Annotated in this window: 50 protein-coding genes and 2 pseudogenes (2 of these 52 running past the window's edge); 31 read left to right on the top strand and 21 right to left on the bottom strand. The window is 47.5% G+C overall.

All coding sequences use genetic code 11. The features are described from left to right. The 4 genes and pseudogenes from ACZ5DR_RS02550 to ACZ5DR_RS02535 form a co-directional block, all read right to left on the bottom strand. Positions 1 to 1,234 carry the 5' portion of a CoA-acylating methylmalonate-semialdehyde dehydrogenase gene (locus tag ACZ5DR_RS02550; protein WP_377364193.1) on the bottom strand. It extends 269 nt beyond the left edge of the window, so 1,234 of the gene's 1,503 nt are visible here — the first part of the coding sequence; it begins with the start codon at positions 1,232 to 1,234; its stop codon lies beyond the left edge, outside the window. A gap of 132 nt (positions 1,235 to 1,366) precedes the next feature. After that, positions 1,367 to 3,097: pseudogene (iolD, locus tag ACZ5DR_RS02545) on the bottom strand (3D-(3,5/4)-trihydroxycyclohexane-1,2-dione acylhydrolase (decyclizing)); the annotation flags it as partial. A gap of 70 nt (positions 3,098 to 3,167) precedes the next feature. Further along, positions 3,168 to 5,078 carry a bifunctional 5-dehydro-2-deoxygluconokinase/5-dehydro-2-deoxyphosphogluconate aldolase gene (locus ACZ5DR_RS02540; RefSeq protein ID WP_377364191.1) on the bottom strand — a complete coding sequence of 637 codons (1,911 nt, stop codon included), beginning with the start codon at positions 5,076 to 5,078 and terminating at the stop codon, positions 3,168 to 3,170. Between the two features lie 297 nt (positions 5,079 to 5,375). After that, positions 5,376 to 6,272: a sugar phosphate isomerase/epimerase family protein gene (locus ACZ5DR_RS02535; protein ID WP_377364189.1), complete on the bottom strand. Its 897-nt coding sequence runs from the start codon at positions 6,270 to 6,272 to the stop codon at positions 5,376 to 5,378. A gap of 398 nt (positions 6,273 to 6,670) precedes the next feature. Between ACZ5DR_RS02535 and ACZ5DR_RS02530 the strand changes: the two genes are divergently transcribed. After that, entirely contained in the window at positions 6,671 to 7,507 is an 837-nt protein-coding gene (locus tag ACZ5DR_RS02530) for a MurR/RpiR family transcriptional regulator (protein WP_377364187.1), read from the top strand. A gap of 84 nt (positions 7,508 to 7,591) precedes the next feature. Here the strand turns inward: ACZ5DR_RS02530 and iolB are convergent, their stop codons facing one another. After that, entirely contained in the window at positions 7,592 to 8,419 is an 828-nt protein-coding gene (gene iolB / locus ACZ5DR_RS02525; protein WP_377364185.1) for a 5-deoxy-glucuronate isomerase, read from the bottom strand. Positions 8,420 to 8,641: 222 nt separating this feature from the next. Here iolB and ACZ5DR_RS02520 point away from each other — a divergent pair, with 222 nt between their 5' ends. Beyond that, complete coding sequence (locus tag ACZ5DR_RS02520) at positions 8,642 to 9,505, top strand: DUF72 domain-containing protein (RefSeq protein ID WP_377364183.1); 864 nt, start codon at positions 8,642 to 8,644, stop codon at positions 9,503 to 9,505. A 3-nt stretch (positions 9,506 to 9,508) separates the two neighbouring features. After that, positions 9,509 to 9,817, top strand: coding sequence for a YqfO family protein (locus ACZ5DR_RS02515; RefSeq protein ID WP_377364181.1), 309 nt, complete (start codon positions 9,509 to 9,511; stop codon positions 9,815 to 9,817). Here ACZ5DR_RS02515 and ACZ5DR_RS02510 read toward each other — a convergent pair. The 3 genes from ACZ5DR_RS02510 to ACZ5DR_RS02500 all read right to left on the bottom strand — a co-directional run bounded on the left by ACZ5DR_RS02510 (position 9,814) and on the right by ACZ5DR_RS02500 (position 12,461). Further along, a complete protein-coding gene (locus tag ACZ5DR_RS02510) occupies positions 9,814 to 10,353 on the bottom strand; it encodes an NUDIX hydrolase (protein ID WP_377364180.1) in 540 nt (179 codons plus the stop codon). The genes ACZ5DR_RS02515 and ACZ5DR_RS02510 overlap by 4 nt on opposite strands. A gap of 12 nt (positions 10,354 to 10,365) precedes the next feature. After that, positions 10,366 to 11,622, bottom strand: a complete 1,257-nt coding sequence (locus ACZ5DR_RS02505) for an HlyC/CorC family transporter (protein WP_377364179.1) — start codon at positions 11,620 to 11,622, stop codon at positions 10,366 to 10,368. Positions 11,623 to 11,693: 71 nt separating this feature from the next. Further along, complete coding sequence (locus ACZ5DR_RS02500; RefSeq protein WP_377364177.1) at positions 11,694 to 12,461, bottom strand: cytochrome C assembly family protein; 768 nt, start codon at positions 12,459 to 12,461, stop codon at positions 11,694 to 11,696. Between the two features lie 128 nt (positions 12,462 to 12,589). Here ACZ5DR_RS02500 and ffh point away from each other — a divergent pair, with 128 nt between their 5' ends. The 11 genes from ffh (at position 12,590) to ACZ5DR_RS02445 (ending at position 23,010) form a co-directional block, all read left to right on the top strand. After that, positions 12,590 to 13,978 carry a signal recognition particle protein gene (ffh, locus tag ACZ5DR_RS02495; RefSeq protein ID WP_377364175.1) on the top strand — a complete coding sequence of 463 codons (1,389 nt, stop codon included), beginning with the start codon at positions 12,590 to 12,592 and terminating at the stop codon, positions 13,976 to 13,978. Between the two features lie 173 nt (positions 13,979 to 14,151). Then, positions 14,152 to 14,400, top strand: a complete 249-nt coding sequence (gene rpsP, locus ACZ5DR_RS02490; RefSeq protein WP_377364173.1) for a 30S ribosomal protein S16 — start codon at positions 14,152 to 14,154, stop codon at positions 14,398 to 14,400. Positions 14,401 to 14,415: 15 nt separating this feature from the next. Continuing rightward, positions 14,416 to 14,961 carry a ribosome maturation factor RimM gene (rimM, locus tag ACZ5DR_RS02485; RefSeq protein WP_377364171.1) on the top strand — a complete coding sequence of 182 codons (546 nt, stop codon included), beginning with the start codon at positions 14,416 to 14,418 and terminating at the stop codon, positions 14,959 to 14,961. 51 nt (positions 14,962 to 15,012) lie between these two features. After that, entirely contained in the window at positions 15,013 to 15,732 is a 720-nt protein-coding gene (gene trmD / locus ACZ5DR_RS02480) for a tRNA (guanosine(37)-N1)-methyltransferase TrmD (RefSeq protein ID WP_464543906.1), read from the top strand. A gap of 70 nt (positions 15,733 to 15,802) precedes the next feature. After that, positions 15,803 to 16,165 carry a 50S ribosomal protein L19 gene (rplS, locus tag ACZ5DR_RS02475; RefSeq protein WP_377364168.1) on the top strand — a complete coding sequence of 121 codons (363 nt, stop codon included), beginning with the start codon at positions 15,803 to 15,805 and terminating at the stop codon, positions 16,163 to 16,165. A 103-nt stretch (positions 16,166 to 16,268) separates the two neighbouring features. Continuing rightward, entirely contained in the window at positions 16,269 to 16,979 is a 711-nt protein-coding gene (dsbC, locus tag ACZ5DR_RS02470) for a bifunctional protein-disulfide isomerase/oxidoreductase DsbC (protein ID WP_377364166.1), read from the top strand. 150 nt (positions 16,980 to 17,129) lie between these two features. Further along, complete coding sequence (locus ACZ5DR_RS02465) at positions 17,130 to 18,431, top strand: homoserine dehydrogenase (RefSeq protein WP_377364164.1); 1,302 nt, start codon at positions 17,130 to 17,132, stop codon at positions 18,429 to 18,431. A 12-nt stretch (positions 18,432 to 18,443) separates the two neighbouring features. Beyond that, positions 18,444 to 19,829, top strand: coding sequence for a threonine synthase (thrC, locus tag ACZ5DR_RS02460; RefSeq protein ID WP_377364162.1), 1,386 nt, complete (start codon positions 18,444 to 18,446; stop codon positions 19,827 to 19,829). A 66-nt stretch (positions 19,830 to 19,895) separates the two neighbouring features. After that, on the top strand, positions 19,896 to 20,606 hold the full coding sequence (locus tag ACZ5DR_RS02455; RefSeq protein ID WP_377364160.1) for a 16S rRNA (uracil(1498)-N(3))-methyltransferase: 711 nt from the start codon (positions 19,896 to 19,898) through the stop codon (positions 20,604 to 20,606). Between the two features lie 74 nt (positions 20,607 to 20,680). Next, a complete protein-coding gene (locus ACZ5DR_RS02450; protein WP_377364158.1) occupies positions 20,681 to 21,781 on the top strand; it encodes a GGDEF domain-containing protein in 1,101 nt (366 codons plus the stop codon). Between the two features lie 131 nt (positions 21,782 to 21,912). After that, complete coding sequence (locus ACZ5DR_RS02445; RefSeq protein WP_377364156.1) at positions 21,913 to 23,010, top strand: GGDEF domain-containing protein; 1,098 nt, start codon at positions 21,913 to 21,915, stop codon at positions 23,008 to 23,010. Between the two features lie 58 nt (positions 23,011 to 23,068). Here ACZ5DR_RS02445 and ACZ5DR_RS02440 read toward each other — a convergent pair whose 3' ends face one another. Next, positions 23,069 to 24,304 (bottom strand): sugar MFS transporter, encoded by a 1,236-nt coding sequence (locus ACZ5DR_RS02440; RefSeq protein ID WP_377364154.1) that lies wholly within the window; start codon positions 24,302 to 24,304, stop codon positions 23,069 to 23,071. Between the two features lie 211 nt (positions 24,305 to 24,515). Next, positions 24,516 to 26,900, bottom strand: coding sequence for a methyl-accepting chemotaxis protein (locus tag ACZ5DR_RS02435; RefSeq protein ID WP_377364152.1), 2,385 nt, complete (start codon positions 26,898 to 26,900; stop codon positions 24,516 to 24,518). A gap of 124 nt (positions 26,901 to 27,024) precedes the next feature. On the opposite strand from ACZ5DR_RS02435, the gene recJ reads away from it, so the two are divergent. The 8 genes from recJ (at position 27,025) to ACZ5DR_RS02395 (ending at position 37,042) form a co-directional block, all read left to right on the top strand. Further along, complete coding sequence (gene recJ / locus ACZ5DR_RS02430) at positions 27,025 to 28,749, top strand: single-stranded-DNA-specific exonuclease RecJ (RefSeq protein ID WP_377364150.1); 1,725 nt, start codon at positions 27,025 to 27,027, stop codon at positions 28,747 to 28,749. A 112-nt stretch (positions 28,750 to 28,861) separates the two neighbouring features. After that, positions 28,862 to 29,704, top strand: a complete 843-nt coding sequence (gene folD, locus ACZ5DR_RS02425) for a bifunctional methylenetetrahydrofolate dehydrogenase/methenyltetrahydrofolate cyclohydrolase FolD (protein WP_377364149.1) — start codon at positions 28,862 to 28,864, stop codon at positions 29,702 to 29,704. 98 nt (positions 29,705 to 29,802) lie between these two features. After that, complete coding sequence (locus tag ACZ5DR_RS02420) at positions 29,803 to 30,393, top strand: UPF0149 family protein (RefSeq protein WP_377364147.1); 591 nt, start codon at positions 29,803 to 29,805, stop codon at positions 30,391 to 30,393. Positions 30,394 to 30,454: 61 nt separating this feature from the next. Continuing rightward, entirely contained in the window at positions 30,455 to 31,759 is a 1,305-nt protein-coding gene (locus tag ACZ5DR_RS02415) for an aminopeptidase P N-terminal domain-containing protein (RefSeq protein WP_377364145.1), read from the top strand. 28 nt (positions 31,760 to 31,787) lie between these two features. Further along, entirely contained in the window at positions 31,788 to 32,984 is a 1,197-nt protein-coding gene (locus ACZ5DR_RS02410) for a UbiH/UbiF/VisC/COQ6 family ubiquinone biosynthesis hydroxylase (protein ID WP_377364143.1), read from the top strand. Positions 32,985 to 33,293: 309 nt separating this feature from the next. Continuing rightward, positions 33,294 to 34,265, top strand: coding sequence for a Fe(3+) ABC transporter substrate-binding protein (locus ACZ5DR_RS02405; RefSeq protein ID WP_464543905.1), 972 nt, complete (start codon positions 33,294 to 33,296; stop codon positions 34,263 to 34,265). A 22-nt stretch (positions 34,266 to 34,287) separates the two neighbouring features. Beyond that, entirely contained in the window at positions 34,288 to 35,949 is a 1,662-nt protein-coding gene (locus ACZ5DR_RS02400; protein WP_377364139.1) for an ABC transporter permease, read from the top strand. Between the two features lie 16 nt (positions 35,950 to 35,965). Continuing rightward, positions 35,966 to 37,042: an ABC transporter ATP-binding protein gene (locus ACZ5DR_RS02395; RefSeq protein WP_377364137.1), complete on the top strand. Its 1,077-nt coding sequence runs from the start codon at positions 35,966 to 35,968 to the stop codon at positions 37,040 to 37,042. A 47-nt stretch (positions 37,043 to 37,089) separates the two neighbouring features. Here the strand turns inward: ACZ5DR_RS02395 and ACZ5DR_RS02390 are convergent, their stop codons facing one another. Then, a complete protein-coding gene (locus tag ACZ5DR_RS02390) occupies positions 37,090 to 37,956 on the bottom strand; it encodes an HDOD domain-containing protein (RefSeq protein WP_377364135.1) in 867 nt (288 codons plus the stop codon). 112 nt (positions 37,957 to 38,068) lie between these two features. Here ACZ5DR_RS02390 and ACZ5DR_RS02385 point away from each other — a divergent pair, with 112 nt between their 5' ends. Further along, entirely contained in the window at positions 38,069 to 39,265 is a 1,197-nt protein-coding gene (locus tag ACZ5DR_RS02385; RefSeq protein ID WP_452600435.1) for a class I SAM-dependent rRNA methyltransferase, read from the top strand. A gap of 58 nt (positions 39,266 to 39,323) precedes the next feature. Here ACZ5DR_RS02385 and ACZ5DR_RS02380 read toward each other — a convergent pair whose 3' ends face one another. The 4 genes from ACZ5DR_RS02380 to ACZ5DR_RS02365 form a co-directional block, all read right to left on the bottom strand. Beyond that, positions 39,324 to 40,208 carry a carbon-nitrogen hydrolase family protein gene (locus ACZ5DR_RS02380; protein ID WP_377364131.1) on the bottom strand — a complete coding sequence of 295 codons (885 nt, stop codon included), beginning with the start codon at positions 40,206 to 40,208 and terminating at the stop codon, positions 39,324 to 39,326. After that, positions 40,205 to 40,801, bottom strand: coding sequence for a GNAT family N-acetyltransferase (locus ACZ5DR_RS02375; RefSeq protein WP_377364129.1), 597 nt, complete (start codon positions 40,799 to 40,801; stop codon positions 40,205 to 40,207). Before ACZ5DR_RS02375 ends, ACZ5DR_RS02380 begins: the two co-directional genes overlap by 4 nt. After that, positions 40,801 to 41,208 (bottom strand): ketosteroid isomerase-related protein, encoded by a 408-nt coding sequence (locus ACZ5DR_RS02370; RefSeq protein ID WP_377364127.1) that lies wholly within the window; start codon positions 41,206 to 41,208, stop codon positions 40,801 to 40,803. Before ACZ5DR_RS02370 ends, ACZ5DR_RS02375 begins: the two co-directional genes overlap by 1 nt. A gap of 155 nt (positions 41,209 to 41,363) precedes the next feature. Beyond that, positions 41,364 to 42,029, bottom strand: coding sequence for a histidinol-phosphatase (locus ACZ5DR_RS02365; protein WP_377364126.1), 666 nt, complete (start codon positions 42,027 to 42,029; stop codon positions 41,364 to 41,366). Positions 42,030 to 42,163: 134 nt separating this feature from the next. On the opposite strand from ACZ5DR_RS02365, the gene ACZ5DR_RS02360 reads away from it, so the two are divergent. From ACZ5DR_RS02360 to lgt, 3 genes and pseudogenes are all read left to right on the top strand, one after another. After that, complete coding sequence (locus ACZ5DR_RS02360; protein WP_377364124.1) at positions 42,164 to 42,664, top strand: RNA pyrophosphohydrolase; 501 nt, start codon at positions 42,164 to 42,166, stop codon at positions 42,662 to 42,664. Positions 42,665 to 42,694: 30 nt separating this feature from the next. After that, positions 42,695 to 44,983 (top strand): annotated as a pseudogene (gene ptsP, locus ACZ5DR_RS02355) (phosphoenolpyruvate--protein phosphotransferase). 22 nt (positions 44,984 to 45,005) lie between these two features. Next, a complete protein-coding gene (lgt, locus tag ACZ5DR_RS02350) occupies positions 45,006 to 45,803 on the top strand; it encodes a prolipoprotein diacylglyceryl transferase (protein ID WP_377364119.1) in 798 nt (265 codons plus the stop codon). Between the two features lie 43 nt (positions 45,804 to 45,846). On the opposite strand, the gene ACZ5DR_RS02345 is transcribed toward lgt, so the two are convergent. After that, positions 45,847 to 46,698, bottom strand: a complete 852-nt coding sequence (locus ACZ5DR_RS02345; protein WP_377364118.1) for a thymidylate synthase — start codon at positions 46,696 to 46,698, stop codon at positions 45,847 to 45,849. Positions 46,699 to 46,772: 74 nt separating this feature from the next. On the opposite strand from ACZ5DR_RS02345, the gene folA reads away from it, so the two are divergent. Both folA and ACZ5DR_RS02335 read left to right on the top strand, forming a co-directional pair. After that, on the top strand, positions 46,773 to 47,273 hold the full coding sequence (folA, locus tag ACZ5DR_RS02340; RefSeq protein ID WP_377364116.1) for a type 3 dihydrofolate reductase: 501 nt from the start codon (positions 46,773 to 46,775) through the stop codon (positions 47,271 to 47,273). 3 nt (positions 47,274 to 47,276) lie between these two features. Beyond that, complete coding sequence (locus ACZ5DR_RS02335) at positions 47,277 to 47,696, top strand: secondary thiamine-phosphate synthase enzyme YjbQ (protein WP_377364115.1); 420 nt, start codon at positions 47,277 to 47,279, stop codon at positions 47,694 to 47,696. 72 nt (positions 47,697 to 47,768) lie between these two features. On the opposite strand, the gene ACZ5DR_RS02330 is transcribed toward ACZ5DR_RS02335, so the two are convergent. The 3 genes from ACZ5DR_RS02330 to ilvD all read right to left on the bottom strand — a co-directional run bounded on the left by ACZ5DR_RS02330 (position 47,769) and on the right by ilvD (position 51,791). Further along, the gene (locus ACZ5DR_RS02330) at positions 47,769 to 48,992 is read right to left on the bottom strand and encodes a sensor domain-containing diguanylate cyclase (RefSeq protein ID WP_377364113.1); all 1,224 of its coding nucleotides are present in this window, start codon (positions 48,990 to 48,992) and stop codon (positions 47,769 to 47,771) included. Between the two features lie 42 nt (positions 48,993 to 49,034). Continuing rightward, entirely contained in the window at positions 49,035 to 49,877 is an 843-nt protein-coding gene (locus tag ACZ5DR_RS02325) for a 23S rRNA (adenine(2030)-N(6))-methyltransferase RlmJ (RefSeq protein ID WP_377364111.1), read from the bottom strand. Between the two features lie 69 nt (positions 49,878 to 49,946). After that, positions 49,947 to 51,791: a dihydroxy-acid dehydratase gene (gene ilvD / locus ACZ5DR_RS02320; RefSeq protein ID WP_377364109.1), complete on the bottom strand. Its 1,845-nt coding sequence runs from the start codon at positions 51,789 to 51,791 to the stop codon at positions 49,947 to 49,949. 157 nt (positions 51,792 to 51,948) lie between these two features. Between ilvD and ACZ5DR_RS02315 the strand changes: the two genes are divergently transcribed. Continuing rightward, the gene (locus tag ACZ5DR_RS02315) at positions 51,949 to 53,151 is read left to right on the top strand and encodes an EAL and HDOD domain-containing protein (protein WP_377364107.1); all 1,203 of its coding nucleotides are present in this window, start codon (positions 51,949 to 51,951) and stop codon (positions 53,149 to 53,151) included. A 472-nt stretch (positions 53,152 to 53,623) separates the two neighbouring features. Here the strand turns inward: ACZ5DR_RS02315 and fdxA are convergent, their stop codons facing one another. Both fdxA and mutS read right to left on the bottom strand, forming a co-directional pair. Next, on the bottom strand, positions 53,624 to 53,947 hold the full coding sequence (gene fdxA, locus ACZ5DR_RS02310; protein ID WP_377364105.1) for a ferredoxin FdxA: 324 nt from the start codon (positions 53,945 to 53,947) through the stop codon (positions 53,624 to 53,626). Between the two features lie 115 nt (positions 53,948 to 54,062). Continuing rightward, positions 54,063 to 56,690 (bottom strand): DNA mismatch repair protein MutS, encoded by a 2,628-nt coding sequence (mutS, locus tag ACZ5DR_RS02305; RefSeq protein WP_377364103.1) that lies wholly within the window; start codon positions 56,688 to 56,690, stop codon positions 54,063 to 54,065. An 87-nt stretch (positions 56,691 to 56,777) separates the two neighbouring features. On the opposite strand from mutS, the gene ACZ5DR_RS02300 reads away from it, so the two are divergent. After that, complete coding sequence (locus ACZ5DR_RS02300) at positions 56,778 to 57,257, top strand: CinA family protein (RefSeq protein WP_464543850.1); 480 nt, start codon at positions 56,778 to 56,780, stop codon at positions 57,255 to 57,257. A 105-nt stretch (positions 57,258 to 57,362) separates the two neighbouring features. After that, a protein-coding gene (recA, locus tag ACZ5DR_RS02295) for a recombinase RecA (RefSeq protein WP_377364099.1) crosses the window boundary here: on the top strand, positions 57,363 to 57,671 show its 5' end (the start). Its footprint extends 753 nt past the window's final position; the window shows 309 of its 1,062 coding nt (coding positions 1–309); its start codon is at positions 57,363 to 57,365; its stop codon lies off the right edge, out of view.

The following is a 57,671-nucleotide window of genomic DNA, read 5'->3' as shown; positions in this document are numbered from 1 at the left end:
CGTATTCGTGAGCGTTGATCATCTCAACTGCTTCGGCGTAGCTTTCTGCGCGAACAACACACAATACAGGGCCGAAGATCTCTTCTTCGTAAATACGCATGCCTTTCTTAACATTGTCGAACAGTGTTGGGCCTACGAAGTAACCGTTTTCATGGCCAGGGTAAACGAATTCACGACCATCGCGTACTAAGGTAGCGCCTTCTTCTACACCCGTATCGATGTAGCCTTTGATTTTTGCACAGTGCTCTTTAGAGATAACTGGACCCATGTGCGCTTCTTCAGGAAGACCTAGACCCGGGCCAACACGCATGGTGTCGATCTCTTTGCTTAGGCTAGAGATTAGGTTGTCAGCCACTTCATCACCCACACAAACTGCAACAGAGATGGCCATACAGCGCTCACCAGCCGAACCGTAAGCGGCACCCATTAGAGAGCCGACCACTTGAGCAGGATCTGCGTCAGGCATAACGATCATGTGGTTTTTCGCGCCACCTAGTGCTTGTACACGTTTGCCGTGGGCAGACGCAGTAGAGTAGATGTATTCTGCGATTGGCGTTGAGCCTACAAAGCTAACTGCTTGTACACGCTCGTCAGTCAATAGAACGTCCACAGACTCTTTGTCACCGTTAACAACGTTGAATACGCCATCAGGTAGACCTGCTTCAGTTAAAAGTTCAGCTAAGCGTAGTGGAACAGAAGGATCTTTTTCAGACGGCTTCATAACGAAAGTGTTACCACAGGCGATGGCAACAGGGAACATCCACATTGGCACCATGGCAGGGAAGTTAAATGGTGCGATACCGGCACAAACACCTAGCGGTTGCATCAAAGACATACTGTCAACGCCACGACCAACGTTTAGGCTGTGCTCGCCTTTTTGAAGGTGAGGAATACCACAAGCAAACTCAACCACTTCTAGGCCACGAGTCAATTCGCCTTTCGCGTCAGAGAACACTTTACCGTGTTCTTTAGTAATCATTTCAGCGATTTCGTCAGCGTGTTCCTCAAGAAGTGCTTTGTACTTGAAAAGAACGCGGGCACGGTTTAGCGGAGTGACTTTACGCCAAGATTCAAATGCCGTTTGTGCAACGGCAATCGCGTCACGTGTTTCGTCCGCGCTAGATAGGGCAACGTTTAGGCTTTGCTCACCCGTTGCAGGGTTGTAAACAGGACCGATACGGCCACTTTGGCTGGCAACGTGCTGGCCGTTAATGAAGTTTCCTAAAGTTTCCATTTGAGTACCTTTTATTGTTTGAGCCGCCTCGCGAAAGGCGGCGTTCTCTAACTGAATGATTTATAGGTTTTTGAACTGACGTGCTTTGTGCTCTTCGTAGTTTTTACGAGCGTTGCGCACTTCTTCACGTTCAGATACTTCCGGTACGGCAACATCCCACCAGTGGCCACCGCTTTCAGTGACAATGGCTGGATCCGTATCGATTTCGATTAAGTAGCTGATTGGGGAGGCTTTGGCGCGCTCAAGGGCGGCTTCCAGTTCTTGGATGGTTGTCACCTTCTCACCGTTTGCGCCCAATGCTTTACCGTGTGCAACGAAGTCAGTTTTAGGTGCGCCACCTTCGACGGTTAAGCAGTCTTCCAGCATGTTGTTGAAGCCTGGGCCACCACAGAATTGTTGTAGACGGTGAATACAGCCGTAACCACGGTTATCCAACACGACGAACACAACTTTTAGGCCAAGCATCACAGAGGTAGCGATTTCAGAGTTCATCATTAGGTAGGAGCCATCCCCCACCATGACGTACACTTCAGAATCTGGCGCAGCCATCTTGGTGCCGACACCACCTGCGATTTCGTAACCCATACAAGAGTAGCCGTACTCCATGTGGTAACCGCGGCTGTAACGGGTACGCCATAGTTTTTGTAGCTCCCCAGGAAGACCCCCAGCAGCACAAACAACGATGTCTTTTTCGCCCGCAGCACGGTTAACGGCACCAACCACTTCACCGTCACTAGGAAGGTTAGTACCGCGGTCGCGTGTTGCTTCATCAATGTCCGCTTGCCAAGCTTGGCGCTCAGATTCAGCACGCTCTACCCAAGCTGCATCAGATTCAAAGCCTTCAAGTGATTTGGTTAGCATGGGTAGCGTCAGTTTGGCATCACCTACCAAAGACACGGCTTTGTGTTTCACGGCATCGAATGAGGCAACGTTTAGAGAAATCAATTTGGCATCAGGGTTGATCAAAGATCGAGAGCCTGACGCAAAGTCACCAAGACGTGTGCCGACCGCAATGATCAGATCTGTGTCTTGAACTAAACGGTTAGTGGAACCTGCACCGGTCACACCTATGGTGCCCATGTTCTGTTTGTGATCCCAAGGCAGTGCGCCTTTACCAGCTTGGGTTTCACCCACCGGTAATTTTAGAGCTGAGACAAATTCGTCAAACTCTTCTAATGCGCCAGAGTAGTGGACGCCACCACCAGCGATGACGACAGGGTTCTTCGCTTGTTTGATAGCTTCGATCGCTTGTGCAAGTTCAAACGCATCAGGGCCTTGGCGGCGCAGACGGTGAACTTTCTCATCGAAAAATGACTCAGGGAAATCAAACGCCATGGTTTGAACGTCTTGAGGCATGCCCAGTGTGACTGGGCCACACTCCACTGGATCTGTTAGCACGCGCATCGCTTGTGGCAAAGACGTCAGAAGCTGCTCTGGACGGGTAATGCGGTCGAAGAAACGGCTCACAGGGCGGAAACAGTCATTTGACGTTAACGTGTGATCGTGGAAGTTTTCCACTTGCTGCAATACCGGGTCAGGCATACGTGTTGCAAAAGTATCCCCAGGTAAGAACAACACAGGAATACGGTTAACATGGGCAACGGCGGCTGCCGTGACCATGTTTACAGCACCTGGACCAGCCGATGCGGTACAAGCCATCATTTGTTGACGGTTTTTTGTCTTTGCGAAGGCGATGGCCGCGTGTGCCATGCCTTGCTCGTTGTGCGCACGGTAAGTCGGTAGCTGTTCCTTCACGTGGTAAAGTGCTTCACCCAGACCTGCCACGTTGCCGTGACCGAAGATCGCCCAGACACCTGCGAACATAGGCTTGATGCCTTCATCAGTCTCGATCTTTTGCGCCATCATGTAGCGGATTACCGCTTGCGCCATGGTTAATTTAATAGTGCTCATGTTGATTCCTTAAATGCCTAGGTTAGTGGCGGTCTTTCCAGTAGGAAACCAATTCTAAATAGTTGGAGACACAGGCGTTGATAAGTTGTTCATCGTCGAAACGACCGCCTAGCCATTCACGGCTTGGTACGCCAAAGATAGAGCGACCCACCGCAAAGCCTTTCACAATGTCGAAGCCAGCGCTGTTTGCAAACCCTTGTTTCAGCTCATCCAGTGGCGCATCCAGTCCAAGCATTACCACACCGCGACAGTGCGGGTCATTGGTATTCACGATGTCTGTGATTTGCTGCCAGTTGCTTGGTGTTTGTGGCGGTAGTTTCCACCAGTCTGGACGAACACCTAGATCATAAAAGCGTTTTAGAGACTCGGTGTAAACCGTGTCGTCAGGTGCTTGATCTCGAGGTGAGATGATTTCCAGTAATAATTCATGGCCAGATACACACGCAGCTTTATAAAGCTCGATCACTTGGCGCTCTTGAGCAGCCAACATCTCTGGCGTGTCCTTGTGAGAATAGAACACCAAACATTTGATAATGTGCTCTTTTGGCCAAGTTTTTAGGCGTGAACCGATACTGCGACCACCTTCAAGCTCAATTGGACGTGAGCTTGGAAACTCAACAGGGCGTCCGATCCACATGTTGCGTCCGGTTACATCGTTTAATGCATCTTGACCATAAGTGTCGTCGATCAATACACCGTATTGGCTATCGCCGATTTCTTTGATGCCTTTATTTAGAGCTTGGACTAACAAACGCTTCAAGGTTTTGATGCGCTCTGGATCTGTGCCTTCTTCAGTGGCCATATCAAACAACTGTTTACGGTGGTCAAATGCAAAGATACATAGGTCTTGCCAATCGTATGGAAGACGTTCAGTGGTCACTCGGTGTAGGTGATTCAGTTCATCGTCTAGATCTGGGCGCGGGATTCCTTCAGCGTGCTCAAGGTAGTAATCCAACTCTTCCGCACTTGGAATGGCGGGTGCACAGCCGTGGCGTGATACAACCAAAGCACCACAAGCATTCGCGTAAGCACAGCATTGTTTAGGTGACTCGCCACGGATCCAGCCCCGTAAGAAACCACTCATAAAGGCATCACCCGCCCCCAACACGTTCATCACATCAACGCGAACGCCAGTGAATACATCAAAGTCGTCTTCGCTTGCAGGGATGTCGCCTTCTAGAACGGTACAACCTAGTGCACCCAATTTTAGAACGATGGTCGCGTTACTCAATTCGCGAATTTTCTTCAGTGCAGTAATAGTGTCAGTGCTGCCGCCTGCAATGTGAACTTCTTCTTCAGTACCCACGATTAGGTCAAAGTCACCCAAAATACCTTGCAGGTGAGTGGTAACTTGGTCATTGGAAATAAAGCGGGTTTCGCCATCGCCAGGGTTTGTTAAGCCCCAAAGTACGGGACGGTAATCGATGTCTAACACACATTTTGTGTCGTTAGCTTTCGCGTACTCGATGGCTTTTTTGCTGGCTGCGTACGTGCCATCGGTAGAGAAGTGTGTGCCAGTGATGACCAGTGCTTTCGCTGAGCCAATGAAGTCAGCGTCGAAATCTTCTGGGCTCACGGCCATGTCCGCACAATCATTGCGGTAGAAGATAAGAGGGAAGGTGTCGCTGTCTTTAATGCCTAGAAGTACTAGGCCTGTTAGGCGTTCTGAATCTGTCACCACGTGGCTGGTATCACAGCCAACACGCTCTAGCTCTTCTTTCACGAAGCGCCCCATGTGTTCGTTGCCAACACGGGTAAGCATGGCGCTTTTCAGACCTAGGCGAGCGGTTCCGTAGGCGATGTTCCCTGAGGAGCCACCTAGGTACTTCGCAAAACTGGTGACGTCTTCAAGTCGGCTGCCGATTTGCTCTGAGTAAATGTCGACTGCCGCGCGGCCGAGACAAATTAAATCTAAGGTTTTATCGCTGGGCATGTTTCTTTATCTCCCGTGTCAGCCTTGTCACCTGGAAACCACGAGTCAGTTCTAGGGTAAGACTGAGGCTGTATTTTTATAGTTTTGATTCACTGAGATCAGAATAGAATTTATTTTCCAAAAATTCAACAAAATAGAATAAATATTTTTCTCGTTCTATTTTTGAAATATTTCAGCGCTTTTGTGTGAGCGTTGAAGATTCTTTTTAGGGTTGAATTGCTACCCTGTGTTCATTAAAAAGCCACCTAAGGTTTTCTTAGGTGGCTTTTGTGTCATCTCACGATTACGTGGCTCACGCTATTTCCAGTATTTGTCCACGTAGCGCTGGATTTCGTCGCGCATAAAGCGAGACGATTGTTCAGCGCGTTCTTCCCATGCAAACACACAGCTTGATAGAACGCCGTCAAAACCGATCTCATGTAGGGTCTTGAAGAAAGTATCCCAATCCACTTCGCCTTCACCCATGTCCAGGTGTTGGTGAACTCGAGCATTGGAACCAGGTGGGTTCACGATGTAGCGTAACTGAGATGAGCCCTTGTGATTAAAGGTGTCCGCTACACGAGCGTGCTGCAGAATACCTTTGGTGTCACGAATGGTCTGCGCTAGGTCGTCCCCATAGTAAAACGAGTGAGGCGCGATATAAGAGCATTGAACTGCTGAAGAGTTGATCGTGCGAATGATGTCCGCCGCTGGCGCCATTTCTTCAACCCAGTCTTCTGGATGAGGTTCAACACATAAGGTTAGACCTTCTTTTTCAAGCAAGGGGACTAACACATCCATAGAGCGCCAGAAGGCGTTTTCACAGGCTTCAGGGGTATGAATCCCTTGGGTATCGGCATTTGAACGCTCTGGAGAACCACCTCGTCCAAATTCAGAAATCAGTAGAGGGTTGTCTAATTCAACGGCAATCTCAATGACGCGCTTCCAGTTGTCCATAGCCATTTTCCATTCGTCCTCATAAGGGCTAGACCAACGGTACATAGGCTGAAGGGTTGAAATGGATACATCGTGGTCCTTCATGGCTTTTTTGAAGCTTTGAAGGCGCTCTGGGTAAACACGTGGGCGTGTCCACCACTGTAGGAAGTCTGCCCGAGGAGACAGTTCGATGTGATCGTATCCCATTTCTTTGGTGGCGCGGCATAGCTCTTCCAAAGAAAGGTGGCGGTGCATATATGGATCGAGTGCAATTTTCATAGCAAAACCTTTTCGATTATTTTTATTGAATGGTCTTCCGTGCTGAAGTGCTGTCTATCAAAGAAGCGCTTTCCTATGGATACGGATTATCTATTGTCTGAATTGGAACGTATATTCCGTTTATCGTCAACAATAGAATGTAGCATTCAATCAAATATATTGCTAAATATTCATTCCAGGTCAGTCTATCTCGCCTGAGAAGTGTTTTTCCTTTTCATTAAGACTGGGGTTCGTGGCGGACTGAACACTAGATAATGTACAATAAAAATATAGAACTTTTGTTCCATTTATGTAATATGCATTTACAGGCATAGCAAAAAGACTGTGCGCCAATAACAATACTACGAACTTGCTTCCTCTGCTTTGTGCCTAAAGGGAGTGAATGATGCGAGCCTTTTATGACGACTAACTCACCCGCCTCTCTTTCCGATTTAAACGAAACTATCAAACAAAACCATTCTCAGCTCAGTAAGCGCCTGCGCCAAGTGGCGGAGTTTGTGTTGGATTACCCAAATGAAGTGGCGTTCGGAACCGTGGCTGTTTTGTCAAAAGATGCGGGCGTTCATCCTTCTACTTGGGTTCGATTTGCCAATGCGTTTGGTTTTAGCGGCTTCAGTGAAATGCAAAAGCTGTTTCAACAAAGTTTGATGGCGGATTCCCCAAGCTATCAAGACCGCATTCGTATGGCGCGTCAAGCATCAGGGCAACCTGATAGCAGTCAGTCTTCTTATCAGCTGCTGACTCGTTTTACGGAAGCTAATACCCTAGCGTTGGAGCACCTAGGGGATAATATTCGCGCAGAAGACTTGGATAAGGCCATTGATATTTTAAGTCAGGCTCAAGCTGCCCATATTGTTGGCGTGCGTCGAGCGTTTGTTGTGTCGAGTTATTTTGCTTATGCCTTGCGCCATATTGATCGCAAAGCGTATTTGGTTGATGGCGTGGGGGGGATGTACAAAGAGCAGGCCAGCACCTTCGATGACAAAGATGTATTGATTGCGGTGAGCTTTCACCCCTATGCGGAAGAAACTCAACAAGTGGCGAAAGTGGCAGTGGAAAGGGGGATCCCAGTGATAGTGATTACGGATAATCACCTAAGTCCTTTGGCGTCTGTGGCGTCCGTATGCTTTGTGGTGAAAGAGGCGGAGATCGATTCGTTTCGTTCCCTTTCTTCGTCGTTATGTTTGGCTCAGGCGCTTTCTATTGGTTTGGCCTATAAGCTTCAAGAAGCCTAAGTGATTGGCCTGTTTTAGAGCGCATTAAAAAAGCGGAAGTGCATGCACTTCCGCTTTTTTGTTGGTGTTGCGTCGGACTCGCCTCTATTGGTCAGCAGCGATCTTCTTGTCTCGCTCAATAATCCATTCATGGTCTTTGTCGTTGTGGAAAATCCAGTTACGGGATGGACCAGCCATGACATTCAGGTAGTAAGACTGGTAACCGTGTGGAACGCCCACAGGATGGTAGCCTTCTGGCACCATGACCACATCACCATCTTCCACTGCCATCGTTTCGTCTAGGCTGCGGTCATCGGTGTAAACCCGCTGGAATACAAAGCCTTGAGGTGGATCGATCCGGTGGTAGTAGGTTTCTTCAAGTTGTGTTTCCGCTGGCGCAGCGTCTTGGTCGTGCTTGTGTGGTGGATAGCTGGACCAATTGCCGCTTGGAGTGATGACCTCACACACCAGTAGGCTGTCGGCTTCTAAGTTGCTAAACAATACGTTGCAAACGTGACGACGGTTGCTGCCCACGCCGCGGCTTTCAAATTGGCAATCTTCTGGACGAATTAATCGCGCAGGGTAGTTGCCTTTCGCTGGTGCTTGGCAAACCGCTAGCTCAATGTCTGTTAAAGCCGTCATTGAAATGCAGTCGTTCGATGAAGCGTAGACGGCAAAAGGGGCTTTTTGGTCAAATACGGATTCGCGGTCGCCAATATTGTCCCACTGTTGTTCGTTGGTCTTGGCGTCAGCTTTACCGTTTAACAGTACGACACAGACTTCGTTGCTACCTGTTTCCACCGCAAAGGTTTCGCCTTTCCTTAATGTATGGGCTTCGAAGCCAACGTAGTTCCAATTAGCGCTTTCGGGCGTAATTTTCTGCGTTTGTGTGCTGCCTTCTAGCGTTTGTTTTTTTGATAATAGATGCGACATGCTCAACTCCCACAATAGAAAAATCTATGTTCATATTTATCACGAATAGCCACACGATATAGTATTAAAAATTCCATATCAAATTATTTTGGAATATTTATTTTATTTTGCCGTTAGGTAATCGGTGTTTTTAGTTTAGGTAGGATCGCCAGCGAATGGTAAAATAAGGCTTCAATGTTCTTATCTAGGCGGTATGGCCGCTGATAAATTGGAGTTTTGTAGATGGTCATCCGCTATGGCATGGCACAATGGCAGCATCCCGCTTGGGTGGATTGGTTGTATCCCCGTTCAGAAGCTACCGGGGCACGGCTAGGTCACTATGCCAAGTTTTTTAAAGCCGTGGAAGTAGGGAGTACCTTCTATACGGATGTGGCCCCTGAGCAAATTGAGCGTTGGGCCGCCATGGTGGGGGAGGATTTCAGATTTTCCTTTAAAGTGCCGCGCCATATCTCTCATCAGTTTGAAGAGCTGGATGAGACGAGCTGCATGTCGGCTTGGCAAGCTTTTCAAGATTTACTGCGGCCTATTGAACCTCTGTTGGGAGCAACGATGCTCCAGTTCCCTGCAACGGTGACAGCTCAGCATTTACCCGTTATTCAAGCGTTGTGTGATGCTTGGACGCTGAAGGCCCCCTTGAGTGTTGAAGTCCGTAGTCTTGATTTGTTTGATAAGGGGAATAACGAAAAGGCGTTTTTAAGCCTCTTGGCCAACAGTGGTGCGGATAAAGTGGTGATGGATTCTCGTCCGGTATTTTCTACCCCCGCTTATTGTGACAGCTTAGTGGATGCTCAACGCAAAAAGCCTCGGGTGCCTTGTCACCCTGTGGCAACGGGGGCCCATCCAGTGGTGCGTTTTATTGGTCATCCAGATTTAGATCGTAATCATGTTTGGCTCGATCAATGGGTCAGCAAGCTTGCCCAATGGCTTGAATCTGGCCTGACGCCTACGGTATTTATTCATTCCTCGGATAATATTGCTGCACCCACCTTGGCTTCCTGGCTGGATCAGAAACTGTTGGCGCGTCTTCCGAATTATCAGCCTCAAATTGCCTTGCCCACTCATCATGAACAAATGGGGTTAATTTAATCTATGTACAGTTTGGTTTTTTATGTGCCAGAAACCCATCTCGAATCCGTTAAAACGGCGGTGTTTGCCGCTGGGGCGGGGGCGATCGGTGATTATGCTGATTGTTGTTGGCAGGTAAAGGGTGAAGGGCAGTTTTGTCCTGCTTCCCAAGCGAATCCTTTTATCGGTCAGGCGGGACAGCTAGAGAAAGTGGCGGAGTATCGAGTTGAAATGGTTTTACAGGATGAGCTTAAGTCTGGCGTGGTTGCGGCGTTAAAAGCCAGCCACCCCTATGAAGAAGTGGCTTACCATCTGATTCGGGTTGAGACTTAAAGGCTGTTGCGCAGGATGGTGTCTTCGTGAAAGCCATACTGGCCCGTTTTATGATCCGCTATAAAGAATGTCAGTGCTTTGGTGACACTGCTAAAGGCCAGTTCGTCCCAAGGGATCTGATCTAGATCGAATAGCTCCACTTCAGAGCTTTCGGAAGTTGGGTGGAAATCAGGTTTTGGCAATTCGGCAATGTAAAATAGATGTACCTGATTAAACTGCGGAATGCTGATCAAGGCGAAGGGTTGTTTGGGAATGACTTCCGAGCCACTTTCTTCAAGGGTTTCTCGAAGAGCGCCTTCTAAGGTTGTTTCGCCATTTTCCATAAAGCCTGCTGGCAGTGTCCAGTAGCCCAAGCGGGGTTCGATATTACGGCGGCAAAGCAGCAGTTTACCTTGGTATAAAGGAATGGTGCCTGTGATTAACCGTGGGTTGTCGTAATCGATAAAGTCACAACTAGGACAGACTGCCCGAACTCTATTATCACCGGCGGGGATTTCCATATTCACTTGGTGACCACATTTCGGGCAGAATCTCATACTCAATACCTTTTATCTTCTGTGCTCTAAACGGGCAAACTTGACGACCTTGTCCTCGATCTCCTGAATTTCGATCATGTAATTATCGACCCAAAGGCTGATTGGGTGCTCAGGGATGAACTCCAGTGTTTCTATGATGAGGCCGTTTAGAGTTTTAGGTCCGTCAGTGGGCAAATGCCAGCTTAGGGCCTTGTTAATGTCGCGAATGTGTGTGGACCCTTCGATACGGAAAGAGCCGTCATCCAGTAGGGCGATTTCTTCTTCTTCGTCTTGGGTGGGAGGGGTGAATTCACCTACGATCTCTTCCAAGATGTCTTCTAGTGCTGCAATACCTTGTACATCACCGTATTCGTCTACCACGATACCCATTTGCTGGTGATCTTTTTGGAAGTTCAGCAGTACTGTGTTGATAGAGGTACTTTCTGGGATGAAGTAAGGTTCTAGGGTAGCTTTCAGCAGCGCGGCTTTAGAAGGGTTCGGTTCGCGTAAGAATTGCGCCGCATGGCGGGCATGCAGAATACCGATGACCTTGTTGATCTCGCCATTGTAAACCGGCATACGGGTGTGACGGGATTCACAAATTTGTTCAATGATCTCTTCGATAGAGTCTTCAATGTCGATGCCGATGACTTCGTTTCTTGGCACCATGATGTCTTCAACAGAGACATTCTCTAAATCCAAAATGGACAGCAACATCTCTTGGTGAGCGGGTGGAATTAGGCCACTGGCTTCATTTACCACGGTGCGCAGCTCTTCAGAGCCTAGTTTGTCATTGCTGCCGTGGCTGCTGTGAACGCCAAAGAGGCGTAATAAGCCGTTAGACATGGTGTTCACAATCACCACCAAGGGGTATAAGGCTTTTAACAGAACGGTCAATCCCCAAGAAGCTGGGAATGCGATTTTTTCTGGGTGAATCGTTGCCATGGTTTTTGGTGTCACTTCGGCAAAGATCAAGATGATCAGAGTCAGAGCACCTGTTGCAATGGCCACACCAGCGTCTCCCCAAAGGCGAACCGCAATAATGGTCGCGATGGCGGAAGCCAGGATGTTGACGAAGTTGTTACCGATTAGGATTACGCCAATAAGACGATCTGGTCGCTCAAGAAGTTTGCTAGCCTTCTTGGCAGAACGGTGTCCATTCTTAACCAAATGCTTCAAACGATACTTATTGATCGAAAGCATGCTGGTTTCGGAACTAGAGAAAAACGCAGAGAGAATGATTAAGAAAACCAGTATTCCAGCCAGAATACTTAAGGGAACGTCGTTCAAAAAAATAATGCCTCAAATTTGGAGTAAGAACGGATTATTAGTTCTCGTTTGTTCGGTGTCAAATGCAACGATCAATTATTGAATATTTCCACTGCGATTTGTGTTCCAAAATAGCCGATCATAAGCAAAATAAAACCACTTAGCGTCAATTTAACGGCAAGCTGACCGCGCCACCCTAGGAAGTGTCTGCCTGTTAATAAGCCTGCAAACACAAACCATGATGCAATGGTAAACACCGTCTTGTGGACTAAGTGTTGCGCAAACATGTCTTCAATAAAATAGAAGCCAGTCGCCATGGTAATGCTAAGTAAGACAAATGCCGCCCAAATAAATTCAAACATAACGCGTTCTAGAACCTGTAACGGCGGTACACGCAGCAACTGGCGCAGATGGTGATGCTTTAATTGATATTCTTGGATTGCTAACAAAATGCCCACACCGCAAGCTGCCGTAAATAGGCTGTAGGCGACCGAGGCAATCAGTATGTGCATGGATGTGCCAAGGGATGTGCTGTGCAATTGTTTTAGATCCCAAGGGGCAATGGCGTTTAAGGCGATCATGATGGCTGCCAGCGGAAATGCCACGCTTAATAAGAGCGATAAGTCCTTATCTCGGTTACTAAACCAAAGCAATAGGTTGCCAATTAAGGAAATCAGTAGGCCAATGGTTAAAAAATCAAAGCCATCTTTGCTTCCCAGCAACTGAATTAAAGCCATGGTATGGATGACGATTGCTAGCGCCCCAAAGGTCTGTGTAGTGCGGGTGCTGGGACGTAAGAAGTACGTACCACCGGCAACAAGCGCGAGAATGCAAGCGAGCCAAAGCGAAAACTGAGTCATGTATAAGCCGATCCACTGGTTAAAACTATAGGGTGACGATCAAATCTTCGTTATAATAAAGTCAATTTCACCTTGGATAAACTGAATAACACGGTTTTTTCCATCTAGAGCAATTTTTTGAGGGCAACATGTTCGACAATTTATCGAATCGCTTAACGTCATCCTTAGATCGCATTCGCGGTCGAGCCAAACTCACCGAAGACAACATTAAAGATGTGTTGCGTGAAGTACGCATGGCACTTTTGGAAGCCGACGTGGCGTTGCCAGTGGTGAAAGACTTTATCGCTGCCGTGAAAGAGCGTGCGGTGGGAACAGAAGTCACCCGTAGTCTTAGTCCTGGCCAAGTCTTCCTTAAAATTGTTAAGCAAGAACTTGAAGCCGTTATGGGGCAGCAGAATGATGAGCTGAATCTACGTGCTACACCTCCCGCGGTGATCTTGTTAGCAGGTCTTCAAGGTGCAGGTAAAACCACCTCTGCAGGTAAATTGGCGAAATACCTTAAAGAGCGCCAAAAGAAATCGGTTTCGGTGGTCAGTGCCGACGTCTATCGTCCGGCAGCGATCAAACAGTTGGAAACCCTTGCCAATGATATTGGTGTGGACTTTATTCCAAGTGATATTTCTCAAAAGCCAATTGATATCGCGAACAATGCCATAGATGTGGCGAAGAAAGCTCACAAAGATGTGTTGATTGTCGATACGGCCGGTCGTTTGGCTGTCGACGAAGATATGATGGCGGAAATCAAAGCTCTGCACGGTGCCATTAATCCTGTTGAAACTCTGTTTGTCGTGGATGCCATGACCGGTCAGGATGCTGCCAACACGGCTAAAGCCTTTGGTGATGTGTTGCCGTTAACCGGTGTCATCCTAACGAAGACCGATGGTGATGCCCGTGGCGGTGCTGCACTGTCTGTACGTCATGTGACGGGCAAACCCATTAAATTTTTGGGTGTGGGTGAGAAGACCGATGCCCTTGAGCCGTTTTACCCTGATCGTCTAGCGTCCCGAATCTTAGGGATGGGGGACATGCTCTCTTTAATAGAAGAAGCAGAGCAGAAGATCGACAAAGACAAAGCGGAGAAGCTGGCAGGCAAACTGAAAAAAGGTAAGGGCTTCGATCTAGAAGACTTTAAAGAGCAGTTGCAGCAAATGAAAAACATGGGCGGTATGTCGTCTATGTTAGACAAGCTTCCAGGTATGGGTGGGCAGCTGGGTAATATCCAAGATCAGGTAAACGATAAGATGTTCGTTCAGATGGAAGCCTTGATCAACTCTATGACTCCAGCAGAACGCCGTAACCCAGATGTAATCAATGGTTCACGCAAAAAACGTATCTCTGCCGGTGCGGGTCTTCAGATCCAAGATCTAAATCGTCTTCTTAAACAGCACAAGCAAATGCAAAAGATGATGAAGAAGTTCAGCTCAAAAGGCGGAATGAAGAAAATGATGCGCGGAATGAGTGGTATGATGCCGGGCGGTGGTGGCTTTCCTGGGGGCGGCAACTTCCCGAAATTCTAATTCTTTTGCACCTAAGTTCTAGGCAACAAAGTAGAATTAAAAAATTGTTGAAAGGGCGATCAATTCGCCCTTTTGTTTTTCTGTGGAATCGACTAGAATATGCCGCCTTCTTGTACTAGGCCGATAACCAGCCTAACAAGAGGTGTTTCGTTAAGCAATAAGGAACCAATAATATGGTAACTATTCGTCTTTCTCGTGGTGGCTCTAAGAAGCGCCCTTTCTATCACTTGAGCGTGGCTGATAGCCGTCGTGCACGTGATGGTCGTTTTATCGAGCGTGTAGGGTTCTTTAACCCAATTGCACGTGGTCAAGAAGAACGTCTACGTATTGATCTAGACCGTGTTAATCACTGGGTAGGTCAAGGCGCACAACTTTCTGACCGTGTTGCTCAGCTTGTTAAAGAAGCTGGCAAAAACGCTTAATACTGAGGTAATGCAATGTCTTCATTAAAGCAAGCAAAAGCTCCTGAGCAGGCGCTTGTCGTAGGACGCATTACATCAGTGTACGGTGTTAAAGGGTGGGTGAAGTTATATTCACACACCGACCCAATGACTGGAATCTTTGATTACAAGCATTGGTGGCTGAAAACTCCTAGTGGGTGGAAAGTCATAGAGTTAAGCCAAGGTCGCGTTCAAGGACGTGGTTTGGTAGCAGCGATTAAAGGCTATTCAGATCGTGATCAGGTAAAAGAGATCTGCGGTATGGATGTCTATATTGATGCAAAAGATCTACCAGAACTGGACGAAGGTGATTTTTACTGGAGTCAGTTGGAAGGTCTAAAGGTAATCACCAAAGAAGGTGTTCTTCTAGGTAAGGTTTCTCAACTTATGGAAACTGGCGCAAATGATGTGTTGGTGGTTCGTGGTTGTGAAGGCAGCTTTGATCGCGAAGAACGTTTGATTCCCTATGTGCCAGATCAGTTTGTGCTAAACATTGATTTAGAGAAACAAGAGATGGTCGTGGATTGGGATCCAGACTTTTAAAATCGAGCGAGGCCTAGCGTGCGCATCGGTGTGGTAACACTGTTTCCGGAAATGTTCCAAGCCATTACCCAACATGGTGTAACGGGCAGGGCAATCAAATCTGGATTGATCGAGATTGATTTTTTCAACCCTCGAACGTTTACCCATGATAGGCACAATACGGTCGATGATCGACCTTATGGTGGTGGCCCTGGGATGCTGATGAAAGTTCAGCCCCTAAAAGATGCTATTGAGAGCGCCAAACAATGGGTGCCCAATGCAAAAGTTATTTATCTATCCCCTCAGGGGCGCACGCTAACGCAGGAAGGCGTGCAACAGCTTGCTAAACAAGCAGAATTTATTCTGGTAGCAGGCCGTTATGAAGGCGTTGATGAGCGTTTGATTCAATCTCAGGTTGATGAAGAGTGGTCCATTGGCGACTTTGTCCTAAGTGGTGGTGAGTTACCGGCAATGGTGTTGATGGACTCTGTCTTTCGCATGGTTCCCGGTGTGTTAGGTAAGCAGGCTTCCGCAGACGAAGATTCGTTTGCAGATGGATTGCTTGATTGCCCACATTATACTCGCCCCGAAGTACTAGACGGTGAACCTGTACCACCGGTACTACTTAGTGGCAACCATGAGGCGATACGGCGCTGGCGATTAAAGCAAAAGCTCGGAAGAACTTGGCAACGTCGGCCTGACCTTCTGCAGAACCTTGAGTTGGACAAGGAACAGCAGAAGTTGTTAAAAGAGTTTATTCGTGAAACTGAAGTTTCAACCTCGGCAGAGTAGGAATCACGAGCTAGTCGGAACGTTATAACCTTCGCGCCGATTAGAAACCATATCATTAGGAGTCAAATCCATGAGCAACAAAACTAAGCTGATTCAACAGCTAGAAGCAGAACAAATGAACAAAGAGATCCCAGCCTTCGGTCCTGGTGATACTGTTGTTGTTCAAGTTAAAGTTAAAGAAGGTTCTCGTGAGCGTCTACAGGCCTATGAAGGTGTTGTGATTGCAAAACGCAACCGTGGTCTTAACTCTGCGTTCACTGTACGTAAGATTTCTAGCGGTGTTGGTGTGGAGCGTGCGTTCCAAACTTACAGCCCACTAGTAGACAGCATTGAAGTGAAACGTCGTGGTGACGTTCGTCAAGCTAAAATCTACTTCCTACGTGATCGTTCAGGTAAATCTGCACGTATCAAAGAGAAATTGGCTAAGCGCTAATTCCTGTTTGGATTCAAAAAAAGGCGACTTCGGTCGCCTTTTTTTATGGAACTTCACCCAGTAAAAATGGCCTAATAGAGCTTCCTAGGACGTAGAGGTTATTATGAAACACGTAGCAAAAAGCTTATTTGTGGCCACGGCTTTATTTTTTGGAGTAAGCACAGCGGCTCAAGCAGATGAGCAAACCGTTCGCGACGCCATTGCTCAGGCATTACCTCAATACCAATTAGAATCCCTTGAACGTCATGAGGGGACTGGGCTATATGTTGCCACCTTGCAGAATGGCCCTGTGCTGCACGTAACCGCTGATGGCAGCTACTTATTGGCAGGGGACATGTACCGTGTAGAGGGCGGGAACCTAGTCAATGAAACAGAGCAGGCGAAGCTGGCGAAGATAGAGCAAATCCCAGAGTCTGAAATGGTGGTTTACAAAGCTGCCAATGAAAAAGCGCATATTTCAGTGTTTACCGATATCACCTGTGGTTACTGTCGCATGCTTCACAAAGAAGTAGAAACCTTGAATGATATGGGAGTGACCGTGCGTTACCTTGCTTATCCTCGAGCAGGTATAGGCTCAGAAGCTTACAATGATATGGTCAGCATCTGGTGTTCCGATGATCCTAAGAAATGGCTAACCGATGCCAAATTGGGTAAATCAGTGCCACAAAACACCTGTACCAATCCCGTTGCTAGCCAATACCGTTTAGGAAATGCGGTGGGTGTGCGTGGTACGCCGAGTATCATTTTGGATAATGGAAAATTCATTCCTGGATACTTGCCAGCAGAAGAATTGGCGAAAGAACTAAACTTATAGATTTATAGCGAAAAATTCTCTTAAACATGAGCCCAACTCAGGTTTTTCTACGTTGGGTTTATGGCCGTCTGGCGGTATAATCCTTGGTCACCTAATCGCTTGTCATCAGCGAATCAATATTATTAAAACCGTCAATTGTGGGGTATCGTTTTGAAACCGGTAAAAGTCGGACTTTGTGGGTTAGGAACTGTTGGTTCCGGTACATTTAACATTTTGCGTGACAACGCAGAAGAAATTACACGTCGTGTTGGCCGTAGCATTATTATTGAGCAAATTGGCGCACGTCGAGATAACCCTACCTGCGATACCACAGACGTAAACATTACCCGTGATATTTTTGATGTTGCCAGCAATCCTGAAATCGACATCGTCGTGGAATTAATTGGCGGTACATCTGTTGCTCGTGACCTTGTGTTGCTCGCCATCGAAAATGGCAAACATGTTGTTACGGCAAACAAAGCGCTGATTGCTGAGTGCGGCAACGAGATTTTTGCTAAAGCTCAGGAAAAGGGCGTTATGGTTGCTTTTGAAGCGGCTGTTGCGGGTGGCATTCCAATCATCAAGACCTTACGCGAAGGCTTGTCTTCCAACCATATCGAGTGGCTGGCTGGTATCATTAATGGTACTGGCAATTTCATCATGACTGAGATGAGTGAAAAGGGCCGTGCTTTTGATGATGTGTTGAAAGAAGCCCAAGAGCTAGGCTACGCTGAAGCGGATCCAACCTTTGATGTTGAAGGGATCGATGCAGCCCACAAGCTGACTATCCTGGCTTCCATTGCCTACGGCATTCCACTGCAATTTGAAAAAACCTACACCGAAGGCATCAGCCGCATTACAGCGGAAGATGTGGCCTTTGCTAGTGAACTAGGATATTCCATCAAGCATTTGGGTATCGCCCGTCGTACTAAACTGGGTGTTGAGTTACGTGTTCACCCTACGCTGATTTCTCATAAAACATTGCTTGCAAGCGTTAATGGCGTCATGAACGCCGTAATGGTTAAAGGCGATGCTGTAGGGCCAACATTGACTTACGGTGCTGGTGCTGGAGCGATGCCAACAGGGTCTTCTGTCGTCGCTGACATTATCGATGTGGCACGTACCCTGACTGCCGATCCGACTAATCGTGTACCTCATTTGGCCTTCCAAGCAGACCGTTTGTCTGATCTGGAAGTTTTGCCTATGGAAGAAATTGAGTGCGGCTTCTTCTTGAATATGACCATTCAAGATCGTGCTGGCGTGTTGGCAAACATCACTCAAATCCTTTCTACCAACGGCATCAGCATTGAATCTGTGATTCAGCGTGAGCGCGAAGGCAGTGAGCTTGTGCCATTGGTTGTGATGACCCACGACGTAAAAGAACGCAATATGAATGCTGCCATCGCAGCCATTGAAGCTTTGCCAGATGTAGCGGGTGCGGTTCAGCGTATTCGCGTTGAGAATTTGGCATAAGAGGATAAGACAATGAAATACATTTCTACTCGCGGCCAAGCTCCAGCATTAAGCTTTGGTGATGTGTTATTGGCTGGTTTGGCCAGTGATGGTGGCTTGTATGTGCCAGAAAAACTACCAACATACTCCAAAGATGAAATCGCATCTTGGGCGTCTTTAAGCTATCAAGAGCTTGCTTTTAAGGTGATGTGGCCATTCGTTGAAGGGGAAGTGCCTGCTGATGAATTCAAGCGCATGATCGACGAAGCCTACGCTGGCTTTAATCACTCTGCTGTCGCACCTATGGTGCAAACGGATAACAACGAGTGGGTGTTGGAATTATTCCGTGGTCCAACCTTGGCATTCAAAGACTTTGCGTTGCAATTGCTGGGTCGTTTGATGGACTACGTGCTAGGCCAACGTGGCGAGAAGCTAGTGATTCTAGGGGCGACTTCTGGTGACACAGGTTCTGCTGCGATTGAGGGTTGCCGCCATTCTGAGCATTTGGACATTTTCATCCTGCATCCTTACCAGCGCGTGTCTGAAGTACAGCGCCGTCAAATGACCACAGTGATTGATGATAACGTGTTCAACATTGCTGTGAAGGGTAACTTCGACGATTGTCAGGGCATGGTCAAAGCCAGCTTCGCAGATCAAGGTTTCCTAAAAGGTGCTAAACTGGGTGCGGTGAACTCGATTAACTGGGCGCGTATTATGGCTCAGATCGTTTACTACTTCTCTTCTGCTCTAGCGGTAGGCGGTCCACATCGTAAAGTGTCTTTCTCTGTGCCAACGGGTAACTTCGGTGACATCTTTGCCGGTTACTTAGCGAAGCAAATGGGCTTACCTATTGACCAGCTTGTGGTAGCGACGAACCAAAACGATATTCTGCACCGCACGATCGCGACCAACGACATGAGTCGTCAAGCTTTGAATGTGACGCTTTCTCCTAGTATGGATATTATGGTGTCGAGTAACTTCGAACGTCTATTGTTTGATGCCCATGGCCGTGACAGTGCAGCAATAGCTGATCTTATGGCGCGCTTTAATGCAGGGGATGTGACCTTGAATGACCAAGCATGGTCGTTTGTAAAAGAGAACTTCGATAGCTACAAAGTGGATGATACTCGTACTTGTGAAGTGATCTCAGAGGTGTTTAACGCCACTCAGTATCTGCTTGACCCTCATACGGCTATTGGTCTTGAAGCAGCGCGTCAGTGCTGGAAAGACAAGTCTGTGCCTATGATTACATTGGCAACGGCGCACCCTGTGAAATTCCCTGAAGCGGTAGAGAAAGCGGGCTGTGAATCTCCTAGCTTACCAGAGCATATGAAAGACTTGTTCGAGCGCACAGAGGCTTACGAAGTGCTTGAGAACAGCTTGGCAGACGTACAATCCTACGTTGCTAAGAATATCTAATTGCTAACGCAATAGGGTAAACGAGTCTTCTCGTTTACCCTGCTTCCTCTCCTGAGTACCTTTTCTATGAACCTAATCCTACTGTCGCCTGAGCAACAGCTATCGGAACAGCGCTATGCCTTGTCTGAACGCCAGTCTAAGCACTTAGCCGAAGTGTTGAAGAAGTCCCAAGGAGACAGTGTTCGAGTGGGTTTAATGAATGGCTTAATCGGCGAGGCTGAGCTGGATACAGCATTGCAACAGGTTGAGCTAAAGAGCTTGTCTACCGCCCCTCCTGAAGCCTTACCGATTGAACTTGTATTGGCTTTACCAAGACCAAACATGCTGAAACGTACCTTGTTAAACGTGACAGCCATGGGGGTAAAGCGCATCCATTTATTAAACTCAGCGAAAGTCGAAAAGAGCTACTGGCAGAGTCCAGTATTAGAGCCGGAATCACTGCATCAGTTTCTCTTAGAAGGTTTGGAGCAGGCTAGGGATACGGTATTACCTACGATTACTTTCCATAAACGTTTTCGTCCATTTGTTGAAGATGTTTTACCCGAGTTGCTAAAAACGCAGCGAGGCTTGTTAGCGCATCCCTATCAAGCATCCCCTTGCCCTGTGGCGTTGGATGAGCCCTGTGTTTTAGGGATTGGCCCAGAAGGCGGTTGGAATGAGTTTGAAGTTGAGAAATGGTTAGAAGCCGGTATGGAAATGGTTCATATCGGTGATCGTATTCTTAAAGTGGAAACGGCTGTTCCGGTACTTTTATCGCGTTTATACCCACCTAATTGATAAAACTAAATTAGCGGTACGGCTAACTTTTAGGCTATTGTGGTTAATTGAAAACATTGGAAATTGGATTTTTAATGCAAAAAGAGCCGCGGAGTACTTCATTTCAGACGCTTAGTAGGTGGTTGTCCGCTATATTGCGCCCTAGTGCCTCCTCTCAAGCTGTTTCAGATGCTTCGCGCAAAATATTTATTATTAACTTGTTTTGTCTGGTAATGGTTTTGTTTACGGCATCATTTGCCGTTTACGGACTAATACAGAGTAAATGGGAGGTGATTTATGATTTGCTTCCTTTTACTGCTCTGTATGTTTTTATTTATTTCTGGCTTCGTCGTACTCAAAATCATGTCCTTTGCGGCAACTTAGTTCTTTATCCCCTTTATGTTGTGATGCTGTATTTGGTCTACAGTGGTGGTGTCCATGGTACGGGCCTTGTTTGGATTTATTGTATTCCGCCAATGACGTTGTTTTTGCATGGGGTTAAGCGTGGAGGCATCGAGGTAGCGCTGTTTACCATTGGCTTAGTGGTGATTTTATTTGTTATGAAAACACCGTTTGACGAGCTAGGTTACCATCCAGATCTTAAATCTCGAATTGTGTATTCCTTTCTTTTAATCGCCTGCCTTTCGCTTATTTATGAATATGTCTCGTCTCGTTTTAATCACTCTTTACGCCATCAGTTATCGGTAAAGTTAGAGGAGGTTGCTATGACGGATCACCTAACGGGGTTATTAAGTCGTCATGGTTTGGAGCAACGTTTACAGGCAGAAGAATGGTGGATGCCTAATGTATGGCTTGTCAATGTGGATTGTTTAAAAGGCATTAATGAGGAATTTGGTCATACTCTAGGGGATGAATACCTCAAAGCTTTGGTGGATAGCATGCATGCCTTTTTTGAAGGTAGATCTGTTCTGATATCCAGATGGGGCGGAGAAGAATTCTTAATTGTTTTAAATGACACCGGTGATCAAAGTGAGCTCGCAAATGAGCTGCGTGAAATGATGGCAAAGGCTTCAGTTCAGGTGTCAAGCAGGCAGCGCAGGACCATATCTACCTCAGTAAGTATAGGGATCACTATAATGCGTGCAGGCGAACCCATTTCAACAACGCTTGGACGTGCTTATAAAGCTTTGTATCAAGCTAAAGAGGCTGGGCGGAACCGAGTTGATTCCCTTTAAATCGCGTTATTAGTGTTTTTTCTATTCCTCAGTCACGCAAATATCCACCAAATTAATAAAACTTTACTGGTTGTGTGGTCAACTTTTAAGCTATTGTGCACTGATTGAGTAAATGCAAAGCTGGGCTGTTAATGGGAAAAGTGTCAAATAGTGTCCTACATCAGAAATTTAGAAGATGGTTATTAGCCACTTTACGTGCAGGGACCTCTTCTAAATCCATTTCGGATGATTCGCGCCGCACATTTATTATTAATTTGTTTTGCCTGGTGGGGGTGTTGTTTACTGCGCCATTAGGCATTTTGGCTCTTATTCATGGCAGTCTATTGGTCGGGTTTGGCCTGATATCTGTCGCTGTCTTGTACTTTTTTAACCACCTTTTTATTCGCCGCACTCAAAATCACGTGCTCTCTGGCAATGTCATTCTCTATCCTCTTTATGCTTTGATGCTGTATTTGGTGTACAGCGGTGGAGTGAATGGAACTGGGCACGTTTGGATTTATTGTATCCCTCCGGTTTCGTTATTTTTGCATGGGTTAAAGCGCGGCTTAACTGAAGTTGTGTTGTTTACCGTTGGCTTAGTGGTGATTTTATTTTTGCTTGATACGCCCTTTGATGATCTCGGTTATCACCCAGATCTGAAGTCTCGAATTGTCTATTCCTTTGTTTTAATAAGCTTTTTGTCGACCATTTATGAATACATATCCTCTCGATTCAATAAATCCTTACAGCAACTATCGATAAAATTAGAGCAAGCCGCTACGACAGACCCTTTGACAGGGCTGCTTAATCGTCGAGGGTTAGAGCAGCACTTTTTGGCAGAAGAGTGGTTGATGCCTAATGTATGGCTTATGGACGTGGACTTTTTTAAACGTATTAACGATGAATTCGGTCACGACCTTGGAGATGAATATCTCAAAGCATTAGCAGATACTATGTCGACTTTTTTTCAGGGTAAGCCTGTTTTGATTTCTAGATGGGGTGGTGAAGAGTTCTTGATTGTGCTGAATAATATGGAAGATCAAAGTGAATTGGCAAACAAGTTACGTGAAGTGCTGGGTTTGGCATCGGTTCAGGTGTCTGATGGGCAACGTAAGAGTATCTCTTCTTCAGTGAGTATTGGGGTCACTATGATGCGTGCAGGAGAGTCGATTACAACGGCGCTTGGGCGTGCAGACAAGGCATTGTACCAAGCGAAAGAAATGGGGCGAAACCGCATTGAGAAGGTTTGAGCCTCGTTCTAGAAAGAATTAGGTATAAAAAAAGCGCTCCTTGGAGCGCTTTTTTTAATTAATGGTTACGGACTTTTGAGCCGATCAAACCATAGTATGCAATAAAGACATAACAAAGGGCTGGCAGGATGAAGGATACCTGTAGGCCAATTGTGTCTGCAAAGCCGCCTTGAACTACCGGTACGATGGCACCACCTACAATCGCCAGACAAAGCAAACCTGAGCCACGGCTGGTGTTTACCCCAAGACCTTTTAGCGCCAAGCTGAAGATCGTCGGGAACATGATGGAGTTACATAGACCCACAAGCAAGATCGACCACATGGCAACGCTGCCAGAGCTAAAGATCGCAATCAGGATTAAGGCAACCGCAGCCACACTGTTAAAGGCTAGTAGCTTGCCTGCAGCGATTTTCTGCATCAGCACGGCACCAGCAAAGCGGCCTATCATTGCTCCGCCCCAGTAGTAGGCAATGTAATGGGCAGCTTGTGCTTCAGGTAGGCCTGCCACTTCTTCTAGACCGAAGAAGTTCACCAAGAAGCTACCAATCGATACTTCCGCGCCCACATACATGAACAGAGCAACGGCTCCAAGGATCAGGTGGCGGTATTCTGTGAGACGAGTATTTTCATCTCCAGTGGCGGTTTCGTCTTCTTCAAGGTTGGGGGTTGGCAAAGAGATTTTTGTGAAGATCAGCGCCAATAGCACCAACATCACGGCTAAACCGAAGTAAGGCACGATGACGCTTTCAGCTTCGGCTGTGTCCGTTGCAAACTCTGTGACGGCGGAGAAAATCAATACACTGCCGATGATAGGTGCCACTGTTGTACCCAAGGAGTTGAATGCTTGAGTCATGGTCAAGCGGCTAGAGGCGGTCTCTGAAGGTCCCATTACGGTCACTAAAGGGTTCGCTGCCACTTGCAGGATAGTGATGCCGGATGCCAACACAAATAAGGCCGTTAGGAAAATCCAGTAGGTTTGTGCTTTTGCTGCGGCGATGAATAGTAGGCAGCCTGCTGCTGCGATTAATAGGCCGATCCCTAGGCCTCGTTGGAATCCTACCTTTTTAATCAGGTTCCCTGCTGGCACAGACACCAAGAAGTAAGCGCCGAAGAAACACATTTGAATCAACATGGCTTGGGTGTAGTTCAGTGAGAAAACTGATTTAAGGTGAGGGATAAGAACGTCATTTAGAGAGGTGATGAAACCCCACATAAAAAACAACGAAGTTAGAGCAACAAGCGCGAAGCGTTGACTGGACGCGCCCTGGCTCGAAACAGAGGTTTGAGAGCTCATAGTATCGACCTATTACAATCGTTTAAATGGGATGGTTATAGGGCGCTGGATCATACCCGAGCTCGGTTGTATGTTGATCAAATATTGTGAAAGATACGGTATAAATCCACGTATCATGCATATTCAAAAGAGAAGTGTAACGGATTCTTGCATTATGAAAGATACTCTTCCGCATATTTTGCGGAAGAGTAGGTTAGCTTGTGAAAGGTATTTATTCTGGATCTCGAATGGTGGCTCGGGGGGCAGTAGAGTGGTTGTTATCGGTGACGGTAAATCGCTGGATCTGCTGGGTGATTTTATGGCCCAGTTTCATCACATCGCTACCGACCTTAGCTGACTCGGCGCTGTGCATTTGCACTTCTTCAAAGCTGTCATTCATACGCTCATAGCTATGAGTTACTTCGACAAAGTTACTTTGCTGCTGGGAAATAGACAGGCCAATACTTTTGACCTTGTTAGCAATCATTTCCATGGCATCGTTCACAGTATTGAGAGTCACCTTGCTGTCCTCAACTTGTTGCACGGATAAGGAGGCGCTGGCACCGCTTTCCTCCATCAATTTGGCAACCTCTGATGTACTGTTTTGGATGGCGGAAACCATATTGCTGACTTCGTTAGTGGACTCTCGAGTTCGGGACGCGAGGGTTCGCACTTCGTCTGCGACCACCGCAAACCCGCGTCCCGCTTCTCCTGCACGGGCTGCTTCAATGGCTGCATTCAATGCCAGTAAGTTGGTCTGCTCTGCAATGTCATTAATGACACTGATGATGCCTGTGATCTGGGTCGTGTCTTGTTTCAAAACCCCTAAAGCGTCTAGCGCACGGGAAAGATCTTCAGACATGGTTTGCATGGTGGCTGAAACGGTTGAAATGCTCTGCATACTGTCAGCAACCGTAGCAAGACCTTGGTTACTTGAATCATCGATGTCTGTTAGTTCTTGTGCGACGTCAGCCGATGATTGGTGGGTTTGGTCGAGGAAGTCTCTTACGTTATCTGCCTGCGCTTTTTGACTGTCGTTGGCTGCATTGAGGCGATTGATTACGGCAGAGGTGTCTTGAGAGATAGGTTCCAAGCGCACTACGGATTTTAAGACAGTAGACAGGGTGTTATCGATTTGAGCGATAAAATCGTTGATGCCATTGGCTAGCATTCCCACTTCGTCTTTGGATTGCACTGGTAAACGTTGCGTCAGGTTGCCCTCACCTTGGGCCAGATCTTCTACTAAATGCACCATTTGTTTAATGGGGCGAGTAATGTAGAGCGCTAATACATAGCTCAAAAGGGGACCTACGATCAAAGCAATAACTGAGAGTAGCAGGGTATTGCGTTCTATTGTTTGTTGCAGCGCTGCAATGGGGGCTAAGGCTTCGTCCACGCTCTGCTCGGTTATCAAGCCCCACTTTAGACCATGAATCGTAAGAGGTTGGTAGCTGACTAATACATCTTGCCCCAGATAGTTTGTTATTTGATCATTGCCAGATTTCCCTGCTAAAGCGGCGTCTATTGTGGTGCCTTGAATCGGAAAACTACTGATCGTTGTGTTTAAACTATCGATTTCACTGAGTATGTTCTGGTCGATTCCTGTGTCTGCAAGGTCAGCCAGATAGCTTTGTTTATCTTCATAAAAAGGTCGCACATTACTGCGCAGAGTGTGATCGCTACCAACTAAGTAGCTTTGTCCAGTGTTACCAAGTCCCACTTGTTTCCAGTTTTGACCCGAGTTGACGGTGTTATTTATCTCATCCACAGGCATTTGGAAAATGAGAACGGCAATCAGATTATTGCCGTCGAAGATTGGAGTTGAGATAAACGATGCGGGGGCATTGTAGGAAGGGCCATAGGCGGCGAAGTCCGTTAGGGTGATATCGCCAGGTTTTGATGCGGTTAATGCGCCAGCAAAAGCTTTACCTATCCCTGTGTCTTTATAAGGGCCTGTTTTAAGGGAGGTGGCGAAGTCCAGCTCCTTAAATACGCTATAGACTATATTGCCGGAGTTCGCATCAGCAATGAACACATCGTAGTAGCCAAAATTCTGTTGAAAAGTGCGCATCATAGAATGGTAGTGGCTGTGTACAGCATCGTATTCGCTGCCATTTTTAGCACTGATCAGCGTGTCTTTTTCACCTAGCGGCGCAGGGTTATTGGCAATGTAGTTCGCTTGGAGTAGGGTCGCAACGGGGCTTATTTGATCCAGCAAGGCGGTTGGATTAGAGGAGCGGTCTAGATTGAGTGAAGCAAATTGCTGGTCGAATTCGTTTACGTAATAGTCTCTCAAAGCGGCTTTGCTTTGTGCGAGATCCTGCCTGTGTTGTTGCTCATATACAAAGAAAGCTTTGGTGAATTCCTTGGCCGCATCAATGATGGCCTTGTCAGTGGCAAAAGTTCGTACTTGTTTGTCGATAAAACCAAAATAGGTACTAATCGATTCAGCAGTTAGAGAAGACACTCCAGTGAGTTTTTCTTGGGCGTTTTGTGTGAGGGATCTAGAACCTTCTTCCAGAGCGTTTTGGCTCAGAGTGAAGCCAATAATCAGGGCAGGGACAAAGGCTAAACAGGTCCCTAATAAAATGATTCTTGATTTGATAGTCAAACCCATGCACGAATTCCTTGTTTGCTAGTAGGTAAAGGGGGTGTGTTTATTAAGCAAGTTTCAGTCCTGTCTACCCCTTTGAAATGTAGGGTTTGTGTTAATATTAGTAAAAATTTAAATGAGTACCACAATGCGAGTTTTGACACGAGAAGTTGTACCCGAGAGCCCGTCTACGTTTCCCGCGAGTTTCCCTCCGACCTTGGCGCGTATTTATCAATCCCGAGGCGTTAACAATTTTCAAGAATTGGAATACAAACTAGCCAGTTTAGAGCATCCCAAGCACTTTTTTGATATTAGCAACGCGGCCAATATTCTGGCAGATGCGATCGAAACAGGGCAGCGCATACTCATTGTTGGCGATTTTGATGCAGACGGTGCCACTTCCACGACCTTAGGTATCTTGGCAATGCGTGCCATGGGAGCTATCGATCCCCAGTACCTGGTTCCGAATCGTTTTGAATACGGCTACGGGTTGACCCCCGAAATCGTTGAATTGGCTCAAGAGCTAGAGCCGGATGTGTTGGTCACGGTGGATAATGGCATTGCCAGTCTTGACGGTGTAGCGGCGGCAAAGGCGGCAGGCATGAAAGTGGTCGTCACAGATCATCACCTTCCAGGGGATGAGTTGCCCAATGCGGATGCGATTGTGAACCCGAACCATCCTGAGTGTGGGTTTTCTAGCAAAGCCTTGGCGGGCGTTGGGGTGATTTTTTATGTGATGTCCGCGCTCAGGGCAGAACTGTCTTCTCGGAATTGGTTTGAACGTGAGCACATTCCTCGTCCAAATATGGGGGATTATTTGGATCTTGTGTCTCTCGGCACTGTGGCGGATGTGGTGGCACTGGATGCAAATAACCGTATCTTGGTGCAGCAAGGACTGCAGCGTATTCAGGAAGGCAAGGCCCGCCCTGGGATCCTAGCTCTGCTGGAGCTAGGTGGGCGTGATCATGCTCGTATCAAGGCCACAGACTTGGGCTTTGTGGTGGGACCAAGACTGAATGCCGCAGGTCGATTGGATGACATGTCTATTGGTATTGAATGCCTATTAGCAGAGCAGCCTATGTTGGCGCGCTCCTATGCGGAGCAACTGGATCAGTTAAACCGAGAGCGCAAGTCCATTGAGTCGGACATGAAGCAACAGGCGGAGCAGTATCTGGCTGGATTGGATGACGATCAGGATTTACCTAATGGCATGTGTTTTTACCAGCCAGATTGGCACCAAGGGGTGATAGGGATTCTCGCATCGCGCATGAAAGAAAAGTGCCACCGACCTGTGATAGCGTTCGCAAAAGTCGATGACGTTAACCTGAAAGGCTCAGCTCGCTCCATTCCAGGGGTGCATATTCGAGATGCTTTGGATCTCTTAGCCAAGCGCCATCCGCATCTATTGAGTAAGTTTGGGGGGCATGCCATGGCCGCAGGAATGTCCATCCGTGAAGCGGATTATGCTGAATTTGCAAAAGCATTTGATGAGATCATTACGGACTGGGTGACGCCTGAACAGCTTGAAGCCACTCTGTACACAGATGGCCCGTTGTTGCCTCAAGACTTTAGTTTGGAATTTGCAGAACAGCTGCATCGCGCTGGCCCTTGGGGACAGGCATTTCCTGAGCCCTGTTTTGACGGGGAGTTTGAGCTTTTGCAACAGCGTATTGTGGGGCAAAAGCATCTAAAACTGACCTTAAGAGAGCCTAGCTCCGGGTTGCTGGTGGATGGAATTCACTTTTTTGTGGATTTGTCCTTATGGCCAAATACCGCGTCCCGAGCACGATTGGTGTACAAGCTGGACGTCAATGAGTTTCGAGGGCAACGTAACTTGCAATTGATGGTGGACTACATAGAGCCGATTGCATAAATAGGGCGTTAAAACACGAGTATTTGCATTATCAGGGGCGGCAACTTGCTGAGAATAGGATATAATCTGCGGCCCCCATTTAACCACATATACTATTTCCAGGAGTTCATTCATGGCTGCACTGGTTCTTGACGGCAAGCAATGCGCGAAAGAAACCGAAGAGCGTTTAGCAAAACAAGTTGCTGAACTGAAAGCGCGTACCGGCGGTACCCCAATTTTAGCAACCATTTTGGTTGGTGCTGATCCAGCATCCGCAACCTACGTAAAGATGAAAGGAAACGCTTGTCGCCGTGTAGGCATGGATTCGCTTGCTATTGAATTGCCAGAAACAACCACAACTGAAGAGCTGTTGGCAAAAATCGATGAGTTGAATAACAACTCAGATGTACATGGCATCCTATTGCAACACCCTGTACCACATCAAATTGACGAACGTGCATGTTTTGACGCGATTGCTGCCCACAAAGATGTAGACGGCGTTACCTGTCTAGGCTTTGGTCGCATGGCGATGCAAGAACCTGCATACGGAGCAGCAACGCCTGCTGGCATCATGCGTATACTTGAAGCCTACAATATCCCGTTAGAAGGCAAACACGTTGTGGTAGTAGGTCGTAGTCCTATTCTTGGTAAGCCAATGGCAATGATGATGTTGAATGCCAATGCTACCGTGACTATCTGTCACTCACGCACCCAAAACCTTCCTGAGTTTGTGAAGCAAGCAGACGTGATCGTTGGGGCTGTAGGCAAGCCTGAGCTGATCAAAGCGGAATGGATTAAAGATGGCGCAGTGGTTGTCGATGCTGGCTACCATCCTGGCGGTGTTGGTGACATCGAGTTGGCACCTTTGGTGGATCGTGTAGCCGCTTACACACCGGTACCAGGCGGTGTGGGTCCGATGACCATCAATACTTTGATTCTGCAAACACTAGAATCTGGCCTAAAACAAATAGGCTAAACTTGAATCTAGATATGTGACCCTAATATAGGTCAACATAGAGAGCCGTGCCTTCGGGTACGGCTTTGTTTTTTATCGAATACAAAAAGGCTAAATCCATGTCTACAGAAATGCTGCTCGACGCCCTCGACTTTGATCTGATTGCCGATGTCTTTGTGACCGAATCGATTTCTGCGTCTCCTGCAGAACTTCACGGTCAGTTGTGTGGTTATCTTGCTTCCGGTGTGAACCTACCATTGGAAGATTGGTTGACCATGGTGGCTGAATTCTGCGACATCGAAGGCTGGAAAGAAGATGCTAGTCGTGAAGCCATCGTTGAGCTGTACCAATCAACACAAGCGCTATTTAAAAATGGCGAGTATGCTCTGGTGCCTTGCATCAGTGATGACGATGCGCCAATCAGTGAGCGTGGCACTACTTTATCCCAGTGGGCTCATGGATTCTTAGCAGGTTATGGCTTGTCTGGCCGTAAAGAAAAATTGTCAGATGACACGAAACAAGTGCTGCAAGATTTTGCCAACATTTCCGCCATGCAGGGAGATATGAAGGATCTTGAAGAGAACAATGACAATGAAACGGACCTAATGGAATTAATTGAGTACGTTCGTTTGTCCGCTATGATGCTCTACTCAGAGCACCATGGGGTGTCAGAGTCGCCTGATGCGGAGCAGTCGCCACGTTTCCACTAATACTATGCGGCTCTAAAGTGTCAGAAAGTTAATTCAGTTGTGAGTGTTAAACGAGGTGTACATGACGTTATCTAAAGAAATCTATCAAGCCCGCCGTCGTCAATTGATGGCTGCTTTGCCAGACAACACGGTAGCTGTGATTCGCGCAGGCGAGTTGTGCACCCGTAACAACGACTGTGATTATGAGTTCCGTCCGAATTCGAGCTTCTATTACTTGACGGGTTTCAGTGAGCCCAGCGCGGTTTTGTTCATTCTTGGTGATGGTACAAGCCATCTGGCGGTCCTACCGAAAGACCCTGAACGAGAGCAATGGGATGGCTTTCGCCATGGCATTACGGGGGCCATGCAAGATTTTGGAATGGACCAAGCGGTTGAATTAGATGAGCTGGATGATCTGGCACTAGAGCTGCTTGATGGCGCGAGCGACATCGCACTTTTGATGGCGGATGAATACTTACGTGATCAAGCCCTCGCCTGGCGCGATGCTTTAGCGGCTAAAGCTCGCATGGGGGCTGTGGCACCTGTGTCTTTGCTGGATCTGTCTGATCCATTGTTTGAAATGCGCTTAATCAAAGATGCTGCGGAAATAGAGATCATGGAAAAGGCCGCGCAAATCAGCGTGGAAGCGCACAAACAAGCGATGAAATCCGTGCAGCCAGGCATGATGGAATATCAACTCGAAGCCGAGCTGAACTACGTCTTTATGAAAAACGGAGCCCGTGTTCCCGCTTACAACAACATAGTGGCCTCTGGTAGTAATGCTTGTGTACTGCATTACATTAAAAACGACGAATTGATCGAAGATGGTGATCTCATCTTGATTGATGCAGGGGGAGAGCTTAGTTGCTATGCCTCAGACATCACTCGTACCTTCCCTGCCAATGGCAAATTTTCTGAACCACAAGCTAAGTTGTATCAAGTGGTGCTGGATGCCTACCACGCAGGCTTGGCGAAAATGACCGTTGGTGCTGCCTATGAAGACTTTCACAATGCCGCGGTGGAAGTGCTGACCCAAGGTTTAGTCACTCACGGATTGCTGCAAGGGGATGTGGCGGACTTGATTGAGCGCAAAGCCTATCGCGACTTTTACATGCACAATACCGGACACTGGCTGGGATTAGATGTTCATGATTGTGGCCGATATAAAGTCGATGGGGTGTCTCGCCCTCTTGAAGCTGGCATGGTGGTGACCCTTGAACCTGGACTGTATGTGAACCCAGACAATGAATCCGTTGACGAGCAGTGGCGTGGTATCGGCATTCGCATCGAAGACGATATTTTGATACGAGAAGAAGGTCCTTACGTACTGACTCATGGGTTAGCAAAAGAAATTGATGATATTGAAGCGTTAATGGCGTCCCGATAAAGGGAGCCTAGTAAAGGCAGGAAGTAGCATGGCCAGAGAATATGACGTAATTATCTTAGGTGCCGGTATGGTCGGCGCATTGACTGCAGTGCTGACAGCACAAAAGGGGCTGACGGTTGCTCTAATAGATAAGCACTCGGGGCAGTTTGATTTATCCGTTCCACCCGCTTATGACGCTCGAGTCAGTGCTATTTCCTTGTCTTCTCAGCAGCTGTTAGAAGCGGCGGGAGCCTGGCAAAGAATCGATAAAAGCCGCCTAGCACCCTATCACAAAATGGTCGTCTGGGATGGTTTAGGTGATGGCTATGTGGATTTTGATGCACACCAATTTCAACGTGGGGATCTTGGGCAACTCGTTGAAAACGCCGTGTTATGCGATGCGTTAATGCAGTGCGTACAAGACACCCGTGGTATTGATCTTTATCTCGGTCAAAGTGTTGAAGAGCAAGGTTATACTGCCCAGGGTGTCGCTGTGACATTGACGTCCGACCGTCAATTAGAGGCCTCCGTATTGATTGCCGCGGATGGCGCAAATTCTCAGGTCCGTTTGAATAACGGCTTTGATACTGTGGAATGGGACTATGGTCACCATGCCATAGTGACGACTGTTGAAATCGACCAGCCCCACCAAAACACCGCTTGGCAAGCCTTTGGTGAAGAGGGGATCTTGGCATTTTTACCTTTGCCCAGTGTGGCGGATCGCCATTTCGTCTCCATTGTCTGGTCCGTAACGCCAGAAGATGCGCAAGCGCTAATGGCGCTGGACGAAGCTAAATTCTGTCAGCGATTACATTATGCGACGAACCGCCGCTTTAACGCCTTGTCTTTGACCGTGCCGCGCCAAGCCATTCCTTTACGCCAGCGCCATGCAAAACACTATGTGCAAGAGAACATTGCCCTAGTGGGGGATGCGGCTCATACGATCCACCCTTTAGCCGGTCAAGGGGCGAACTTAGGCTTTTCAGATGTGAGTGCCTTGGTTCCTATTTTGGTGAAAGCCCATCAGCGTGGTGAAGCCCTAGGCAGCTTAAAAATCTTGCGCCGTTATCAGCGTGCTCGCATGTTGGATAACATTGCCATGTCTGCCTCCATGGAAGCGTTTAAGCGTACCTTCTCTACCCAGCAACCTATGGTGGTTCAGTTGCGCAATATAGGGATGAGTCTGTGCCATAGGTCTGTTTCCGTAAAGCGGCAGCTCGTCGCCCATGCTGCGGGTATAAAATAACCTATTCAATCATTCTGATTAAAAGAGAACCTTGGTTCTCTTTTTTTGTCTATGTCATTTCATATATTAGATTTAAAGCAAGTTTGTGCTTGCTAAGCTTGAAAAATATGTAAACAAAAACGGTTTTCATTTATAGTTTCATTGGTGCGGGCACGTTAGCCCATGGGTTGCATTCAATGAAACCGTCGCAAACAAGAAAAAGGTTGTGTAATGATGTCATCGCTTAAAACTCTAGCTCTGAAAAACTCTTCTCATATGGCTAAAGGTGTTTCCCTTGCTGTGATCTTAGGATCTTCTTTTGGTTCTGTAATGACCTATGCGGCAGGTGAGGTGAATGTCTACTCAGCACGCAAAGAAGCTTTGATTGAACCTGCTCTTGATGCCTTTTCAAAAGCTCATAATGTGACCGTAAACCTTGTCACAGGCAGTGCCGATGCTTTGTTGCGTCGTCTTCAAGTTGAGGGAGATGCGAGCCCTGCGGATGTCTTTATTACCGTGGATGCGGGACGTTTATATCGTGCGAAAGATGCGGGTGTACTGCAAGCATTTGAGACCGATGTGCTAAATGATGTGGTGCCCGACAACCTACATGACCGTGATGGTTACTGGTACGGCCTGTCCCAGCGTGCCCGAGTGATTTTCTATAACCCTGAGAAAGTCCAAGCGTCTGAATTATCTACCTACGAAGCCCTAGCTGATGCGAAATGGAAAGGTCGTATTTGCATGCGCTCGTCATCAAATATCTATAACCAGTCCCTTGTTGCATCTATGATTGAGTCGGACGGTGAAGCTGCGACCCAGGAGTGGCTCAATGGCATAGTGAAAAACTTTGCTCGCCCACCTGTTGGAGGGGATACTGACCAATTGAAAGCGGTCGCAGCGGGTGTGTGTGACATTACTTTAGCAAATACTTATTATTATGGTCGTTTAGGTCAAAGTGACGATGCAAATGATCGTGCAGTATATGACGACGTGGCACTGTTCTGGCCTAACCAAGAGGAAGGGGACCGTGGTGCCCATGTGAACGTAAGTGGCATTGGCCTGACTGCGGCGGCATCAAACATTGAAAACGCAAAATTGTTGGTGGAGTTCCTAACGAACCATGAAAGCCAAGTTTGGTATGCGGATGTCAATAATGAATACCCAGTGGTGGAAGGCATTGCCCCGCCAAAGAGCTTGCAACCATTTGGGGATTTCCGTGCTGATACCATGTCTTTGAGTGTTCTAGGTGATAACAACCGTAAGGCGGTTGAGATGATGGATATTGCCGGCTGGAAATAAATATATTTGAGAATTTGACTTTATGTCATCGATAACAAGTCGTTTGCCCGCAGCGCAGGAGCGTCGCGGGCTTCCTTGGTTAAAAATCAGTGCCATCAGTGTTGCTCTGTTGTTAGCGCTTCCTGTTGCCATTATTTCGATCAATGTGTTTTTAGGGGGCGGTGAAGTATGGACCCATCTCTATAACACTTTGTTGTGGGATTATATTTCCAACTCTCTATTGCTGATGATTGGGGTGACTCTTGGTACCTTGGTTATTGGTGTGCCCGCCGCATGGCTTACCAGTGTCTGTGATTTTCCTGGACGAAGAGTTTTCTCTTGGGCGCTGCTGTTACCTTTGGCCATGCCAGCTTACATTATTGCTTATACCTACACTGGGTTGTTGGATTTTGCTGGCCCAGTGCAAACCTTTATTCGTGACGTCACTGGATTAGGGTATGGCGACTATTGGTTCTTTGAGATGCGCTCCTTAGGCGGTGCCCTGGTGATGCTGTCCTTGGTGTTGTATCCCTATGTGTACCTCATGAGTCGAGCAGCCTTTTTAGAGCAATCTGCTAACACCCTAGAAGTCTCCAGAACATTGGGTTACTCCGCTCCCGCGGCGTTTTTACGTTTGGCTTTGCCCATGGCGCGTCCTGCAATTGTGGCAGGGGTTACTCTTGCCATGATGGAGACACTAGCGGACTACGGTACGGTGCAGTATTTTGGCGTGACCACCTTCACCACTGGCATCATGCGTACCTTTTATGGTTTTGGTGATTTGGCGGCTGCTTCTCAGTTGGCAGGTATTCTGCTGTTGTTTGTGGCCGTGCTGATTTTTACCGAACGCTATTCACGTCGCCGTATTTCTTACCATGCTTCTGGGCTACGTAAAGCCAGCGATAGAACTCTAAAACTAACTGGTATAAAAGGATGTTTGGCCTTTGCCATGTGCTTTTTGCCTATTTTAGGTGGATTTATACTGCCGGCTGGGGTGTTGTCTTATTGGGCTATATTTAAGGCTGAAAGCGTTGGCTGGGACTTTGTGATTCTGTCTTGGAATTCGTTTTATTTGGCGGCCTTGGCTGCGCTTATAGCTGTGTCTTTGGCCCTCGTACTGGCCTATGCTGCACGCTTGCATAATACGCGTTCGGTTAATACCGCAGTGACGAGTGCAGGGTTAGGGTATGCCTTGCCAGGTACGATTATCGCCATAGGTGTGATAGTCCCCCTTGCTTGGTTGGATCATCGCCTGATTGATTTTGCCAAGGCTGTGTTCGGGGTCAAAATCGGGTTATTCTTTTCTGGCACCATTGCCGCCTTGTTGTTTGCTTATACTGTTCGTTTTATGGCGGTATCCTTAGGCTCGGTGCAAAGTGGCCTTGGTAAAGTGAAGCCTAGTATGGACATGGCTGGGCGTTCGTTAGGTTGTTCGCCATCTCAGGTGTTGAAGCGCATTCATATTCCACTGATGAAGAGTTCAGTGCTGACGGCTCTTTTAATCGTGTTTGTGGACGTGCTAAAAGAGCTGCCCGCAACTCTGATCTTGCGGCCATTTAATTTTAATACGTTGGCGGTTCGTGCATTTGAGTTGGCGTCGGACGAGCGTTTGATCGATGCGGCTCCAGCATCACTAATGATTGTATTAGTGGGATTACTGCCGGTTATTTTGTTGAGCCGATCTATTTCTGCCACGCATCACTAGGGTGAAGAGATAAAATATGACTGCAATGCCCCCAAGTAAAATGCTGAAAGAACTAAAGCTGACTGATATCTGTGTTGGCTATCAAGATACCCCTGTGGTGCAAGATGCGAACTTCCGTTTGGTTGAAGGTCAGATTGGTTGTTTACTCGGCCCAAGTGGCTGTGGCAAGTCTACTTTGTTACGAGCGATTGCTGGTTTTGAACCTCTAATGGATGGCGAGATTACCTTAGATAATGACGTCTTGTCCTCTAAGAGCCATGTGGTAAGTCCTGAAAAGCGCAGCATTGGCATGGTGTTTCAGGATATTGCTCTATTTCCCCATCTTACCATTTACGACAATATCGCCTTTGGCCTAAAAGACTGGTCTAAGAGCGATGTAAAAGCCCGGGTGGAGTATTTGTTGGGCTTGGTTGGGTTAGCTGGTTTTGGTGCCCGCTACCCTAGCTCACTTTCCGGTGGCCAACAGCAACGGGTAGCCTTGGCTCGTGCGATTGCTCCAAGGCCAAAGCTGTTGTTAATGGATGAGCCTTTTTCAGGGCTGGATGCAAAGCTTCGCGAAGAGCTAGTACCGGACATCCGAGCTATTCTGCTCCATGAGAAGGTCAGTGCAATCTTAGTGACCCATGATCAGGCCGAGGCCTTTGCTATGGCGGACCAAGTGGCCATTATGGAAGCGGGGAAGATTCTGCAAGTAGGTACGCCCTATCAGATTTATCACGAACCGATATCACGCTTTGTGGCTATGTTTATTGGTCAAGGGGATTTTTTGCCTGCGGTGGTATGTGGCCCTGATTGCGTACACTCGGACTTGGGTAATATCCGTGGTGAGTTGCATCATGGTTTTGAGACAGGTGCTAAGGTGGATTTGTTGGTCCGTCCCGATGATGTGCTACATGATGATGACAGTGAGTTCAAAGGTTTGATTGTCAGTAAGTGGTTCCGAGGATCCTACTTTTTATACCGTGTAAAATTACCTTCTGGAAAGGTGATTTACTGCTTTGCTTCGTCCCACCATAACCATTCTATTGGTCAAGAGATCGGCTTGAGTGTGGATCTAGACCATCTGGTTATGTTCCCGACGATTAGCGAATAACGATACAAAAAAAGGGCCGTTTGGCCCTTTTTTAGGCAATTGATCGGTTATAGGTTACCGATCCCTTGTTCGTGGCAAACGTCAATCATGCCCTCAAAGTCATATTCCGTGAGCTCTAGATGTTCTAGGGCATAATGCCCCATTGCCATCCATTCGTAGTCCTCACTGGCTTTACCTATGTGGCGGTAGGTGCCACTGATGTGTTCCGCCATTTTTAGTACGGATAAGAAGGTTAGGTTCTTGCTGTCTCCAGCATGGCGGTTGGTGTAAATATGGGAGGCTCTGTGGAGGTTGGCAATGACATAGCAGCTGGATTTGGGTAAAGCCCAAGACTTCGCCAAATAGTAGCCGACCACAGAGTGGTTGGTTCGAAAGTTTTGATTTTCAAGGTCTGTCAGCTCAAAGGTCGGTGACTGATACCCTTGCTCTAACACTTCCCGATAACCTGAGAACCGAGACATCATTAAGGGAATGCCTGCGTTGTGGAATAGACCCAGAGCGTAACACTCGTCTTGGTATTTAAAGCCGATCTGCTGGGCAATGCTAGAGCAGACGGCCGCTACATCCATGGCGTTGTCCCAGAACTGGTGCAAGCTCTCTATGGCACCATCAGACAGCTCACTTTTAACGGATAACCCATTCACAATATTGGCAATGGAGTTGATGCCGAGCATCATGACCGCCTGTTGGATAGAAGAAATCTTGCGAGGTAAGCCATAGTAAGCGGAGTTTACGAACTTGAGCACTGCGGCGGAGAGCCCAACATCTTGCGAAATGATTTGTGCAATTCTCGCCATATCGGGTTCAGGCATGACTTGCTCCATGTGCAAATCAACCATGACTTGAGGTTGAGGAGGGATGGCTATTCCTTGAAGTACACGCTTCACTTGATCATCAGTTAACCCTGTCGACATCCTGCCCTCGAAATATTTTGATTGGTGAATTTTGTTTAAAAATTATAGCTAGCGTAGCAAAACAGATACGATCTTCTATAATAGCGTTTTTTTTGTAATCTTGGTGAGTACTTTGAGTGTAATTAGGTTAAAAGGGCAGGCGGACAGACGTATTCGTGCGGGCCATCAGTGGATATACAGCAACGAAGTGAACACGGATGCTACCCCTTTGAAGCAGTTCAATCCTGGTGATCAGGTAGTGGTGGAAACCGCTCAAGGGAAGCCGTTAGGGATTGCAACAATCAATCCTAATACGCTGATTTGTGGGCGTTTGATTAGTCGTAGTACGGATACCGTATTAAACAAATCAACCCTGATTCACCGCTTGAAAATCGCCCTGTCTCTACGTGAGATGAGCTATCCAGAACCCTACTACCGCTTGGTGTTTGGCGATTCAGATGGCTTATCTGGCTTAGTGGTCGATCGCTTTGCAGACATTCTTGTGGTGCAAATCTCCACCGCAGGTATCGAGCGTATTAAAGAGGAAGTCATCGAAGCTTTACAGGAAGTGGTCAAGCCAAGCGCTATTCTGATGAAGAATGATGGCAAGATGCGAAACATCGAAGGTTTGGACACTTATGTTGAAGAGGTGTTCGGCCATGTGCCTGAAGTGGTCTATCTAAAAGAGAATGATGTGTTGTTCCAGGCCCCTGTGTGGGATGGACAGAAAACTGGCTGGTTCTATGACCACCGTGAAAACCGTAAAACCATGCAGGGCTTTTGTTCTGGTAAACGTGTATTGGACGTGTTTTCTTACGTGGGTGGATGGGGTGTTCAGGCTGCTGCCGCAGGTGCCACAGACGTGACTTTTATTGATGCTTCTGACGCTGCCCTAGAGCACGTGGATGCCAACTTGGCGCTAAACCAATACGAAGGTGAAGCGAGTTTAATGCATGGGGATGCTTTTGAAGCCATGCAGTCCTTGATCGAAGAAAAGCAGCGCTTTGATGTGGTCGTTATGGATCCGCCAGCCTTCATTGCTCGACGCAAAGACATTAAAGCAGGTGAAGGGGCTTATCACCGTGCCAACCAGCTAGCCATGCGTCTGGTCGCGAAGGGCGGTATTTTGGTGTCAGGGTCTTGCTCAATGCACCTGGAAACCAGCCGTTTGCATGACATTGTGCGCAGCAATAGCCGTCAATTAGAGCGCTTTTCTCAGTTGATCTATCGCGGTACTCAAGCACCAGATCATCCCGTGCACCCTGCCATCCCAGAGACGGAGTATCTTAAAGCTCTGTTTTATCGGGTGCATAACAATATGGGGCTATAACCCACAATTCATAAAAAACGCAGCCTTGGCTGCGTTTTTTATGTAGGTCGCATAACCATTAAGAGGCTTGGGATGGGCCTTTAGGAATGAATTGCTTACGCCAGTCTCGATAGTTAAAAACTTGTCCTTGGGAACGAATTCTAGAGATTTGACTTAAATCCACCGTGGCATAAACCCAACCAAAGTGGTCTGGATTACCTTCAGCCAAGATGCCATTGTCAGGAAAACCATAATCCACTGGTGTATAGACGCTGCCCCGTCCTGTATTGATATCCACCGCCTCAGACCAAGGGGCTAGGCCGACGGTAGGGGATTGCACCACATAGCATTGGTTTTCCAAAGCTCTCGCTTGGCAGCCAATGCGTACTCGGTGGAAGCCTGCTTCGGTATCGGTGCAACTTGGCACTAATAATAAGTCAGCGCCAGCGGCCACCTGCTGGTGGGCGATCATTGGAAACTCTGAGTCGTAACAGATATGGATGCCGATGCGCCCCAAGTGCGTATCGAACACTTGAATCTGCTCCCCAGCGGAGATGTGCCATTGTTCGTTTTCAAAACGCGTCATCATGAGTTTGTCTTGGAAGCCAATAAAGCCTTCTGGCCCAAACAGGGATGCACGATTCACAAACTGACCTTCCCCGATTTGCGTAGGGAAGGAGCTTGCCAGGATGATCACATTAAATTGCTTCGCCAGATCAATGTGCAGTGCATACCAATCTGGCAATAAGGACTGCATTGCTTCGATTTGTTTGTGTAGGTCGCTGTATACATCCTGACCAAATAAAGAGGCTAATTCCATGCTGCCGTATTCGGGGAACACCAACAGTTCGGCGTTCTCTTTTGCCGCAGCGTCTACCCAGTGGGTGAGCTTAGCTTTTGCATCCTGCCAAGTGTCAAAAAAGCCAATGTCGTATTGTGCTGTCGCAATTTTAAATACACTCATATCAATGATTTCATCCAAAACATCATAGGTTTTTCAGTTTCCGTTGCCTGACCAATATCTTTCCAACTAAAGTATGTGCTGAGCTCAGGGTGCTTCTGATAGCCGCGATTGCGCCAGAAATCATCGAGGGGGTGGTAATCTTTTGGCTTGGCAGGGTGATCGTCAGGCCTTTGCACCCCACAAAAACAGGCGTGTTCCATGCCTTTGATGGCTTTTGCATGGGCTTCCCTGTGTTCAAAGAACGCAACGCCTGCCCCTTTGCCCCGGTAGGTGGCCAATAGCACGGATTCACCACAATAAAAGATACTGTCTATGTCATGACCGGCTTCGAGAAACGGGCGCTGTACCTCTTCAACTTCCTCTTTAAGGGGGACGCCTGTGGAAGCCCCGACTATTTTGTCACCATCAAACGCCAGTACGATCACGCTGTTAGGGGCTTCAATATAGGTTTTCAAATAGTTGGCTTCGTAGGCAAGATCTCCCTCATATAGGTAAGGGAAGTCGCGAAAGACAGTCATGCGCAAATGCGCTAATTCATCAAGGTATTGAATCAGCTCCAAACCGCTAAAACGTTTAAAAGTTAACATAGTCATTACTTAGACACTTGAGCGATCCAATCTTCTAGATTGTAGTAGTTGGTAACCCGAGCCACTTTATTGTCCTTGATATCAAAAAATGCCCCTGCTGGAAGGCGGTAAGTTTGGCCGTTGGCTTCTGGTAAACCTTCGTCTGTGGCCAAATATTCCCCTAGTACAGTGAACTCAACGGCTGCACGATTCCCTTCTGGGTTCGACATGATGACAATGTCAGTAATCGTCTCTTTGTAGTTGCGATTCATTCGATCCATGAAATGTTTAAAAGTTTCCTTCCCCACTTCGCGATCACCTTGGTTGATATCGTGGATCACATCCTCTGTTAACAATGACAAAAAAGTGTCCATGTCTTGTGCGTTGAAAGCATCGTAGTAATTTTGCAAGAGTTGAACAGTCGCTTGGCTCATGGCGCGGATTCCTTGTTTCTAAAAAGAGAAAGCTTGGATCATATCAAAAGCTCAGTTCTGGGAAATGGGGAAAAGTAGAGTTGGCAAAAACATGCATGGAAAATGTCGCAATGGGAAATAAAAAAACGCAGCCGAAGCTGCGTTTAGAAGAAGTTTTAGGCTTGGTTATCTCGTAATGAAATATGAGGCCAGCCACGCTCTTTAGCGATATCGGTTAATGTTGGGTCGGCATCCACGGCCACAGGGTGATCGACTAGCTCCAGCAAAGGAAGATCATTTCTGGAATCGCTATAGAAATAGCTGCCTTCCATAGAATGCCCAGTTTCCTCTAGCCATTGATTAAGGCGAGTGACCTTGCCTCCTTGGAAACTGGGGACACCGACGATATTCCCTGTGTAGACATCATCAATGACTTCTGGAACCGGTGCAATAATGTGATCCATTCCTAATTCTGCTGAGATCGGCCCCGTGACAAATTCGTTAGTGGCCGTGATGAGTAATAGGAAATGACCTTGATCCTTATGGAATTTTAGGAGCTTGGTGGCCTCAGCTTGCATCATAGGGCGTACTTTGGTGTCCATAAACTCCTCATGCAAGGTTTCACGCTCTGCTTTGCTAAACTGAGTCAGTGGTTTAAGACTGAAAGCGAGGTACTCATGAATGTCTAGCGTGCCAGCTTGATATTGTTCAAAAAAGCGATCATTGGCTTCTTTATAAACCGCCACGTCCACTAAGCCTTTTTCAACTAAAAACTGTCCCCAGTTGTAGTCACTATCACCGCTTAACAGGGTGCCGTCCAAATCAAAAATTGCCAGAGTCACAATGTCACCTATCATCATAAATTGAGAGCGTCAGTATAGCGATGCAGGTCACAAATAACAGCCCGATTAATTGTGTGAATGACCGAATTGTGGAACAATGATGTGTATTAGATTTTAGTTATAAGGTGAGTCTCGTGATTGATGCAGACGGATATAGACCGAATGTAGGCATCATTTTGATGAACGAGCGAGGCCAGCTACTTTGGGCGAGACGAGTGGGTCAAAACGCATGGCAGTTCCCCCAAGGTGGTATCAAATCGGATGAAACTCCAGAGCAAGCGTTATACCGAGAATTGAAAGAAGAGGTGGGGCTTGAACCCCATCAAGTAGAAATTGTCGGAAGAACTCGCGGATGGTTACGTTACCGATTGCCAAAACGTATGTTGCGCCATAATAGCAAACCCCTGTGTATCGGACAGAAACAGAAATGGTTTTTGCTTTCCATTCGCTGCGCAGACGCCTGTGTCTGTGTAGACAGTTCGGATTGCCCAGAGTTCGATGGTTGGCGCTGGGTAAGCTATTGGTATCCGTTAGGGCAGGTTGTCTCGTTTAAAAAGGATGTCTATCGTCGCGCACTTAAGGAGCTAATCCCCAATGCGCATAGGTGGCTAAGTCGTAGGAAAAAGCCAGCATAAGCTTGACCCTACATTGAGAGTAGAGGATTTATGTTAAGTTTATTGAGACGTATCACTCAAGAAGTAACGGCCGCCCAGTCGTTGCAGGCGGCGTTGGATATTATCGTACGCCGTGTGCGCCGCGCCATGCGTTCGGAAGTGTGCTCAATTTACTTAGTCGATCCCAACTCTCAAGATTACATTTTAATGGCGACCCGCGGTCTGAATGCGGATGCAGCGGGTAAGCTGAGTCTTAAGGCTGATGAAGGCCTCGTAAGTTTGGTGGGCCGTCGTGCCGAGCCAGTTAATCTTGAAGACGCCCATGTTCACCCTGCGTTCCACTACCTAAGTGGTACGGGTGAGGAACGTTATCGTTCCTTCTTGGGTGTGCCTATCATCCATCATCGTCAAGTGTTAGGCGTATTGGTTGTTCAACACGAAGAACGTCGCCGCTTTGATGAAGGTGAAGAAGCTTTTCTAATTACCCTTTCAGCCCAATTAGCAGGTGTTATTGCTCACGCGGAAGCGACCGGTGCGATGATGTCTTTGACACCAAATTCACCGCCGGTGGGAGCAGACTTCCGTTACAAAGGGATTGCGGGCAGTTCTGGTGTGGCGATTGGTAAAGCTGCGGTGATCTTTCCTCCTGCGGATTTGGACGTCATTCCAGATCGCGTTCCACAAAGCGTCGAACAGGAAGTTGAAGATTTTTACCAAGCTCTAGAAGCCGTTCGTGGCGACATTCGCAAAGTCAGCAGTCGTCTAAGTCAGCATATCAGCAGTGACGAAAAGGCGCTGTTTGATGTGTATTTGAAAATCTTAGACGACAACTCCTTGGCGGCAGAAATTGTCAGTAAGATTGAAGAGGGTAACTGGGCACCGGGTGCACTGCGCCAAGTTATCAAGTTACACATTTCCTTCTTTGAGTAAATGGAAGACCCGTACTTACGTGAGAGAGCGACTGATATTCGTGACCTTGGGCGTCGTATTTTGTCCCATTTGCAAGAGAAAACCCCTAGTGTTACAGAAGAGCTTACTGAGCCAGTTATCATCGTAGGGGAAGAGCTGACGGCCTCCATGTTAGGGGAATTCCCCCTCGACAAGGTAAAAGGTCTGGTGTCCGTGATGGGCTCCAGTAGCTCCCACGTCGCTATCCTTGCACGAGCCATGGGCATTCCTACTGTCATGGGGGCGGTGGATCTGCCCTACAGTAAACTCGATAAAGTCGACATGATCGTTGATGGCTATTCTGGTCAGATTTTTACCTACCCTTCCGACGCCATTATTGACAGCTATCAGCAGATCGTTGACGAAGAACGCTTGTTAGAAAGCGAGTATGAACAGCTAAAAGACCTACCTTGCGAAACCCTAGATGGCCAGCGCATAGGTTTGTACGTGAACACCGGATTGTTGGCAGACATTAACCGTTCCCTGGATCGTGGTGCTGAAGGTGTGGGCTTGTACCGTACCGAAGTGCCTTTCATGATTCGTGACCGTTTCCCAACAGAAGCGGAACAAGAGCAGATTTACCGCCAGCAGCTTCAAGGTTTTGCCCCTGCGCCAGTGACGATTCGTACCCTGGATGTGGGAGGCGATAAAGCCCTGCCTTATTTCCCCATTAAAGAAGAAAACCCCTTCTTGGGTTGGCGCGGGATTCGAGTGACCCTAGATCATTTGGAAATTTTTATGGCGCAAATACGTGCCATGATCAAAGCCAGTGCAGGTCTTCATAATTTGAAGATCATGTTGCCCATGATATCCAACGTCGCAGAAGTAGAAGAAGCCCAGTCGCTGATTCGTCGCGCATACGCGGAAGTCAAAGAGGAAGGTTACGATGTCATCATGCCTAAAGTTGGGGTGATGATTGAGGTGCCAGCTGCTGTGTACCAAGTCAAAGAACTGGCTGGCATGGTGGACTTTATGTCTGTGGGCAGTAATGACTTAACCCAATACTTGCTTGCGGTGGACCGTAACAACTCACGGGTGGCTGGTTTGTATCATACCTTCCATCCAGCGGTATTGCGTGCCTTGAATGATATCGTCGAGCAGACCAAGGGCGAAGGAATTAAATTAAGCGTTTGTGGCGAGATGGCCGGCGATCCATTGGGAGCGATTCTAATTATGGCCATGGGTTACGACACCTTGTCGATGAGCTCCACCAGCTTACCTAAAGTGAAAGCCGTATTGCGCAAGCTGACTATGGAACAAGCAGAAGATATGCTCGCTCAAGTGATGTCTCTTGCCCACGCGGACGCAGTGAAGCAAACCTTGATGAAACTTGTTCGAGAGGCGGGTGTCGAACGCCTAATTCGCCCTTCTAAAACGGCAGCCCTACAGTAATCAGACCTCACTAAGGCCTTCTATGATTTCCTATCCAGACATCGACCCAATCGCTATTTCGGTGGGTCCTCTAGCCATCCATTGGTATGGCTTAATGTATTTAATCGGTTTTTTATCGGCTTACTTCTTAGGTGTGTATCGCGCCAAGCGTTCCAATGGTCTGTGGACACCAGAACAAGTCAGTGACATGATTTTTTTTGGTGCCGTAGGCGTTATATTAGGCGGCCGTGTTGGCTATATTCTGTTTTATCAGTTCCCGTCTTTTATTGATAATCCACTGGTATTGTTTAGAATCTGGGAAGGGGGCATGTCCTTCCACGGTGGATTGCTGGGCGTCATAATCGCCATGTGGTGGTTCGCCCGTAAAACCCAAAAACATATTATCGACATCACTGACTTTGGCGCCCCTTTTGTGCCGATAGGTTTGGGCCTTGGACGTTTGGGTAACTTCATTGGTGGTGAGTTATGGGGTAAGCCTACAGATGTCTCTTGGGCGATGATCTTCCCAACCGATCCGATGCAGTTGGCGCGTCATCCTTCTCAACTGTACCAGTTTGCGTTAGAAGGGGTTGCCCTCTTTGCCATCCTTTGGTTCTTCTCTCGCAAGCCTAAGCCGCGTTATTGTATTTCGGGGCTATTCCTACTTTGCTACGGTCTTTTCCGTATCTTGGTGGAGTTTGTACGGGAGCCAGATCCACAAATCGGCTACTTAGCATTTGGTTGGTTGACTCAAGGGCAGCTGTTATCTGTGCCTATGGTTTTATTGGGTGCGGGGATGATTTGGGTTGGTTACAAACGTCAGGTGTTTCCTCAAAAATAACCTGAAGAAGACACCTAGCCTTGGCTAGGTGTCTGACACTGTCTTAAACCGAAAATGGGTACGCGATTGGCTCGTGGAACTCATATCCTTCCACGTCAAAATCGTCCAAAGTCACCCAAGTTTCTAAGTCTTTTAACGTCTTAATATCTGGGTTGATCTTAAAGCGCGGTGCGGCCAATGGCTCGCGTTTGAGTTGTACATCGCGCATCAGCTCTAGTTGATCTTCGTAAATGTGAGCGTTGACGATTTTATGATAAGCCTTGCCTGGTTTCTTGCCAGTAATCTGCGCCATGATGGCAAGTAGGAAGTACACTTGAACCATGTTGAAATTCAGGCCTAGAGGGACGTCACAGCTGCGCTGGGTGCTGTTTAAATAGAGAGTATCACCCAATAGGGAAAAATGATGGCTGTACATGCAAGGGCGTAGGCAGGCCATATGCAGTGCCCCAGGGTGATAGAAGGTAAAAATCTCTCCACGGTTATCAACGCCACGGGTTAAGTCGTCAACAATCTGTTGTAGCTGATCAACGGAGCCCCCATCAGGTTTCGGGAAGTTACGTCCAATAGCGCCGTAGCATAAGCCCATGTCATCTTCCCCTTTGCGGTAGGGGTTGTTGAGCCATACTTGGTTTTCATTGGCGTTGGCGTCCCATGTTTTAGTGCCCAAGGCGCGAAAATCTGCTGCGTTATCGTAGCCACGTAAGTAGCCGATGATCTCAGCAATGGCAGACTTCCAGTAGCTTTTACGGGTGGTGACCAAAGGAAATTCCCCAGCACTTACATCATAGGTCAGGTCAGCATTGATCACTGTTAAACAGCGCTTGCCAGTGCGTTCGTTTGCTACCCATTCGCCCTCGTCAATAATGCGACGACAAAGATCTAGATATTGTTTCATGCAATTGAGTCCATGGTCGGTATAATATTGGCGCAGAGTATATCAAATTGCCCCTTGTGTGTATCGGAGTGAAAATGCTGTCTTTAATTGTTGCTATGTCGTCTAACCGGGTCATCGGTGTGAATAATTCCCTACCTTGGCATCTGCCAAATGATCTGAAGTACTTTAAGCAAGCGACCATGGGCAAGCCAATTATCATGGGGCGTAACACGTTTGAGTCCATCGGTAAGCCGTTGCCTGGTCGTCGCAATATTGTGATCAGTCGCAATCCAGACTATCAGCCAGATGGGGTCGATGTGGTCAGCTCTTTGGATGCTGCGATCCAGCTTGGTGAAGACATTTGCCTAGTAGATGGGCAAGAAGAGGTAATGATCATTGGTGGTGCCCAGATCTATTCTTTGGCGTTAGAGCGAGCAGATCGTTTATACATTACTCATGTGGATGCAGAGATTAATGGCGATGCGTTTTTCCCAGAAGTGAACTGGGCAAACTACGAAAAAATTGGTGAAGAAACTTTCGCTGCTGAAGGTCATAACCCTTACGATTACCGTTTTAGCGTCTATCAGAAAGGCTAAGCTATGTGGTTACAAAGAGAGATTACTCTATCCCCGCGCAAGCGAGGTTTTCATCTGGTGACCGATGAAATCTTACGTCAGATTCCCGAAATGACTCGCTTAGAGGTGGGTCTGCTGAATGTGTTTATTAAGCACTCATCTGCCTCTTTGACCATTAATGAAAACGCGGATCCTACGGTGCGTGTGGATTTTGAGAGTTTCTTTAATCACGCGGTCCCAGAAAACGAGCCTTATTACCAGCACGTTTACGAGGGCAGTGATGACATGCCTGCCCATCTAAAAAGTAGTATTTTAGGGGCAAGCTTAAATATTCCTGTCACCCGTGGCGATTTAAACCTAGGGATTTGGCAGGGTATCTATTTATGTGAACACCGCAACCACGGTGGCTCTAGGACATTAGTGTTGACGCTCCAAGGGGAGTAGATTTCATATAAATAAAAAGGAGCCCAAGGGCTCCTTTTTATTTATTCGATAGAGGCTTTTGTCTGTGGCAATTTATTCGGCAATAGACAAGGTCAGGCCGGATGTACGTGCTTTCTCGACGGCTGCGTTGGCGCTTTGAGCCAATTCTTCAATGTTCTCCCCATCTTCTGGGAAAGTGGCTAAGCCAACACAGAGGTTTAAGTGGCTGGCGTCGGAAAACTCCAGTACTTTACGCTCGTCTTCCTTGGGGGTTAGGAAGGTTTTCATCAGTTTTTCGGCGTCTTTAAGGCTGGTGTTGGGCAATAGAAGCAAGAGCTTGTCATGGGCTACACGAGCTAAGATGTCCGCTTCACGGATTTTCTTGTAGATGAAGCGCGCTGTGGTGTGAATAGCGGTATTGCGCTGATCTAGGGGCATGTCTGCCAGTAAGCCTCGGGCATCAAGGTCGATTTTTGCCATGGTAAGCGGTGTGTACTGGCGACGGGCAAGCCCCAATTGCTTAGTGAAATGGGTCAGTGCAGCGCCCTTATTTAACAATCCTGTTAATTCATCAAAGGTGGCCTGTGAGCGTAGGTGTTCTTCGAGGGCTTTTTGGTGACTGATGTCTTCTACAAAACCTATGATCTTCTTCACCTCGCCCGCATTGCTTTGGCTGTAGGTACGGCCACGTTCGCGGACCCAGATGTACTCATCGTTGGCGCGACGAATACGGTATTCTGCTTCGTAGTATTTTTGCCGGTGTTCAATGTGCTCTTTTACCGTTTGAATGAGCTTGGCTGCATCATCTTTGTGAATACGACTGTGCCAGTCAACGGTGTTGTGTGGCGTGTCTTCTAGAGGACAGCCTAGTAAAGAGGCAATGGATTGAGAGCAGGAAATAGTGTCCCCTTCGACCTCCCACATCCACAGGCCTGCAGAGGATTCGGTCAAGGCAAATTTGAGTAAGGTGTTTTCTGCTACGGAAAAATCAAGATGGTCCGTGTGGGAGATGTATCCGAGTACATTTGTCTCATCGAGCAGACTGAGGCTGATTTCTGCGGCAAGTAAGCGATCACCAACTTGTAAAGGTGCAGTAACCCGTTCAATGGTGCCTTGTTTAATCAGGGCAACCGTTTGACTCAAAGATGTTTGGTGGTCGTGGATAAACTCTGCCCAGCTTTCTGGGCGCGTGGCGCCCACATTGAGGTAGAGGTTTTCCAAGCTTCCGTTCGCTGCTTTGATCTCGCCGCTTTCAATATCGGCCACAAAGGCTGGTGTTGGCATGCGAAGAAAAGCAGTGTGAAATGGAATGGTCATTTGAGACTCCTCTGTCAATCAATGTGACGCCTAATAATAAGTTTACTCTGGGGTGATCCATCGCAGTTGGAAATGTGCGTCAGAGTCTTCTGCTAAGGTATCCACTAGATACGGTAGGAAGGTCTTTGCTTCGCTTTCCAGCGTCCATGGTGGGTTAACAACTATCATGCCACTGCCAGCCATGCCGCGTTTTGTTTCCGTGCCACGAATATTCAATTCTAGTAGCAGGGTATTCTTAATTTTGGTCGCTTCAACGGCATCAAGCAAGCTGTCAGCCTGACGGCGATTGAGTACAGGATACCAGATGGCGTAGGTCCCTTGGGCAAAACGTTTATGGCCTTCTTCGAGTGCTTTAACGACTTTTTGATAGTCGTTTTTCACTTCATAAGGCGGATCCATCAGCACAAAACCTCGCTTTTGAGGGGGTGGCAGCATGGATTTTACCGCAAGGAATCCATCATCTTTTACCACATTTGCGACTCTTTTTTTGGGGAAAAGTGCAGCAAGTAATGGAAAGTCGTTGGGGTGCAACTCACATAGATGCATTTTATCCTTCATCCGCAAATAGTGATCTACCACCATTGGGCTGCCGGGATAAAATTGTAATTGACCGTCAGGGTTGAGCTCTCGGACGATCTCTACAAAGGCTTCTAAGGGCTCAGGTAGGTCTTCTTTTTCAAGCAATCGACTGATGCCCGTGGCGAATTCTTGGTTGAGTTGTGCTTGGTCTGATTCAAGCTCGTACAGCCCAATACCTGCATGGGTATCCAAATAAAAGAAAGGGGCTTCTTTTTTGGTTAGGTGGCGGCATATTTGGCTGGCAACTAAGTGCTTCAAAATATCCGCGTGATTGCCCGCATGGTATATGTGGCGATAGCTAAGCATAGTGATGATCCTAAAAATTAAAAAAGCCGCCCCTCATAGGAGGCGCGGCTTGAGCTTTGTAAGCGTTGATCAGTCAAGTTGATCCAAGTCGCGCACGGCACCTTTATCGGCACTGGTGGCAAAGTGGGCGTAAACTTTCAACGCTGTTGACACTTTACGTGGGCGCTCTTCGACAGGTTTCCATGCTGCAGTGCCTTTGGCTTCCATTGCTGCACGACGTTCTGCCAATTCTTCATCAGAGATCATGACGTTGATGGAGCGATTTGGAATGTCGATTAAGATGCGATCGCCATTTTCCACTAGGCCAATTGCGCCGCCGGCTGCGGCTTCAGGTGAAACGTGACCGATCGATAGGCCAGAAGTACCACCAGAGAAACGACCATCCGTCAGTAGGGCACAGGCTTTGCCTAGACCTTTCGACTTGATGTAAGAGGTTGGGTACAGCATTTCCTGCATGCCAGGACCGCCTTTAGGTCCTTCGTAGCGAACGATAACGATGTCGCCAGCTTCCACTTTATCAGCCAAGATGTTGCTGACGGCTTCGTCTTGAGATTCTGTTACGTGGGCACGACCTTCGAATACAAGGATTGATTCGTCTACACCGGCACTCTTCACCACACAACCGTCTAGGGCAATGTTACCGTATAGAACCGCCAGACCACCTTCTAAAGAGAAGGCATTTTCAAGAGAACGAATACAGCCATTTGCGCGGTCTCCGTCTAGAGTTGGCCAGCGGCAGTCTTGGCTAAAGGCGACTTGTGTTGGAATGCCACCAGGGCCTGCTTTGTAGAATTCTACAACTTCAGGAGACGGTGATTCCATGATGTCCCACTTCTTAAGGCCATCTAGCATGGTGTCTGAGTGAACCGTATGTACGTGGTTATGTAAGATACCTGCGCGATTGAGTTCGCCTAATAGACCAAAAATACCCCCAGCACGGTGAACGTCTTCAATATGGTATTTCTGGGTGTTAGGAGCCACTTTACATAGCTGAGGCACTTTACGAGATAGGCGATCAATATCTTGCATGGTGAAATCAACACCTGCTTCACGTGCAATTGCCAATAGGTGAAGAATGGTGTTGGTGGAACCGCCCATGGCGATGTCCAATGTCATAGCATTTTCAAAGGCTTCGAATGTTGCGATGGAGCGTGGCAACCACTTAGCTTCGTCTTTTTCGTAGTAATTCTTAGCGATCTGAACGATGCGCTGACCTGCTTCGAGGAACAAGCGCTCACGATCTGCGTGGGTGGCGACGACGGTACCGTTACCTGGAAGACTTAACCCTAGTGCTTCTGTTAAACAGTTCATCGAGTTCGCAGTGAACATACCGGAACAAGAACCACAGGTAGGACAAGCAGAACGCTCGATTTCGGCAACAACTTCGTCGGAAACACTGTCGTCTGCGGCAATAACCATAGCATCCACTAGATCAAGCTTGTGCTCAGAAAGCTTGGTTTTGCCTGCTTCCATTGGTCCGCCAGAGACGAAGATAACAGGAATGTTAAGGCGCATAGCGGCCATTAGCATCCCAGGTGTGATCTTGTCACAGTTAGAAATACATACCAGTGCATCGGCACAGTGTGCATTGACCATGTACTCGACAGAATCAGCAATAAGGTCACGGGACGGCAAGCTGTAAAGCATCCCGTCATGGCCCATTGCGATACCGTCATCCACCGCAATGGTGTTGAATTCTTTAGCCACACCGCCAGCGTTTTCAATTTCACGGGCGACCAATTGTCCAAGGTCTTTTAGATGTACGTGACCTGGAACGAACTGAGTGAATGAGTTAGCTACGGCGATAATAGGTTTGTGAAAGTCTTCATCCTTCATGCCCGTTGCGCGCCAAAGGGCACGAGCGCCTGCCATATTGCGGCCGGCGGTAGAGGTTTTCGAGCGATATTCTGGCATTGGTATCCCCACAATTTATTTTGCTTTATTTATCCGGTCATGTTACCAAGTTTATTGCATTCGCCCAAAGACAAATTTGGCAATACAGTGAGCATATAGAGTGCAATTGTCAGAGCTCGTTGCCTAACTAAGTATGACGTCAAAGGTTCTAGCACGTATGAACTACCAAAACGTAGCGATAGCTCGTCAGCCAATTGTCGATAATAAACTGTCAACGATTGCATATGAGTTGCTGTATCGTCGCGATGCCCAGGCAATGGATGCTGATGTTTACGATCAAGTGGGTGCGACAGCTCAAGTTATTACAACCAGTTTGCTGGATTTGGGGTTACACAATCTCGTTGGTTCAGGTAAGGCGTTTGTAAATTTTCCTCGGGGTTATTTGATTAACCCAAGCGGTGTGCCGCTTCCCAAAGAGCATACGGTAATAGAGGTGCTGGAAACAGCGGGCTTTGATGCTGTGCTGTTGGCGTCACTGCGTCGTTGGCACGGGGCTGGTTTCAAGTTGGCTTTAGATGATTTTGTGTTTGAGCCTAAGTTGTCGCCTTTTGTTGAGATTGCGGATTACGTCAAACTGGATATGAAGGCCTTAGGTAAAGAAGCCTTTCATAAACAGGTTGAGATGCTTAAACCCTTCAAAGTTAAGTTGATCGCCGAAAAGGTCGAAACTTGGGAAGATTATCATTTCGCTAAGTTGCTCGAGGTAGATTATTACCAAGGCTATTTCTTCGAAAAGCCTGAATCGATTTCTCGTAAAGCTTCCCGCGTCAATCAAATGACTCTGTTGCAGTTGATGGCCGCTATGATGAAAGCCAGCGACTTATCCATTTCCGAGCTTGAAAGCATTGTCAGTCAAGACATAGGCTTGGTTCACAAGTTGCTCAAGTATCTTAACTCTCCTATGACGGGCTTGATGGCCTCCGTAGATTCCCTTCGTTTAGCCATCATGCTAATCGGTATTGATCAACTTAAAGCCATTACTAATTTATTGCTGATGTCAGAAATGACGGCTGACCGGGAAGCTTTGCAATCTCAAGTATTACTCCGTGCTAAGCATGCTGAATTGTTTGCTAAAAAGCGCCAGTACGCCAACGAAGATCGTTATTTTCTCGCGGGCATGTTGTCCCTGATAGATGTGTGTGTGGGCATTGATCTGGATACCATCTTGTCTGAGCTACCTTTACCGTTAGAGTTTACCAGTGCCATTGTTGAGCGCTCAGGGCGTGTGGGCTATACCTTGGACTTGATCGAAGCGTATGAAAAACAGCGTCCCATTAAAGCTCCTGAGGATGTCACTCTATTGGCGGAAACCTATACTGAAGCGGTTAAATGGGTAGAAGGATTTCGCTCTTCTTTATAGAGATCAGGGTAAGGTGTCAGGAGATATCTAATTGCTTGTATGAATTTTCCGACGTTGCTCGTAAGGGAATTCAGTGTGTTGCGGGAAGTTTTGGAAATTACGGCTTCATAAAATCTAATTGTCTGATTTTAAATGACTTTTTTGTTTTTTGGTTGTTTTTTTGTGAGTTGATTCTTGGCGCTGATCGGTTAAAGTGTACTTATCCAAACGGAACTCATGGATCGAGGGGCGCATGATGCGCAACAGAGTAGGATCTCTGTAAACATGAATGAAAGCTAGGACAGCTTTTTAGATGGATCTAGATCACAGGATGTGAATGATTTCATGGAGCGAAATCATGCGAACATGAACGGTTGGATCTCACGGATAGTTAAACAGAATGTTTTACTCATCGGATGAGCGCTTTTCAGGACGAAGAGCAAAAAAATGGGCAGCCACTAGGCTGCCCTTTTTTTCGTCTGGAGTCGCTGTGTTAGCGCTCTAGGTGCTCAAGCTTATCTTCCACACCATCCCACTCTGTAGCATCTGGCAACGCATCTTTTTTCTCAGTGATGTTTGGCCAAATTAATGCTAATTCTTGGTTTAGCTCAACAAAGATATCTTGACCATCTGGCAACTCGTCTTCAGAGAAGATTGCGCCAGCAGGGCATTCAGGCTCGCATAATGCACAGTCGATACATTCATCAGGGTTAATGGCTAGAAAGTTTGGGCCTTCATAAAAACAGTCCACAGGGCAGACTTCTACGCAGTCCGTGTACTTACAACGAATACAGTTATCAGTGACGATGAAAGCCATACGACTTCTCCTAGAAACGGTTCAAAATTTTGCGGATATTTTAGAGCGTTAGGCTGTTTACCAGCAAGGGAGAAATGCTAATCGCTCTAAATTTATCTGTCATTAGCTTATGCTGCTAAAGATCCTTTTTAAGATTATAAAGCATATTTAGGGCTTCAAGGGGAGTTGTGTTATCCAGATCCAGTGATTTGATCGCTTCTTTCAACTCATTTTGCTCGTCCAAGGCAAACATGTCTGGCTGCATGGGAGACTGAGTTGCTGCTGATTTGGCTTTTGGTGCGGATTTTTTCACTGGCTCGGGGCTGATTTCAGGTGCAGTTTTGAAGCTGTCTTGCTCCAGTTCAGTAAGTTTTTGGCGCGCCTCAATAATAACGTCTCTTGGTACGCCTGCTAATTGCGCCACCTGTAAACCATACGACTGGCTTGCAGGGCCGTCATGCACCTGATGCATAAAGACAATTTCGTCTTCGTACTCGGTGGCCGTTAGGTGAACGTTTGCCGCGTTTGGAAGGCGATCCGCTAAGGTGGTTAATTCAAAATAGTGGGTTGCGAAAAGCACATAGCTACCCAAGTTATTAGCCAGATATTCTACCGCCGACCAAGCCAGAGAGAGACCGTCGAAAGTACTGGTGCCTCGTCCTACCTCATCCATGAGTACCAAGCTGTCTTTGGTGGCGTTATTTAAAATGTTTGCGGTTTCAGTCATTTCCACCATGAAGGTGGAGCGCCCGCCAGCTAAATCATCAGATGAACCCATACGGGTAAAGATGCGATCCACAACAGAAATGGAGGCGGACTCCGCTGGGACGAAGCAGCCGGTATGCGCAAGCAAGGTAATAATGGCTATTTGGCGCATATAGGTAGATTTACCGCCCATGTTTGGACCAGTGATCATGAGTAGGCTACGGCCATCGTTGAGCTCTAAGTCGTTGGGGATAAAGGGATCGGTAATGACGGATTCGACAACCGGATGACGGCCCGCTTGGATAGCAATGCCTCCCTCATTGTGTAGGCTTGGTCGCACAAAGCTCAAGCGGTTTGCTCGTTCTGCAAAACAGTGTAGTACGTCAAGCTGGGAAACGGCTTGGCTACCTGTTTGAAGCGGCCCTAGCTCATCATTAAGTTTGTCTAGAAGTTGTTCATAAAGTTGCTTTTCACGGGCCAAGGCTTTGGATTTTGCACTCAGGGCCTTGTCTTCAAATTCTTTTAATTCAGGTGTGATGAAACGCTCGGCATTTTTTAATGTTTGTCGGCGAATGTACTCAGCTGGCGCTTGATCAGAATGCAAGCGGCTGATTTCAATGTAATAACCGTGCACTCGGTTGAAGCCTACTTTTAAAGAGGCTATGCCGGTGCGTTCTTTTTCTCGGCGTTCCATTTCAGCTAAGTAATCTGTCGCATTGGTAGACAAGGAGATCAGTTCGTCCAGTTCTTCATCGTAACCGAATGCAATGACTCCTCCGTCACGTACGACCGAAGGTGGGTTTTCCACTAGGGCGTTCGTTAGCTCCTGAGTCAGTTCTGGTAGTTCTACTAAGCGGTCTTTTAGAAGCGTCAGACGAGTGCTGCTGCTAACTTGGTCTAATTGATCGCGAATGGCGGGCATCGCTTCTAATGCCATCCGTAAACGAACCAAATCTCGCGGACGTGCGGAGCGTAAGGCAACGCGGGATAGAATACGTTCTAGGTCGCCGATCTTTTTGATGCTGTCGTGTAACGTTTCAAAATGGAAGCCTTCGAGTAGCGCTCCGATAGCGTCCTGACGAGCATTAATTTCATCTAGGTCACGAATAGGAGTGTGCAGCCAGCGTTTAAGTAAGCGGGATCCCATCGGGGTAGCACAGCTATCAATGACACTCATTAGGGTGTTGGTTGTGGTGCCATTTAAGTTTTGGTCGATCTCTAAGTTACGACGAGTAGCGCCATCGATGAGTACCGAATTGTCCCGCTGCTCCACGCTGATGGATTGAATATGGGGTAGTGCAGACCTTTGTGTATCTTTGGCGTACTGGAGCAGTGCCCCTGCGGAAGCGATGGCCGCACTCATGGCTTCACAGCCAAAGCCAGATAGGTCTTTTGTATTGAATTGTTGGATGAGTTGGCGGTAGCTGGAGTCGAAGTCAAAATGCCATGGGCCCAATTCGCTCACGCCGCGCTCAAGGGTAATGAGGTCTCGAGCAGGGAAGTCTTCAGAAATCAGGACTTCTTTAGGTGTTAGGCGTTGCAATTCGCTAGCTAGCGCTTCAAAGCCATCCACTTCAAATACGCAGAAGCGACCACTGGCCATATCCAAATAAGAAAAGCCAAAGACATCCAGCCCTTTGCGTTGTACGTGGGCAATAGATAGAAGTAGGTTTTCTCGCTTTTCCTCTAAAAAAGCTTCATCACTGATGGTGCCAGGGGTAACGATACGGGCGACTTGACGTTCGACCGGGCCTTTACTGGTGGCTGGATCGCCAGTCTGTTCAGCGATGACTACGGATTCTCCCATGCGAACAAGGCGGGCAATGTAGTTTTCCGCTGCATGATAGGGGATTCCTGCCATAGGAATGGGTTTACCCCCGGAATGCCCGCGGGCCGTCAGCGTGATATCCAGTAGCTCTGCCGCGCGTTTTGCATCGTCGTAAAACAACTCATAAAAATCGCCCATGCGGTAAAATAGCAGCTGGTTATGATGCTGCGACTTTAAGCCAAAATACTGGCGCATCATGGGGGTGTGGTTGTCTTTGTCGTGTTGACTCATGCAGCGGCTCGCGTTGTGTATTTGTGTGTGTGAAACAGGGCGGATATTCTAAGGGAAAATCTCATCAGATTTAAGGGAGTGATGGAAGTGAGTGAAGCAATCATTCATGATTTGGTCGTCAAAGTCGCAGAAGCATTGACAGCAGACGGTAAGATGTTGGTCACGGCTGAGTCATGTACCGGTGGTTTAATTGGGGCCAGTTGTACTGAATTAGCTGGCAGCTCCGCTTGGTTTTTCGGCGGTGTCATGAGTTACGCGAATGAAGCGAAAGTCCGTGGGTTGGGGGTATCAGAACAAACCCTCGCCACACACGGTGCAGTCAGTGAAGAAACCGTTGTACAAATGTGTGCCGGAGCCTTGGCGCTCGGTGGTGATATTGCTGTGGCGGTTAGCGGAGTGGCTGGACCAGGGGGCGGCTCGAAGGAAAAGCCTGTCGGCTGTGTGTATATTGGGTGGCAACATAAAGGCCAGCCAGCTCAGGTCGAAAGATGCCTGTTTTCCGGTGATCGTAAAGGGATTCGTGATGCCACTGTGATACGTGCGTTAGAAGGTGTGTTGTCACTCTAAATAAAAAGCATGTGTTTTTATACAGTATTTTCTTGAGTGCAATTTTAAAACGCGTTACATTAGTCTCAGTTTAAATTTACAGGTAAATACCACTAGGATTTTGATATGGCATCTACAGCAGACAACAAGAAAAAAGCGTTAGACGCAGCGCTTTCTCAAATCGAGCGTCAGTTTGGTAAAGGCGCCATCATGAAGATGGGTGAAGGCGCAAAGCTGGACATCGAAACCGTTTCTACTGGCTCTCTAGGTCTTGATATTGCACTGGGTGCTGGTGGTTTGCCTTATGGCCGTATTTGTGAAATCTATGGTCCTGAGTCTTCAGGTAAAACCACATTAACGCTTAGTGTTATCGCAGAAGCTCAGAAGCAAGGTAAAACCTGTGCCTTCATCGACGCCGAGCATGCTTTAGATCCG

Source organism: Marinomonas vaga (assembly GCF_055388305.1).
This window is presented reverse-complemented; position numbering and strand designations above follow the sequence as displayed.

Bases quoted from the DNA above. Each gene is read 5' to 3' on its own strand.
- ACZ5DR_RS02520 (WP_377364183.1), top strand. From the start codon at position 8,642: ATGGTCATCCGCTATGGCATGGCACAATGGCAGCATCCCGCTTGGGTG.
- rplS (WP_377364168.1), top strand. From the start codon at position 15,803: ATGAGCAACAAAACTAAGCTGATTCAACAGCTAGAAGCAGAACAAATG.
- ACZ5DR_RS02455 (WP_377364160.1), top strand. From the start codon at position 19,896: ATGAACCTAATCCTACTGTCGCCTGAGCAACAGCTATCGGAACAGCGC.
- ACZ5DR_RS02405 (WP_464543905.1), top strand. From the start codon at position 33,294: ATGACCTATGCGGCAGGTGAGGTGAATGTCTACTCAGCACGCAAAGAA.
- lgt (WP_377364119.1), top strand. From the start codon at position 45,006: ATGATTTCCTATCCAGACATCGACCCAATCGCTATTTCGGTGGGTCCT.
- ACZ5DR_RS02450 (WP_377364158.1), top strand. From the start codon at position 20,681: ATGCAAAAAGAGCCGCGGAGTACTTCATTTCAGACGCTTAGTAGGTGG.
- ACZ5DR_RS02415 (WP_377364145.1), top strand. From the start codon at position 30,455: ATGACGTTATCTAAAGAAATCTATCAAGCCCGCCGTCGTCAATTGATG.
- folA (WP_377364116.1), top strand. From the start codon at position 46,773: ATGCTGTCTTTAATTGTTGCTATGTCGTCTAACCGGGTCATCGGTGTG.
- ffh (WP_377364175.1), top strand. From the start codon at position 12,590: ATGTTCGACAATTTATCGAATCGCTTAACGTCATCCTTAGATCGCATT.
- ACZ5DR_RS02335 (WP_377364115.1), top strand. From the start codon at position 47,277: ATGTGGTTACAAAGAGAGATTACTCTATCCCCGCGCAAGCGAGGTTTT.
- rimM (WP_377364171.1), top strand. From the start codon at position 14,416: ATGTCTTCATTAAAGCAAGCAAAAGCTCCTGAGCAGGCGCTTGTCGTA.
- folD (WP_377364149.1), top strand. From the start codon at position 28,862: ATGGCTGCACTGGTTCTTGACGGCAAGCAATGCGCGAAAGAAACCGAA.
- ACZ5DR_RS02380 (WP_377364131.1), bottom strand. From the start codon at position 40,208: ATGAGTGTATTTAAAATTGCGACAGCACAATACGACATTGGCTTTTTT.
- ACZ5DR_RS02500 (WP_377364177.1), bottom strand. From the start codon at position 12,461: ATGACTCAGTTTTCGCTTTGGCTCGCTTGCATTCTCGCGCTTGTTGCC.
- ilvD (WP_377364109.1), bottom strand. From the start codon at position 51,791: ATGCCAGAATATCGCTCGAAAACCTCTACCGCCGGCCGCAATATGGCA.
- ACZ5DR_RS02535 (WP_377364189.1), bottom strand. From the start codon at position 6,272: ATGAAAATTGCACTCGATCCATATATGCACCGCCACCTTTCTTTGGAA.
- ACZ5DR_RS02510 (WP_377364180.1), bottom strand. From the start codon at position 10,353: ATGAGATTCTGCCCGAAATGTGGTCACCAAGTGAATATGGAAATCCCC.
- ACZ5DR_RS02370 (WP_377364127.1), bottom strand. From the start codon at position 41,208: ATGAGCCAAGCGACTGTTCAACTCTTGCAAAATTACTACGATGCTTTC.
- fdxA (WP_377364105.1), bottom strand. From the start codon at position 53,947: ATGGCTTTCATCGTCACTGATAACTGTATTCGTTGTAAGTACACGGAC.
- ACZ5DR_RS02330 (WP_377364113.1), bottom strand. From the start codon at position 48,992: ATGACCATTCCATTTCACACTGCTTTTCTTCGCATGCCAACACCAGCC.
- thrC (WP_377364162.1), top strand. From the start codon at position 18,444: ATGAAATACATTTCTACTCGCGGCCAAGCTCCAGCATTAAGCTTTGGT.
- ACZ5DR_RS02390 (WP_377364135.1), bottom strand. From the start codon at position 37,956: ATGTCGACAGGGTTAACTGATGATCAAGTGAAGCGTGTACTTCAAGGA.
- ACZ5DR_RS02435 (WP_377364152.1), bottom strand. From the start codon at position 26,900: ATGGGTTTGACTATCAAATCAAGAATCATTTTATTAGGGACCTGTTTA.
- ACZ5DR_RS02395 (WP_377364137.1), top strand. From the start codon at position 35,966: ATGACTGCAATGCCCCCAAGTAAAATGCTGAAAGAACTAAAGCTGACT.
- ACZ5DR_RS02375 (WP_377364129.1), bottom strand. From the start codon at position 40,801: ATGACTATGTTAACTTTTAAACGTTTTAGCGGTTTGGAGCTGATTCAA.
- trmD (WP_464543906.1), top strand. From the start codon at position 15,013: ATGTTCCAAGCCATTACCCAACATGGTGTAACGGGCAGGGCAATCAAA.
- rpsP (WP_377364173.1), top strand. From the start codon at position 14,152: ATGGTAACTATTCGTCTTTCTCGTGGTGGCTCTAAGAAGCGCCCTTTC.
- mutS (WP_377364103.1), bottom strand. From the start codon at position 56,690: ATGAGTCAACACGACAAAGACAACCACACCCCCATGATGCGCCAGTAT.
- ACZ5DR_RS02530 (WP_377364187.1), top strand. From the start codon at position 6,671: ATGACGACTAACTCACCCGCCTCTCTTTCCGATTTAAACGAAACTATC.
- ACZ5DR_RS02420 (WP_377364147.1), top strand. From the start codon at position 29,803: ATGTCTACAGAAATGCTGCTCGACGCCCTCGACTTTGATCTGATTGCC.
- ACZ5DR_RS02540 (WP_377364191.1), bottom strand. From the start codon at position 5,078: ATGCCCAGCGATAAAACCTTAGATTTAATTTGTCTCGGCCGCGCGGCA.
- ACZ5DR_RS02410 (WP_377364143.1), top strand. From the start codon at position 31,788: ATGGCCAGAGAATATGACGTAATTATCTTAGGTGCCGGTATGGTCGGC.
- iolB (WP_377364185.1), bottom strand. From the start codon at position 8,419: ATGTCGCATCTATTATCAAAAAAACAAACGCTAGAAGGCAGCACACAA.
- ACZ5DR_RS02515 (WP_377364181.1), top strand. From the start codon at position 9,509: ATGTACAGTTTGGTTTTTTATGTGCCAGAAACCCATCTCGAATCCGTT.
- recJ (WP_377364150.1), top strand. From the start codon at position 27,025: ATGCGAGTTTTGACACGAGAAGTTGTACCCGAGAGCCCGTCTACGTTT.
- ACZ5DR_RS02445 (WP_377364156.1), top strand. From the start codon at position 21,913: ATGGGAAAAGTGTCAAATAGTGTCCTACATCAGAAATTTAGAAGATGG.
- ACZ5DR_RS02325 (WP_377364111.1), bottom strand. From the start codon at position 49,877: ATGCTTAGCTATCGCCACATATACCATGCGGGCAATCACGCGGATATT.
- ACZ5DR_RS02400 (WP_377364139.1), top strand. From the start codon at position 34,288: ATGTCATCGATAACAAGTCGTTTGCCCGCAGCGCAGGAGCGTCGCGGG.
- dsbC (WP_377364166.1), top strand. From the start codon at position 16,269: ATGAAACACGTAGCAAAAAGCTTATTTGTGGCCACGGCTTTATTTTTT.
- ACZ5DR_RS02345 (WP_377364118.1), bottom strand. From the start codon at position 46,698: ATGAAACAATATCTAGATCTTTGTCGTCGCATTATTGACGAGGGCGAA.
- ACZ5DR_RS02440 (WP_377364154.1), bottom strand. From the start codon at position 24,304: ATGAGCTCTCAAACCTCTGTTTCGAGCCAGGGCGCGTCCAGTCAACGC.
- ACZ5DR_RS02315 (WP_377364107.1), top strand. From the start codon at position 51,949: ATGAACTACCAAAACGTAGCGATAGCTCGTCAGCCAATTGTCGATAAT.